At 46.7% G+C, this 55,540-nt stretch carries 55 protein-coding genes (1 of these 55 running past the window's edge); 26 read left to right on the top strand and 29 right to left on the bottom strand.

What is annotated here, in order from left to right; genetic code table 11:
- The first annotated feature begins 94 nt into the window (after window positions 1-94).
- The 4 genes from J0L70_RS16900 (at window position 95) to J0L70_RS16885 (ending at window position 5,071) form a co-directional block, all read left to right on the top strand.
- Window positions 95-829 (top strand): HlyD family secretion protein, encoded by a 735-nt coding sequence (locus J0L70_RS16900; RefSeq protein ID WP_287455327.1) that lies wholly within the window; start codon window positions 95-97, stop codon window positions 827-829.
- Window positions 830-833: 4 nt separating this feature from the next.
- Window positions 834-2,765 carry an ATP-binding cassette domain-containing protein gene (locus tag J0L70_RS16895; protein WP_287455326.1) on the top strand — a complete coding sequence of 644 codons (1,932 nt, stop codon included), beginning with the start codon at window positions 834-836 and terminating at the stop codon, window positions 2,763-2,765.
- Entirely contained in the window at window positions 2,762-3,868 is a 1,107-nt protein-coding gene (locus J0L70_RS16890; RefSeq protein WP_287455325.1) for an ABC transporter permease, read from the top strand. The genes J0L70_RS16895 and J0L70_RS16890 overlap by 4 nt, the downstream gene beginning before the upstream one ends.
- 81 nt (window positions 3,869-3,949) lie before the next feature.
- The gene (locus J0L70_RS16885) at window positions 3,950-5,071 is read left to right on the top strand and encodes an ABC transporter permease (RefSeq protein ID WP_190651934.1); all 1,122 of its coding nucleotides are present in this window, start codon (window positions 3,950-3,952) and stop codon (window positions 5,069-5,071) included.
- Here J0L70_RS16885 and J0L70_RS16880 read toward each other — a convergent pair.
- The 3 genes from J0L70_RS16880 to J0L70_RS16870 form a co-directional block, all read right to left on the bottom strand.
- On the bottom strand, window positions 5,068-6,075 hold the full coding sequence (locus J0L70_RS16880; RefSeq protein ID WP_287455324.1) for a tRNA-dihydrouridine synthase family protein: 1,008 nt from the start codon (window positions 6,073-6,075) through the stop codon (window positions 5,068-5,070). The genes J0L70_RS16885 and J0L70_RS16880 overlap by 4 nt on opposite strands.
- A 75-nt stretch (window positions 6,076-6,150) precedes the next feature.
- Entirely contained in the window at window positions 6,151-6,771 is a 621-nt protein-coding gene (locus J0L70_RS16875; protein WP_287455328.1) for an HAD-IB family phosphatase, read from the bottom strand.
- Window positions 6,772-6,789: 18 nt separating this feature from the next.
- Window positions 6,790-7,674, bottom strand: a complete 885-nt coding sequence (locus J0L70_RS16870) for a tetratricopeptide repeat protein (protein ID WP_287455323.1) — start codon at window positions 7,672-7,674, stop codon at window positions 6,790-6,792.
- 298 nt (window positions 7,675-7,972) lie between these two features.
- Between J0L70_RS16870 and J0L70_RS16865 the strand changes: the two genes are divergently transcribed.
- The gene (locus J0L70_RS16865) at window positions 7,973-8,725 is read left to right on the top strand and encodes a phycobilisome rod-core linker polypeptide (protein WP_017288649.1); all 753 of its coding nucleotides are present in this window, start codon (window positions 7,973-7,975) and stop codon (window positions 8,723-8,725) included.
- Between the two features lie 108 nt (window positions 8,726-8,833).
- On the opposite strand, the gene J0L70_RS16860 is transcribed toward J0L70_RS16865, so the two are convergent.
- The 3 genes from J0L70_RS16860 to J0L70_RS16850 all read right to left on the bottom strand — a co-directional run bounded on the left by J0L70_RS16860 (window position 8,834) and on the right by J0L70_RS16850 (window position 10,495).
- On the bottom strand, window positions 8,834-9,253 hold the full coding sequence (locus J0L70_RS16860; protein WP_017288650.1) for a helix-turn-helix domain-containing protein: 420 nt from the start codon (window positions 9,251-9,253) through the stop codon (window positions 8,834-8,836).
- 81 nt (window positions 9,254-9,334) lie between these two features.
- Entirely contained in the window at window positions 9,335-9,904 is a 570-nt protein-coding gene (locus tag J0L70_RS16855) for a hypothetical protein (protein WP_017288651.1), read from the bottom strand.
- Window positions 9,905-9,907: 3 nt separating this feature from the next.
- Window positions 9,908-10,495, bottom strand: coding sequence for a phycobiliprotein lyase (locus J0L70_RS16850; protein ID WP_017288652.1), 588 nt, complete (start codon window positions 10,493-10,495; stop codon window positions 9,908-9,910).
- Between the two features lie 521 nt (window positions 10,496-11,016).
- Between J0L70_RS16850 and J0L70_RS16845 the strand changes: the two genes are divergently transcribed.
- The 6 genes from J0L70_RS16845 to cpcD all read left to right on the top strand — a co-directional run bounded on the left by J0L70_RS16845 (window position 11,017) and on the right by cpcD (window position 15,772).
- Window positions 11,017-11,475 (top strand): response regulator, encoded by a 459-nt coding sequence (locus J0L70_RS16845; protein ID WP_017288653.1) that lies wholly within the window; start codon window positions 11,017-11,019, stop codon window positions 11,473-11,475.
- Complete coding sequence (locus tag J0L70_RS16840; RefSeq protein WP_287455322.1) at window positions 11,472-12,974, top strand: response regulator; 1,503 nt, start codon at window positions 11,472-11,474, stop codon at window positions 12,972-12,974. The genes J0L70_RS16845 and J0L70_RS16840 overlap by 4 nt, the downstream gene beginning before the upstream one ends.
- 431 nt (window positions 12,975-13,405) lie before the next feature.
- On the top strand, window positions 13,406-13,924 hold the full coding sequence (gene cpcB / locus J0L70_RS16835; protein WP_017288655.1) for a C-phycocyanin subunit beta: 519 nt from the start codon (window positions 13,406-13,408) through the stop codon (window positions 13,922-13,924).
- 79 nt (window positions 13,925-14,003) lie between these two features.
- Window positions 14,004-14,492, top strand: coding sequence for a C-phycocyanin subunit alpha (gene cpcA, locus J0L70_RS16830; protein WP_017288656.1), 489 nt, complete (start codon window positions 14,004-14,006; stop codon window positions 14,490-14,492).
- Window positions 14,493-14,625: 133 nt separating this feature from the next.
- The gene (locus tag J0L70_RS16825) at window positions 14,626-15,495 is read left to right on the top strand and encodes a phycobilisome linker polypeptide (RefSeq protein WP_017288657.1); all 870 of its coding nucleotides are present in this window, start codon (window positions 14,626-14,628) and stop codon (window positions 15,493-15,495) included.
- Between the two features lie 19 nt (window positions 15,496-15,514).
- Complete coding sequence (gene cpcD / locus J0L70_RS16820) at window positions 15,515-15,772, top strand: rod-capping linker protein CpcD (RefSeq protein WP_017288658.1); 258 nt, start codon at window positions 15,515-15,517, stop codon at window positions 15,770-15,772.
- A gap of 141 nt (window positions 15,773-15,913) precedes the next feature.
- On the opposite strand, the gene cpcF is transcribed toward cpcD, so the two are convergent.
- The 5 genes from cpcF to J0L70_RS16795 all read right to left on the bottom strand — a co-directional run bounded on the left by cpcF (window position 15,914) and on the right by J0L70_RS16795 (window position 19,435).
- Window positions 15,914-16,729 (bottom strand): C-phycocyanin alpha-cysteine-84 phycocyanobilin lyase subunit CpcF, encoded by an 816-nt coding sequence (gene cpcF, locus J0L70_RS16815; RefSeq protein WP_287455321.1) that lies wholly within the window; start codon window positions 16,727-16,729, stop codon window positions 15,914-15,916.
- Between the two features lie 45 nt (window positions 16,730-16,774).
- Entirely contained in the window at window positions 16,775-17,611 is an 837-nt protein-coding gene (gene cpcE / locus J0L70_RS16810; protein ID WP_287455320.1) for a C-phycocyanin alpha-cysteine-84 phycocyanobilin lyase subunit CpcE, read from the bottom strand.
- Window positions 17,612-17,727: 116 nt separating this feature from the next.
- Entirely contained in the window at window positions 17,728-18,216 is a 489-nt protein-coding gene (cpcA, locus tag J0L70_RS16805; RefSeq protein ID WP_017288661.1) for a C-phycocyanin subunit alpha, read from the bottom strand.
- 85 nt (window positions 18,217-18,301) lie between these two features.
- Window positions 18,302-18,820, bottom strand: a complete 519-nt coding sequence (cpcB, locus tag J0L70_RS16800) for a C-phycocyanin subunit beta (protein WP_190651941.1) — start codon at window positions 18,818-18,820, stop codon at window positions 18,302-18,304.
- A gap of 408 nt (window positions 18,821-19,228) precedes the next feature.
- Window positions 19,229-19,435: a hypothetical protein gene (locus J0L70_RS16795; protein WP_026148694.1), complete on the bottom strand. Its 207-nt coding sequence runs from the start codon at window positions 19,433-19,435 to the stop codon at window positions 19,229-19,231.
- Between the two features lie 317 nt (window positions 19,436-19,752).
- Here J0L70_RS16795 and J0L70_RS16790 point away from each other — a divergent pair, with 317 nt between their 5' ends.
- Window positions 19,753-20,112: a hypothetical protein gene (locus tag J0L70_RS16790; protein ID WP_017288664.1), complete on the top strand. Its 360-nt coding sequence runs from the start codon at window positions 19,753-19,755 to the stop codon at window positions 20,110-20,112.
- Between the two features lie 52 nt (window positions 20,113-20,164).
- Here J0L70_RS16790 and J0L70_RS16785 read toward each other — a convergent pair whose 3' ends face one another.
- The 9 genes from J0L70_RS16785 to J0L70_RS16745 all read right to left on the bottom strand — a co-directional run bounded on the left by J0L70_RS16785 (window position 20,165) and on the right by J0L70_RS16745 (window position 24,693).
- Window positions 20,165-20,536, bottom strand: coding sequence for a phage holin family protein (locus tag J0L70_RS16785; RefSeq protein ID WP_017288665.1), 372 nt, complete (start codon window positions 20,534-20,536; stop codon window positions 20,165-20,167).
- Between the two features lie 45 nt (window positions 20,537-20,581).
- Complete coding sequence (locus J0L70_RS16780) at window positions 20,582-20,767, bottom strand: YqaE/Pmp3 family membrane protein (RefSeq protein WP_017288666.1); 186 nt, start codon at window positions 20,765-20,767, stop codon at window positions 20,582-20,584.
- A gap of 99 nt (window positions 20,768-20,866) precedes the next feature.
- Window positions 20,867-21,412 carry a hypothetical protein gene (locus tag J0L70_RS16775; protein ID WP_190651942.1) on the bottom strand — a complete coding sequence of 182 codons (546 nt, stop codon included), beginning with the start codon at window positions 21,410-21,412 and terminating at the stop codon, window positions 20,867-20,869.
- A gap of 39 nt (window positions 21,413-21,451) precedes the next feature.
- Window positions 21,452-21,718 carry a YkvA family protein gene (locus tag J0L70_RS16770; protein ID WP_017288668.1) on the bottom strand — a complete coding sequence of 89 codons (267 nt, stop codon included), beginning with the start codon at window positions 21,716-21,718 and terminating at the stop codon, window positions 21,452-21,454.
- Between the two features lie 190 nt (window positions 21,719-21,908).
- Window positions 21,909-22,406: a hypothetical protein gene (locus J0L70_RS16765; RefSeq protein ID WP_287455319.1), complete on the bottom strand. Its 498-nt coding sequence runs from the start codon at window positions 22,404-22,406 to the stop codon at window positions 21,909-21,911.
- Window positions 22,407-22,513: 107 nt separating this feature from the next.
- Window positions 22,514-22,999: a hypothetical protein gene (locus tag J0L70_RS16760; RefSeq protein ID WP_017288670.1), complete on the bottom strand. Its 486-nt coding sequence runs from the start codon at window positions 22,997-22,999 to the stop codon at window positions 22,514-22,516.
- A 103-nt stretch (window positions 23,000-23,102) separates the two neighbouring features.
- Window positions 23,103-23,528, bottom strand: coding sequence for a hypothetical protein (locus tag J0L70_RS16755; protein WP_287455318.1), 426 nt, complete (start codon window positions 23,526-23,528; stop codon window positions 23,103-23,105).
- A gap of 99 nt (window positions 23,529-23,627) precedes the next feature.
- On the bottom strand, window positions 23,628-24,128 hold the full coding sequence (locus J0L70_RS16750) for a hypothetical protein (protein WP_287455317.1): 501 nt from the start codon (window positions 24,126-24,128) through the stop codon (window positions 23,628-23,630).
- 88 nt (window positions 24,129-24,216) lie between these two features.
- Complete coding sequence (locus J0L70_RS16745; RefSeq protein WP_017288673.1) at window positions 24,217-24,693, bottom strand: hypothetical protein; 477 nt, start codon at window positions 24,691-24,693, stop codon at window positions 24,217-24,219.
- A 480-nt stretch (window positions 24,694-25,173) separates the two neighbouring features.
- Between J0L70_RS16745 and J0L70_RS16740 the strand changes: the two genes are divergently transcribed.
- A complete protein-coding gene (locus J0L70_RS16740) occupies window positions 25,174-26,418 on the top strand; it encodes a serine/threonine-protein kinase (protein ID WP_017288674.1) in 1,245 nt (414 codons plus the stop codon).
- Window positions 26,419-26,486: 68 nt separating this feature from the next.
- A complete protein-coding gene (locus J0L70_RS16735; RefSeq protein WP_268243117.1) occupies window positions 26,487-27,020 on the top strand; it encodes a hypothetical protein in 534 nt (177 codons plus the stop codon).
- Between the two features lie 437 nt (window positions 27,021-27,457).
- Here the strand turns inward: J0L70_RS16735 and J0L70_RS16730 are convergent, their stop codons facing one another.
- Window positions 27,458-27,700, bottom strand: coding sequence for a hypothetical protein (locus J0L70_RS16730; RefSeq protein ID WP_017288677.1), 243 nt, complete (start codon window positions 27,698-27,700; stop codon window positions 27,458-27,460).
- A gap of 477 nt (window positions 27,701-28,177) precedes the next feature.
- Between J0L70_RS16730 and pyrC the strand changes: the two genes are divergently transcribed.
- On the top strand, window positions 28,178-29,206 hold the full coding sequence (gene pyrC / locus J0L70_RS16725; protein WP_017288678.1) for a dihydroorotase: 1,029 nt from the start codon (window positions 28,178-28,180) through the stop codon (window positions 29,204-29,206).
- Window positions 29,207-29,375: 169 nt separating this feature from the next.
- Here the strand turns inward: pyrC and J0L70_RS16720 are convergent, their stop codons facing one another.
- The 3 genes from J0L70_RS16720 to J0L70_RS16710 all read right to left on the bottom strand — a co-directional run bounded on the left by J0L70_RS16720 (window position 29,376) and on the right by J0L70_RS16710 (window position 31,941).
- A complete protein-coding gene (locus J0L70_RS16720) occupies window positions 29,376-29,891 on the bottom strand; it encodes a hypothetical protein (protein ID WP_287455316.1) in 516 nt (171 codons plus the stop codon).
- Between the two features lie 420 nt (window positions 29,892-30,311).
- Window positions 30,312-30,926, bottom strand: a complete 615-nt coding sequence (locus tag J0L70_RS16715) for a class I SAM-dependent methyltransferase (RefSeq protein ID WP_287455315.1) — start codon at window positions 30,924-30,926, stop codon at window positions 30,312-30,314.
- A gap of 262 nt (window positions 30,927-31,188) precedes the next feature.
- Window positions 31,189-31,941 (bottom strand): hypothetical protein, encoded by a 753-nt coding sequence (locus J0L70_RS16710; protein ID WP_287455314.1) that lies wholly within the window; start codon window positions 31,939-31,941, stop codon window positions 31,189-31,191.
- Between the two features lie 850 nt (window positions 31,942-32,791).
- On the opposite strand from J0L70_RS16710, the gene sat reads away from it, so the two are divergent.
- A complete protein-coding gene (gene sat / locus J0L70_RS16705; protein ID WP_287455313.1) occupies window positions 32,792-33,955 on the top strand; it encodes a sulfate adenylyltransferase in 1,164 nt (387 codons plus the stop codon).
- 103 nt (window positions 33,956-34,058) lie between these two features.
- On the opposite strand, the gene J0L70_RS16700 is transcribed toward sat, so the two are convergent.
- On the bottom strand, window positions 34,059-35,711 hold the full coding sequence (locus tag J0L70_RS16700) for a GMC oxidoreductase (RefSeq protein ID WP_268242363.1): 1,653 nt from the start codon (window positions 35,709-35,711) through the stop codon (window positions 34,059-34,061).
- Window positions 35,712-36,291: 580 nt separating this feature from the next.
- On the opposite strand from J0L70_RS16700, the gene J0L70_RS16695 reads away from it, so the two are divergent.
- Window positions 36,292-37,581 carry an O-antigen ligase family protein gene (locus tag J0L70_RS16695; protein WP_287455312.1) on the top strand — a complete coding sequence of 430 codons (1,290 nt, stop codon included), beginning with the start codon at window positions 36,292-36,294 and terminating at the stop codon, window positions 37,579-37,581.
- Window positions 37,582-37,704: 123 nt separating this feature from the next.
- Here the strand turns inward: J0L70_RS16695 and J0L70_RS16690 are convergent, their stop codons facing one another.
- On the bottom strand, window positions 37,705-38,712 hold the full coding sequence (locus J0L70_RS16690; RefSeq protein WP_287455311.1) for a glycosyltransferase: 1,008 nt from the start codon (window positions 38,710-38,712) through the stop codon (window positions 37,705-37,707).
- Between the two features lie 441 nt (window positions 38,713-39,153).
- On the opposite strand from J0L70_RS16690, the gene J0L70_RS16685 reads away from it, so the two are divergent.
- From J0L70_RS16685 to J0L70_RS16645, 9 genes are all read left to right on the top strand, one after another.
- A complete protein-coding gene (locus tag J0L70_RS16685) occupies window positions 39,154-40,428 on the top strand; it encodes a glycosyltransferase family 4 protein (RefSeq protein ID WP_287455310.1) in 1,275 nt (424 codons plus the stop codon).
- Between the two features lie 60 nt (window positions 40,429-40,488).
- Window positions 40,489-41,097, top strand: coding sequence for a serine O-acetyltransferase (locus J0L70_RS16680; protein WP_017288687.1), 609 nt, complete (start codon window positions 40,489-40,491; stop codon window positions 41,095-41,097).
- A 1,515-nt stretch (window positions 41,098-42,612) separates the two neighbouring features.
- On the top strand, window positions 42,613-43,506 hold the full coding sequence (locus J0L70_RS16675) for a WecB/TagA/CpsF family glycosyltransferase (RefSeq protein WP_488656570.1): 894 nt from the start codon (window positions 42,613-42,615) through the stop codon (window positions 43,504-43,506).
- 323 nt (window positions 43,507-43,829) lie between these two features.
- Window positions 43,830-46,034: a GumC family protein gene (locus J0L70_RS16670; RefSeq protein WP_017288690.1), complete on the top strand. Its 2,205-nt coding sequence runs from the start codon at window positions 43,830-43,832 to the stop codon at window positions 46,032-46,034.
- An 80-nt stretch (window positions 46,035-46,114) separates the two neighbouring features.
- Window positions 46,115-47,308 (top strand): glycosyltransferase family 2 protein, encoded by a 1,194-nt coding sequence (locus J0L70_RS16665; protein ID WP_287455309.1) that lies wholly within the window; start codon window positions 46,115-46,117, stop codon window positions 47,306-47,308.
- Between the two features lie 99 nt (window positions 47,309-47,407).
- Window positions 47,408-49,027 carry an alpha/beta hydrolase gene (locus J0L70_RS16660; RefSeq protein ID WP_026148699.1) on the top strand — a complete coding sequence of 540 codons (1,620 nt, stop codon included), beginning with the start codon at window positions 47,408-47,410 and terminating at the stop codon, window positions 49,025-49,027.
- A gap of 139 nt (window positions 49,028-49,166) precedes the next feature.
- On the top strand, window positions 49,167-49,781 hold the full coding sequence (locus J0L70_RS16655; RefSeq protein ID WP_190651956.1) for a DedA family protein: 615 nt from the start codon (window positions 49,167-49,169) through the stop codon (window positions 49,779-49,781).
- Between the two features lie 418 nt (window positions 49,782-50,199).
- Window positions 50,200-51,924, top strand: a complete 1,725-nt coding sequence (locus J0L70_RS16650; RefSeq protein WP_026148700.1) for an ABC transporter ATP-binding protein — start codon at window positions 50,200-50,202, stop codon at window positions 51,922-51,924.
- A gap of 161 nt (window positions 51,925-52,085) precedes the next feature.
- A complete protein-coding gene (locus tag J0L70_RS16645) occupies window positions 52,086-52,571 on the top strand; it encodes a WbuC family cupin fold metalloprotein (RefSeq protein WP_268242358.1) in 486 nt (161 codons plus the stop codon).
- A 160-nt stretch (window positions 52,572-52,731) separates the two neighbouring features.
- Here J0L70_RS16645 and dut read toward each other — a convergent pair whose 3' ends face one another.
- The 3 genes from dut to J0L70_RS16630 all read right to left on the bottom strand — a co-directional run.
- Window positions 52,732-53,169 carry a dUTP diphosphatase gene (dut, locus tag J0L70_RS16640; protein ID WP_287455308.1) on the bottom strand — a complete coding sequence of 146 codons (438 nt, stop codon included), beginning with the start codon at window positions 53,167-53,169 and terminating at the stop codon, window positions 52,732-52,734.
- A gap of 11 nt (window positions 53,170-53,180) precedes the next feature.
- Complete coding sequence (gene hflX, locus J0L70_RS16635; RefSeq protein WP_017288697.1) at window positions 53,181-54,899, bottom strand: GTPase HflX; 1,719 nt, start codon at window positions 54,897-54,899, stop codon at window positions 53,181-53,183.
- A gap of 123 nt (window positions 54,900-55,022) precedes the next feature.
- Window positions 55,023-55,540, bottom strand: partial view of a S8 family serine peptidase gene (locus J0L70_RS16630; protein ID WP_287455307.1) — the 3' end only. Its footprint extends 1,309 nt past the window's final position; the window shows 518 of its 1,827 coding nt (coding positions 1,310-1,827); its start codon lies beyond the right edge, outside the window; the stop codon is at window positions 55,023-55,025.

Below are 55,540 nucleotides of genomic sequence, written 5' to 3'. Positions count from 1 at the left end.
TCGAGGACGACTTTGGCTTTGAATTGCGGGCTGTATTTCTTGGCTTGATTTGACATGCACTTGATCCTACTCCTTAAACGGTTTCTTGTCGCTCTTGGAGTGGTCTAGTTTTTGGGGGGCATTTCAGTTAGTGACTCAAGGCGCTGTGAATCGGCAGCAGTTTGATCAAGCTCAAATGAATTTTGAGACGGCTCAGGCAGGCGTAGAAACGGCGATCGCCACTTTACAAGCGCGAGAAGAAGCGGTGAATGCAGCGCGAGATCAGTTGAATGCGGCGCAGGGTGGATTAACCCAGACTGAAACGACCGAATTGAATCCGGAGATTCGCGGGGCACAACTGGCTGGATTACAACAGCAACGACAGCAAGCTCAAGCAAAACTCGCTGCCGCACAGGCAAAAGTGAAAAATGCGTTAGCCAATCAGCAACAGATTCAGAAACGCTTAGATTCTTTCGTTGTGAAAAGTCCGATTCGTGGTGTGGTTACGGCTCGACCTGTTGAACCTGGAGCAGTGGTGGCAACGGGCAAGACATTGTTAACGGTGGTTGATTTGAACACAGTTTACTTACGAGGATATATCCCTGGAAGTAGTATTGGCAAAATTCGTGTAGGTCAGCGCGCTCAAGTATTTTTAGATTCTGCTCCGAAAGAGCCGCTCAGTGCGAGAGTCGCTGCGATCGATCCAAAAGCTTCGTTTACGCCAGAAAATATCTACTTTCGCGACGATCGAGTTAAACAAGTTTTTGGAGTCAAAATTGCGATCGACGATCCAGCCGGATTTGCCAAGCCTGGAATGCCTGCGGACGGAGAAATTTTACTCAAGGAGTAGAGCTATGACTGCGATCGTATCTGCTCCTCTTTCTCAGCGCGTTGCTGATCCGATTGTTCAAGTGCAGCACTTGCAGAAACAATATGGTCGCGTGACGGCAGTTCGCGGGATTGATTTTAGTGTTGCTTCAGGTGAACTGTTTGGCTTGATTGGTCCGGATGGAGCCGGGAAAACGACGACCTTTCACATCCTAGGAGGGGTGATGGAAGCAACTGGTGGCAATGTTCAAGTTTTGGGACGATTGCCGAGAGATGCGCGATTGCAGATCGGCTATCTCACTCAGCAGTTTTCGTTGTACTTGGATCTCAGCATTGATGAAAATCTGCGCTACATGGCTGGCTTGCGAGAAGTTCCAGATCATCTTTTTCAACAGCGGCGAGAGAAGTATCTGCGATTGATGAGCTTAGATCAATTTAGCGATCGCTTAGCTGGACAACTCTCAGGCGGAATGAAGCAAAAACTCGCACTCTGTTCTGCTTTAATTTCTCAGCCTCAAGTGCTTTTGCTCGATGAACCGACAACGGGTGTCGATCCCGTATCGCGTCGTGAATTCTGGGATGTGCTTGCGACTTTAGCAGCCGAGGGAGTGACAATCATCGTCGCAACGCCTTATTTAGATGAAGCAGAACGCTGCAATCGAGTCGCATTGATGTATGACGGAATGATTCAGCACATTGGCACTCCGGCTGAATTGAGACAAAGTTTAGGCTTGCATCGACTGGAAGTTCATACCCCGCAGCTTGCAGTCGCCGAACAGATGTTGAGCGATCATCGCGAGATTGCAGATGTGCAAACTTTTGGCGATCGCTTAGATGTGTTAGTCGTCGATGAAAAAGTGGGAGAGCAAGCCATTCGAGAGCAATTTCGCGATCGACAGCTAGAACTCTCCTCACTCCAGATTACAGAACCCACGTTAGAAAATGTTTTCGTCACTCAACTGCGGCAGCAAGGTTTAGCTCCGAAGATTTTAGAATTTCCGCGTGCTCGATCGGGTCGGAAATCTCCAGAAGAGATTGCAATCTATGCGCATAATCTCAATCGAGTCTTCGGCACATTCCAAGCAGTTAGGAATGCGAATATTGAAGTTCGCTACGGTGAGATTTTCGGATTACTTGGTGCGAATGGAGCTGGAAAAACCACCACGATCAAAATGCTGTGTGGATTGCTGCCGTCTAGCTCAGGTGAGATTGCCCTTGGCGGAGAACGGGGAAATCTTCGCAGTCGCGATTTGAGAAAGCGAATTGGCTATATGAGCCAGAAATTTACGCTATATGATGATTTGTCGATTGTTCAAAATCTAGAGTTTTACAGTGGTGTGTATGGCGTGCCGCGTCAACACAGACGCGAGAAGATCGACTGGGTACTTGCAACCTGCGGACTCGAAGGACAGGAAGATATGGTCACGGGACAATTGCCGGGGGGATGGAAGCAACGGGTTGCTTTTGGCGCATCTGTGATGCATGAGCCTGATATTTTATTCTTGGATGAGCCGACATCTGGTGTTGATCCGCTCGCAAGACGGCAATTCTGGCGATTGATCAATGATTTTGCCCGAAATGGTGCTGCGATCTTGGTTACTACTCACTATCTGGAAGAAGCAGAACAATGCAATCGAATGAGCTTTATGGTGGCAGGCGAAACGGTACTAGAAGGCTCACCGAGTCAGATTAAAGCAGCGCAACCTGGACAACTGATCGAAGTCGTTGTTCCTCACGCTCAAATTGCTTCCAACTTACTCAAGCAACAGATGGAAAGTTGGCGTGTTTCAATTTTTGCCGATCGCTTACATGTGGTGATTGATCATCCCGAAGAGATTGAAGAACTGCGATCGCGGCTCATCGCTGCAAATTTATCTCCTATTTCCCTACTTCCCATTCCCTACTCCCTCGAAGATGCCTTTATCGGGGTTGTCCAGCGCGCTCAGGCAAAGCTATGAAACGTATTCTCACTCAAGCTCAGAAAGAACTGGCTCAATTTAGACGCGATCGCTTAACTCTAGCACTGGCGTTTATTTTGCCATTGATGACCTTATTCATTTTTGGATTTGCAATTCGATTGGAGGCAAAGAATATTGCGTTGATTGTGCAGGACTTCGATCGCACTCATCTCAGTCAAACTTATACAGAAAGGCTGTATGTGACGAATCAATTTGTTCCGGTGCAATGGAGCGGGCTTGATCCATTACGAGATGGCATCGAACGCGGGATTGCTCAAGCTGCTGTGATCATTCCGCCTAAGTTTAGTGCAGATGTGGAAGCAGGTCGATCAACAAATGTGCAAGTGCTGATTGATGGAACTGATGTGAACAATGCGCGGGTGATCAAGAATAGTCTTCAAGCCTTCACAAATGCGTTTATTCAGGATGAAGGTTTACTACGATCGTCTCCTAAATTAGTCGCAAAAATTCGATTGTGGTTTAATCCTGGGCGGCAAGAATCTCTGTATATTGTTCCTGGAGTGTTTGGGGTGATTTTGGCAGTTTATCCGAGTTTACTTGCAGCGCTAGCAATGGCGAGAGAGAAAGAGCAAGGGACGATTCTACAAACTTACGCCTCTAATATTAGTGCGGCTGAATTACTTTTAGGAAAATGTTTGGCTTATTTTCTAATTGCGATCGGACAAGCGATCGTGGTGATAGGAATTGGAGCAGCGATTTGGCAGTTGAGGTTTGTCGGCGATCCGACTCCGTTTCTGATTGGAGGAGCATTGTTTCTGCTAGCAAGTGTGATGTTTGGATTGTTAATTGGAGTGAGAACTGGAAATCGATCGGTTGCTGTGCAAGCGGTCGCAACGGCTGGATTTTTACTTGCGCTGTTGTTATCCGGCTTTATCTATCCACTCAGCAACATTCCATTTCCGTTATCGCTAGTTTCGAGTGTCGTTCCAGCGCGATATTTTATTGAACTATCGCGAGATGCGTTTGTTCGAGGAGCAGGATGGCCGGGAGTTTGGACGGCTCCGCTGTGTTTAGCCGCGATTGCGTTTGTATTGTTCAATATCGCTCGTCGAATCCTAGGTCGAATGCAGCTACCCGGATAGCTTGCAGTTGAAGAACAAAAGAGTAGATTTCCCCCACTCCCTACTCCCCACTCCCACTCCGATTTAATTAGAGATCAACCCATGCCCATCCTTCGTCACTTCCTAGCCAGCCGATTTTTTGTTTTGGCACTTAAGGAGATTCGGCAAATTCTCCGCAACAAACAATTGATCTTTCTGCTCGTTTTTCCGCCAACAGTCCAGCTTTTGATTTTCGGATTTGCTCTGAGTCCGAATGTGCAGCATCTGAAGCTTGGAGTGGTGGACTATGCGAACACGACGCTGAGCCGGGAATTGACGGCAACAATGACAGTCAATCGGGTCTTTGACGTTAAATCGAGTCCGATCGATGAGCGCACATTAGGTCAGCAAGTTCAAAAAGGCGAGATTACAGCGGGATTAGTCATTCCAAGCGATTTTAATCGATCGCTCAAAGGCGATCGACCTGCGGAAGTGCAAGTTCTCATTGATGCAGTAGATGCGAATACAGCAGGGATTGCTAGTGGCTATGCGTCTCAGATTATTCGACAATTTGGGCGGCAATTTTCTCCTGATACGGTTCCTCCAATTCAAACCGAAGCTGCAATCCTCTACAATCCGGGATTAGTTTCAAGCTGGTTTATCGTTCCAGGTGTGATTGGGCTGGTGCTTAATCTGGGTAGCTCTTTAGTCTCAACATCAGCGGTCGTGCGAGAGAAAGATACGGGGACTTTAGAGCAGCTACTTATGACTCCTGCGGCAGATTGGGAGATTATCTTAGCGAAAGTTGTACCCTTGTTCTTTTTACTATTAGGTGAAGTGATGTTGGCACTTTCGGTAGCTTACTTTATCTTTCATGTACCGTTTCGCGGGAATTTGTTGTTGTTTCTATTTTTTTCTGGGCTGTATGCTTGTGTTGGAATTGGAATAGGCTTTTTACTAGCAACGATTTCGCGATCGCAGCAGCAAGCAATTTTGACTTCGTTTTTTATCAATCTTCCGTTGATTCAGCTTTCAGGAGCGATCGCGCCTGTAGAAAGTATGCCGAAGTTTTTTCAAATCCTGTCGCTTGCGAATCCACTGCGACATTACATTAAAATCGCGCGAGGCGTTTTACTAAAAGGCAATGGATTAGATGTGCTGTATCCAGAGGCGATCGTGCTGTTTGTATTTGCGATCGCGTTTCTGTTGATTAGTACAAATCGATTTCGCAGTCAGTTGAATTAGACTCCTGCATAAGGCGTTAATGCGAAAGTTTTCGTCTGATCGGTTAGTAAAACGCGATCGCATAAATGAAACAATTCCGTCTCAGTTTGAGTCTGGCGCATCGACTTCAAAAAATTCCCTTCAGCATCAATACTCAGCGCCACATAGTTCAAAAACATCTTGAGATAGCCAAGTCTTGCACGCTCTGGAACATTCGCTGCTGTTGGAGTTTTCCATAATCGATCGATATACTGACGCACTTCAGCTAAAGGGACAGGAGTAATCTTCTCACCTTGTAATCCTTGTCGAATTTGCTCAAAAATCCAAGGATTTCCAATCGCCCAACGCCCAACCATTACGCCTGCTGCACCTGTTTTAGCAAGAACGTCGATCGCCGATTTCGCCGAATGGACATTGCCATTTGCTAGCACAGGACAATTCACCCATCGAACCGCTTCAGCAATCAAATCGTATTTCACAGTCCCGTGATACATATCTTTAACAGTTCGACCATGCAAGCTGAGTAGATCAACGTTGTGGCGATTGATCAAGTCTAAAATTTTGTAGAAATTATCTGTATTGTCAAACCCGACGCGCATCTTGACGGTAAACGGTCGATCGGTCACGGTTTGTCGGAGTGCGCCTAAAATTTGATCGACTTTTTCAGGTTCTCGCAGCAATCCGCCACCCACATTCTTTTTGTAGATTCTGGGTGCTGGACAGCCCATATTCAAATCGATTCCAGCACACTCATAGCGGCAAAGATCTCTTGCAGTTCTGACGAGATCTGGAATGCTTTCCCCAATCATCTGCGCAAAAACTGGGCGACCTGTATCATTCTCAGTAATCGCTTCGAGAATGGTGCGATCGAGTCTCGATGTATCATTCACCCGAAAATACTCAGTGAAGAAATAATCCGGGCTACCGTACTGAGCGATAACTTTCATAAACCAGAGATTCGTCACATCCTGCATCGGTGCAAGAGCAGTGAGCGGTAAATCTGGATGCGACGATTGAGGGAGCATAGAGAAAAGCGCGATCGCTCGGATTGAACTCGCTCACTCTATCAAAAAACAGGGTTCAATAAGGGAATGGGTTGCCTATTTTAGATAGCTTTTAAGCTGAGTGCGCACCTCAAAGAAATCTTCCCAAGCTAGATAAGGCTTTTTCTGCTCTTCTAAATACTGAGTCAGCGGTGGACGTGCAAACACGAGAGAAGCTGCCATTGCGAGATTCCAATCTGTCACCGAATCTCCGATCGCAATTGTCTCATCTGCTCCATAGGTCGCCATAATCTCAGCTTTGGCAACAATTTCAGTGCCACTCTCATAGGGCGAATTCAAACGTAAGCAAGCATCTGTCGTATCAATATCCATCGCATGAATTGCCACAATGCGATCGAGAAACGGTTCGAGTACAGCTTCCACCATGCCTCGAAATCCACCCGAAATCACAATAAATGGGATCGACTCTTGCTCTAGAAAATTTAGTAACTCAACAAACCCAGGTCGAATCGCTTTTGGGCGCGTGAACTCAATAATATCCGAGTAACTCGAAGAAGGAATCGCTTCCACCATTTGCCGCACACCCTGACGAAGCGTGACTCGCTTTGAGTAGATTTCAGGCAGCACTTGAGCCGCAGCTTCAGGTGCAAATCGCTTTAACATTGCCACAAATGTTTCTTCGACTGTAATCGTGCCATCGAAATCACAAAAAACCATTCGCTTCACAGACAACCCTCAACCCATCGCAGTTTGCCTTGTCAATTGTAACTGCTGAATGAGAGCGACAGTTTGCTGATAGGCGATCGTATGTCCGTGTTGCTCAAACAGAGAAGCTGCATTCTTCAAGTCTGAAAGTGCGCTTGCTGCTCGACCCTTCTGAGCGTGAGCAATTCCTCGCTCTAAATATGCGCTTGCATGATCCGGTTGAAGTGCGATCGCAGTTGTAAAATCGGCGATCGCCGCTACAAAATTCCCTTGCCAGCGATACAGACAGCCTCGATTGTAGTAAGCTCGCTCATCCTGTGTGTTCAAATCAATCGCTTGACTAAAATCTGAGATTGCCTTTGGCATCTGCTGCAATGCAAAATAAGCTAAACCGCGATCGGTATAAATCTCAGCGATCGTGGATTGATCTTCTGGCTGTTGAGCGAGTGCTCGATCGTAATCAATTAAAGCCTGCCAGTACTGTTGCATTGCGACTTTTGCCAATCCGCGATTAAAGTAAGCGCGAACATCAGCATGAGTGCGTAACAGAGTACTATTATCCGCGATCGCAGCTTGATAATTGCCCATGCGATAGTAAGCCAGTCCACGATTGAGCAGAACTTCGGATTGATTAGGCTGCTGATTCAACGAAGCTGTACAATCCGCGATCGCCTCTGAATAATGGGCTAATTCAAGCTGAGCAAGACAGCGATTCGCATATGCTAACGATTGATTTTGATCAGCATCAATAGCAATGCTAAAGGCACGGACTGCATCTTCAAACTGCCCAGTCTGTAATGCTTCAACGCCTTGATGAAACGAGATCGAGCAAGATAACGCAGGTTGGGGCGTTATCAGCCATATCAAAAATGCCATCAAACCAGCGAACACTTGCAGATAATTCGGTCGGCTCATCAGGCTAGCTCCAGTGACGCGATCGCTTTCATTGTGAAAAGGCTTTTTGATCCCGTCAAACGACACTCCGTAGAATATAAAGTTAGTTAAACAAGAATTGATATCTGTTGAGTAAAATGATCAACTGTGTCGCAAATCTCTCAAATTCAGCCGCGATCGTGTCTAAAATTGCGTTACACCAACTCTGATTAAGATATGTAAACGTTATCAGACTAAATCGAATAATGGCTCGCCTTCACCCTTATGATTATGAATAACTCACGTAAGAATTCGTAAGAATTAAGGGAGATTATTAGGCGTGGCAATTCCTCTTTTAGAATATTCCCCGATTTCACAAAACCAACGGGTCGCTGGATATGAAGTGGGAAGTGATGAGCAGCCCCGGATTTACTCCACTGAAAACTTGCTGTCCCCATCCGATATGGACACGCTGATTGAAGTGGCATATCGTCAAATCTTTTTCCATGCGTTTGCAGCAGACAGAGAGCGTTTCTTAGAATCGCAACTTCGCAGTGGACAAATCACCGTGCGCGACTTCATTCGCGGACTCGTACTTTCTGATACCTACAAGCGTAGCTTCTACGATCTCAACAGCAACTATCGCTTTGTGGAACAGACCGTTCAACGGGTGCTAGGACGTGATGTCTATGGCGAACGTGAAAAAATCTCATGGTCGATCGTGGTTGCAACCCGAGGAATTGTTGGGTTTATCGATGATCTGCTCAACAGTGCAGAGTATCTAGAAGCGTTCGGATACGACACGGTTCCCTACCAACGCCGTCGCATCTTGCCGAGCCAAACTGCTGGAGAACTTCCGTTCAACATCAAATCACCCCGCTACGATGATTACTATCGTGGCAAGCTTGGCTTCCCGCAAATCATGTGGCAGTCTACGGTTCGCAGTTTTGTGCCTCAAGACAAGCAAGCCAAAGCAGGCAGCCCAGCAGCGTTCTTGGATATGGCACGCAGTATCAGCCCAAGAGTTAATCCGCCGCAACTGATCTCTGCACTCAACATTGATATTGAGAAGTCAGTTCCTTATCGTCGATAAGTGCTGAAAGTTTGATCGATCAGTTCCGAATTAAGTCGATCGTTGAAAACCTGAAAGTAAGAGATTTTAGATTCTCTTGCCTTCAGGTTTTTCTATTGGCAAAAACGCTCAAGCTCGATCGGCGTTCTCTTCTAAAAAGCCTAGCTCTAGTAACGCTTTTCGGATTTTCGCTTTAGAGGGCAACACCTTTGGTGCAGTCAACTCTAGTTCACGAGCCGTGTCAAATAGCTCCCGAATTAAGCGATCGAGCGAATCTTCCTCAGCCGTTTCGGGAAGCTGTTCGATTCGCCCTTCGTAAGCCAACGTGTAAAGCTCTAAATGGTTCTTGCCAATCACTCTTGCAAGCTTTCTCAACGTTTCAGGGGTCGGACAAGTCCCTTTAAAGCAAGCACCCCTCAAACGAGGTTGAGGCACACCAGATAGCTCTGCCAAGCGATTCATACTGATTTGATTTTCTTCCAGATATCGGAGAATAAACTGCCCCAACGGAGAGCAATCTTCAGCTTTAATCTGCAACCGGGCTGGCATGACTCAAGATTCAGAAAGAGTAAGTATCTCCAGAATAATTGGCAAGGTGCAGCTTAAACAGAGATGATCAAAATTGTCATATCACCACTCCTGCCCTTCGCCTCTCCAAAACGCTAAGGGGTCTGGGATTAAAGGACAAGGCGGATAAAATCGCAAACAGTCTTCCTGCCCAGGCTGCACGATCGGTGGTGTAATCTCCAACCCTAGACAAAGATGCGTCAGCGATCGCGCAAATTGCAAATGATGACCCGGTGAGCCTGCATGAGCATGAGCATATTCGTGCAGAACCAGGAGCAACCAATCTTCCGGCAAGACTCGCCCCACATCGACCAAAATCGTGATTGGCTCAGTTTCAAGATTACAAATGGCATCGATGCCAAACGATCGAGCAAACGGTGCTGCAAAAATTTGGAGATTCGGCTGCTCCCACGTATGAAAGCAGTTGTGGCAGTCTTGCAGAATTTGATGGAGTCGTTGATTGACCGCATCAATTTTCCGCCCGATCCAAGTACAGATCACTTCACGATTCTTGGAATCATGAATCAGATCGATCATCTCTGGATCAGGCGCGAGACTGCGAATTCCGTAGAGGTAATCGAGTCCGCGCGCAAAAGCGTCTGCACTGGTTGTAACAATCAAACGATCGCTCACCCTCTACCAACCAAAATAAGAGAAATACTTTGTAGATTCAGCCGCAGGAGCCTCAGCATCTGATGTTTCAGCGATTCGAGTCTCTGTACAAAATGTCGCGGTGCTAAATCCACCAAACCGCTTAACGGTGCTGGTTCGCATACGCAGGTCAGGATTTGCAAACCAGAACCGTTCGGTCGAACTCATCGTTTCATATTCAGTCGTTAGCACTAAGCCATCTTCGTCGTCGATATGGTATTGTCCGGCGACCGGAACGATTTCGGCATAGCCGCGTTCGCGCAACAGCGTACCTCGTCGAGGCGTTTCTGCATCCGGAATTAATGCAAAGACGGTCGAACCTTGGTGATTTTCATCATCTTTATCCCAAGCCATCGAACCGTGCCATGCCACATACGCGCCGCCGATCGCTAAACTCGGATCGACCTCATGTAACTGGCAAATCTCAATCACTTTCGGATGGTCAGCCGCGAGTGCCTCAACTTCAATCTGAGACTCGCCCGGTTCAGCGCGTTTAAATGCGAGGTGATGGGTGGTGCGCTGCGATCGCCAACGCCCTGTACTTTGCTGAAAAAACTCCATCGCATCCTTCATCTCAATCTCGCTCCCTATAAATTCAACTCAAACGACCCTTGAAAAGCTGGTTGATTAAGCGTTGTGAACTAACTTTCTCATCGTATCGCAGTTCTGATAGATTCGTAGCCTGCTGAAACCGCATGTTCGTCAAGCAACCGCAACCTCCCAAAGCATAACTTTATTCAACTCAACAAAGGCTAGACATTTTTTAATATTAAGGATTATTACTTTGTTTCTCATTCTTGAGACAGCAGCTCCCTTGATCTCTTATCGTCATGAGAAGCTGGTTCACGAATTCACCATTTTTATATAGATTATTCAGTTTTAATTTAAGGAGCACAAAATGTCTAGTTCTTTGACATTCACCTTTTAAGCCTGGGGCTGTAATTAGAAAATTTCAGCGATTCGAGTGACTCAGCATTCTTTCTGAATCCGTGCCAGCAGATGCTGGAGATGATCAATAAAAATACGGAGCAATTAGTGTGATGGGTCAATCATGTTTTGGAGTTGCAACACCTTAGGGCAGAGGTAAGGTCACGATGGAAAAGCAATCCTGTAATCCCGCAGACTTGATGGACCAAGCAACCGAAACAAGGCAGCCGAATGCCTGCGGGCATGAAACTCGCCCCAGAACGATTTTGATCATTGACGACGAAGAAGCAATCCAGATGGTGATTCGCTTTGGGCTGCAGATGACTGCCAGTTGGACGGTTTTAACAGCAGACTCTGGTTTAACCGGGGTTCAAATTGCTCAAGCCGAACAACCAGACGCAATTTTGCTCGATTATATGATGCCAAAGATGGATGGTATGGCAACCTTAAAAGCGCTTCAATCCTGTTCCGAAACAAATCGAATTCCTGTGATCTTTTTAACGGCAAAAGTGCAGTCTTTAGAAGAGCAACTTCAGACTTTAGGAATTAGCGGAGTCATTACCAAACCGTTTAACGCTCTGGATTTGTCCAAACAGATCGCCAAGATTTTGGAGTGGATTGAATGAAAATATTACTGGTTGAAGATGATGAGGCATTGTCTGCGATCTTAGTTCAGAACTTAGCTGCACATCATTATGTGGTGGATGCGGTTCATGATGGAGAATCAGGCTGGACGTATGCCTCGACGTTTGACTACGATTTGATCATTCTGGACTTGATGTTGCCAAAGTTAGACGGCATTTGTCTGTGTCAACGATTACGATCGGAAAACGACACTACTCCGATTTTGTTGCTTACTTCTGAAAGTGCGAGTACTGCTAAGGTCAGTGCTTTAGACGCAGGTGCAGATGATTATGTTGTTAAGCCTGTTGACACTCAAGAACTTGTTGCCCGCATTCGTGCTTTACTTCGCCGGAGTAGCAATTGCCCTTTGCCTATCATGACTTGGGGGGCGTTGTTTCTCAATCCGAGTACGTGTGAAGTCACCTATGACGGGTTACCACTGACGTTAACAACTAAAGAATATGAGCTACTAGAACTGCTCTTACGCACCAGTCCAAATTTATTAAGCGTAGAAGAAATTCTGGATCGTTTATGGTCTTCTGATGATTTTCCTTCAGAGGCAACGGTGCGATCGCACATTCGACGATTGCGTCAGAAATTAGTCGAAATTGGCGCACCTCAAAATTTCATCACAACGGTACATGGACGCGGTTACTATCTCGGTACGCTTCAATCTGAGCCAAGACCTGCGCCGACTCCCGAACAAGACAAGCAGCCCAATTATTTAGAATTTTTGAACCATCTTTGGAGTAAAACTCAGCCAAAAGCACTTGAGCAATTAGAAGTGATCAATCAAGCGATCGCGGCACTACAGGCGGGAACATGCAGCCAGGAATTACAAGCTGAGGCGCGCCAAATTGCTCATAAGCATGTGGGCACGCTCGGAACATTTGGACTGAATCAAGCGATGGAGCTTGCTCGCTTACTTGAACAAGAATTTTCCAGCCAGACGATGCTGTCATCGCAGCAGGCAGAACGACTTGAGCCATTGTCGATCGCGCTTCAGCAAACTGTGCAACTGACGGCAAAAATTCAATCGGTTCCAGGAACACCAAGCCAGCCGAATTCTACGATCGTCTCGATTCCACTTCAAATAGAACCGACCCCTAGGGCAAATCCTCGCGTCATGATCGTGGATGATGACCATGCTTTTCTGCGGATGCTGCCGACATTACTCCAGCCCTGGCACTTCAACATTACAACACTGGGAGAGCCGCAGCAGTTTTGGGCGGTTCTAGAAGCCGTTCAGCCTGATGCGCTGGTGTTAGACATCCATATGCCAGAAATCAATGGATTACAACTCTGCCAGGCACTTCGGCAGCAGCCGGCTTGGCGACGGCTGCCGATTTTAGTCTTGAGTTCTGTGACTGACCTGAGTACTCAGAATCTCGCGTTTACTCTGGGAATTGATGATTATCTCTGTAAGCCGATCGTTGCGATCGATCTCGCTAATCGAATTTTGAATCGCCTTCAGCGCGTTCAAGCTTGGAGTCAAAGCTAAAGAGAACTGACCCAAAATTCTGCTCAAAAATAAGAACGCGATCGCGAAAGATTGCGACAAGCTGCAATGCTTAAATTAAATGTTAAGAACAGTATCTAAATGTAAACGGAATGCAAGGTTTCAGAAATCTTGTAAAAGCCTCAAACTTCTTGTCTAGTAAGGGTTTGAGGCTTTCGTATTATTTCTTAACTTCTTCTTTGAGCCTGATCCTAGGATTTGCACAAAATCTGCACAATTAAGTTGCTTTAATCATAACTATCGGAGAGCCGCTGAGCAGTTGACCTGGTTTCAATCGTTCAGTTCGCTCAAGTTCAACTCAACGAACTTGAGATTAGGTGCGGAATAAGCAGCTTTATATAGCTACTCATTTCCACCAAAGTTAAGGCTTAAAACTCCTTAGTAAACTTATCTCATTAACAGGAGATGTTTGAATGCTAGACGCTTTTACCAAAGTGGTTGCTCAGGCAGATACTCGTGGCGACTACATCAGCGATAGTCAAATCGATGCTTTGAAAGCAATGGTTGCAGACGGCTCGAAGCGGATGGACGTAGTTAACCGCATCACCGGAAACGCTTCCGCTATCGTTGCTAACGCAGCACGGGCATTGTTCGCAGAACAGCCTGCATTGATCGCTCCTGGTGGAAACGCATACACCAACCGTCGCATGGCAGCTTGCTTGCGCGACATGGAAATCATCTTGCGTTATGTTACCTACTCTATCTTCACAGGTGACTCCAGCGTTCTCGATGATCGTTGCCTCAACGGACTTCGCGAAACCTACCTCGCATTAGGCGTTCCTGGTAGCTCTGTCGCTGCTGGCGTTGGCAAAATGAAAGAAGCTGCAATTGCAATCGCAAACGATCCCAACGGTGTAACCCGTGGTGACTGTAGCTCCTTGATGGCGGAAGTGGGCGGCTACTTCGACAAAGCAGCAGCAGCAGTTGGTTAGTCTCTAAGACCAACCCGCATCCAAACGATTGAATCAATTTGAACATTCTTTGTACACCATCTTGAGAGGTTGATTAGGTATGAAAACGCCTTTAACAGAAGCGGTCGCAACCGCAGATTCGCAAGGTCGCTTCCTCAGCTCGACCGAAATGCAAGTTGCATTTGGACGCTTCCGTCAGGCTGCTGCTAGCTTAGATGCTGCAAAAGGCTTGAGTTCCAAAGCATCCAGCTTGGCTGATGGTGCAGCTAACGCTGTTTACCAAAAGTTCCCCTACACAACTCAAATGCAAGGGAACAACTTTGCTTCTACCCCTGCTGGTAAAGCAAAATGCGTTCGTGACATCGGCTACTACATCCGCATGATCACGTACTGCTTGGTTGCAGGCAGCACCGGACCGATGGATGACTATCTGATCGGTGGATTGGCTGAAATCAACCGCACCTTTGATCTGTCTCCGAGCTGGTATGTAGAAGCTCTGAAGCACATCAAAGCCAACCATGGTTTGAGCGGCGACGCTGCTGTCGAAGCAAACTCCTACATTGACTATGCAATCAATGCCCTAAGCTAGGGAATTTTGAATGCCCAGAGCGACTATTTCCTGCGGGATGCCCGATACGACGCATCTACAGGAGGTTGGAGGTCTGGGCATCTTGCTGTCAATTTCACCCCGTTGAATTGAAACAATTAGAGGAGAAAATCCTGTGGCGATTACAACTGCTGCTTCCCGTTTGGGAACTGATGCATTTAGCGAAGCCCGCCCGCTTGAACTACGATCGAATTGGACTCCAGAGGATGCCAAGATCGTAATTCAGGCGGTTTACCGTCATGTATTGGGCAACGATCACTTGATGGCATCAGAGCGATTGCTGGGTCTAGAGTCGTTGCTGAGCAATGGCAAGATCACCGTGCGCGAATTCGTCCGCGCAGTCGCAAAATCTGAACTCTACAAGACGAAGTTTTTATATCCTAATTTTCATACTCGTGTGATCGAGCTGAACTTCAAGCATCTCTTGGGTCGTGCGCCCTACGATGAAGCAGAAGTGATTGAGCATTTGGATCGCTATCAGACGCAGGGATATGAGGCGGATATTGATTCTTATATCGATTCTGCTGAGTATGATGCAAATTTTGGGGACAATATTGTTCCTTACTACCGCGGTTTTTCAACCCAAGTTAGTCAAAAGACCGTTGGATTTACTCGCATGTTCCGGCTGTATCGCGGCTATGCAAGTAGCGATCGTTCTCAATTAGAGGGCGCAAGTTCTCGCTTGGCATCGGAACTGGCTCGAAACAGTGCTTCTGCTGTCATTGGAACTTCTGGCGGTTCGAGCGGGTTTGCTTATCGTCCTTCTTTGCAAGGCGTAACTCCAACTCGGACATTTGGACGGTCTTCCACTGGATCTTCGGATCGGCTCTACCGGATTGAGGTGGCTGGCATTTCGTTGCCTCGCTATCCTTGGGTACGTCGCAGCAATAAAGCGATCGTAGTTCCTTACGAGCAGTTGTCTAGCACGCTTCAGCAAATCAATAAGCTGGGCGGTAAAGTAGCTAGCGTAACTTTGGCGCAATAGATAAAAGGAGCGTGTCATTATGTTGGTTGGATCAAATCGGTCTGCAACAGCAGATAATCGTGTTTTCCTTTACGAAGTCGAAGGTCTACGTCAAAACGATCAGACGGAGAACAACAGCTATCCGGTTCGGAATAGCAGCACGGTGACCTATGCTGTGCCTTATCGTCAGATGAATGCTCAGATGCAAAAGATTACCCGCATGGGTGGAAGAATTGTGAACATTCGTCCGGCTGGACAAGCAGCACCTGCACCTGCTTCTGAAGAGCACGGCGAATAATCTTTTCACAGTTCTATTAATTAAGTGGGAGATCTAAAACGATGAGTTTGGATGCTCCCTCTTTTTTGTGAGGTTGCTAGTCGTTGCATTCATTTTGCGGAGTGGGGAGAACCCAAACTCAGATTGCTCCCTATCTCCTCATCAGAGATTCTCATCATTTTGAGAAAGTGATAAAGCAAGTCCACGGTAGCGGCGAGGATCACCTTCGGCGAGGACAAGCCGTTCTTGCCCTTTGCGATCGTACAATTTATCTAAAATCATTTGCCAATCGGATGCAGATAGCGGAGAGGGTTGCTCCTCGACTTTAGGAGCGGGGACTGCGTTTTGCACTTGCTGTTGTGCCCAACATGCACGAGCACGAACGGCATCACTCTCATCTTGCTCTGCAATTTGTTCAAACTGAGCGAGAATCTGCGATCGCCATTCGGGATAGGTTTGTGAGATTGCTTGCGCTAAAGCTTGTAAGCCCACGATCGCTGAATAGCGCACCACCCATTCTTCGTCCTGGCGTGCGACAAAGATCAATGCTTCTAGGGCCTCTTCTTGAGCAATCTCTAACAAATTTTCTGGGAACCAATGCCACTTCATGGTTCCGAGTCCTTTGGCTGCGGCTCGCCGCACGCTGAGCGAAAAATCAGCAGTTGCGACGCCTAACAATGTCACTAATCCTCTTGGATCACCAATGCCTGCCAGTGCCCGAATCGCCCAAGCTCGTGCTGTATAGTTATGTCCATCGAGTTGTTCGAGCAGGGGTGCAACCGCAGGTTCTCCTAACTCAATTAATCCTTCCACGGCTGCAACGGCTGCCCCTGGATTGTTATAGCTCAGCGAGGCGACCAACGTTGGAATCGCACCTTCTAACTTTGCGTCGGCAAGATTTTGAACAGCCTTGAGCAAAGCATAAGCAGAATCTGCGGCATCGACCGCCTGAATCAACGATGAAAGAGAGTCAGACATGAGGAGAAGAATTTAAGTGCTAAGTGTATTGTCGCTCGATCGCGTCTAAAGGAGTTCATCCATCAAGTGCATCACTTGAATTGCGCCCTCAGATAAGTTGGGGAGCGGACTTTCGACTAATTGCGTTTCGAGTAATCCCTTTAAAGAAATTAATTTCAGACTATTTTCTGCTAGGGTTTCAGAAATCGGTTTTGCTGCAGCTAAATATCCGATCGCGCCTAAATCTGCTAAGACAGTGCGCCGAAGTTGTAAATCTTGGCTCGATAGTGCTTGCACTAAGCGATCGCCATATTCAGCCGCAATTTCAGGCTTCGGGCTGAGCTGATACATCGCTCTTAATGCAGCAAATTGAGTTCGAGGGACAAAATGGTTTAGAAATGGCTGAATGTGAGGAATCGCTTCAGTCGCGCCTAACGTTCCCAACGCTTCTAAAATGGCATCAAAAGGTTGTTCTAGCTGAGGAGGTTCAGGTGCAGGCAACGTGCCAGGCACTTGATTATTCAGCAATTCGATCAGCCGAGGCACACAGGCTGAATCTTGTAACATCTCTAAAGACTGGGCTGCGGCTTCACGCACATAGAAATCCGAACATTCCAGTGCATGAATTAAGGCCGGAACTGCACGTCGATCGCCTAGTTTCCCTAAAGCTCTGGCTGCATTGCGGCGCAGCGGATATCCTCCCGCATCGGTGCGATCGTCTTCATCATCTAACGCCGCGATCAAAATCTCGATCGCTTGAGGAGCATTGACGCGAAATCGTCCTAACCACCAAGCAGCATAAACACGCAATCCCAAATCCTCACCTTGAAGATTAACGATCGCTTGTTCTACCGTCAAACTCTCACCTTGAAGACCCGCTTGCAGCTCTGCTTCATTTGCCATAACAGTTTCTTTAAAAGTGATTCACCACTCTTATCTTAAATAAGAAACTGCCCGGAAAAGAGCACAATCACGAATTCGCGATCGCGCGCTCTTCCGGGCAGGAGTCAACCTAAACTTTAGCTCAAAGCATTGATTGCGTAATCGAGGTAGGAATTTGCTTCAACAGCAGCATCGCCACTCAAGCCATGATTTGCTTTGATATATTTCAGCGCTTCTACATACCAACTCGGAGCCAAGTCGAACGTCCGGTTGATTTCAGCCAATCCGCTGATCAAATAGTCATCCATCGGGCCAGTTCCACCGACGACTAGGCAGTAGGTAACCATGCGCAGATAGTAACCAATATCACGCACGCACTTGTCTTTGCCGGTTTGCGTCGAAGCATAGTTCGGGCCAGACATGGTCGTGGTGTAGGGAAACTTTTGGTACACTGCATTTGCAGCACCACTTGCCAAGCTATTTGCATTCGCAGTTAATGCTTTTGCTGCTTCTAAACCTGCTGATGCTTGGCGGAAACGTCCGAATGCAACCTGCATTTCGGTTGAACTGAGGAAACGTCCTTGAGAATCAGCAGTTGAAACTGCTTCGGTTAAAGGGGTCTTCATGATCGGAACTCTCCAATAAATTCTGGTCGGGTCTGTTGGAACGGCATGGATCGATGTAGAGTTCTCGACCCATGCAGATGAGAAATTAAGCAACAGATGCTGCTGCTTTATCGAAGTAGCCACCGATTTCCGACATTAAGCTAGAGCAATCGCCAAGCGTGATCCCATTGGTATCACCCACGATCGACAAAGCTGCGTCTTTCATTTTGCTAACGCCTGCTGCAACTGATGCACCTGGGGTGCCCAATGCCAAGTAGGTTTCTCTCAAACCATTCAAGCAACGATCTTCTAAAACACTTGCATCGCCTGTGAAGATCGCATAGGTGACGTAGCGCAAAATGATTTCCATGTCGCGCAAGCACGCTGCCATACGGCGGTTGGTGTATGCGTTTCCACCAGGAGCAATCAATTGAGGCTGCTCAGCAAACAATGCACGAGCTGCATCTGCAACAATTTTCGACGAGTTGCTGGTAATCCGGTTAACAGCATCCATGCGCTTGTTGCCATCTGCAACCATAGCGATCAAGGCATCGATTTGGTTTGCGCTCAGGTATTCGCCGCGTGTATCAGCTTGTGCAACTACTTTTGCAAATGCGTCCAACATAATCTTTCTCTCTTAATAGCGTCTAGCGTGTAGGTTCAAAAAGAATTCGACCAAAGAATGCTTCCTTTAGTCCAGTTGAGAATCTGTGGGTTGAATTTTCCCGTCGCGATGCTGCGAGAGTCGTTCATTTCCTGCGATCGCTGATTGACGGTTCACTGCAAGATGACGAACCAATCGGCATCTCCAGGCAGTAGTCTGTCTTTCAGCTTGCTTGTTTATACTATGTCGTTCAATCCCGATTTGTTACAAAGTATTTTTACAAATCGTTACAATCCAAATGATGTCTAGAACTTCTGAATAGCGTGCCTGCTCAAGTTTTGCGGCGGATTGGGCTACTACACGCTTAATTTCTTTTCTCAAAAATGAGAAGGCGATCGTAGGAAGGTACGATCGCCGTTCGCGACAGATTTAAGCAACGGTCGCTGTCCAGTCTTTTTTGCGTAGGGCAATGAAGGTTGCGAGTCCTTTAGAAAATCCTAGCGGGTCAGGAAGAAAATACTGGGGAAACTCTTCGTAATGTCGCCAAGGTTCTGCGTCGGTGTGTCGTAAATGTAAAACGCGATTGTTTCCTTCTAGTTTCCAAAGCATTTGCCCGCCCATAGGTATTTCACTCATACGGAAGTCCTCGTTCGTTAAATCATCAGCAAATGGCTGATGCTCTACATTGTGCCAGCCTAAATCATTAAGTTCTGTCAACTTAACGACATTGAGGCTAGACATTTATACCGAATTACGATACAGCAGGACTTTACTATACACCTCTATCTTTTGCACAAGATTTGCACAAAGATTTATGAACCTTAAGACTCAGAACTGCGGGCTTATAAGAGAATTCGATCATAAGAAATCGTATAAATAAAACGTTCAGCCTTTGCGGACGGAGTTTGAATAAAAAGGCATCGCCTCCTGACCTTTGAATAGCGCTATTCGCAATGAAAACGCACTCTTCGCCTGATCTCTATCGAAGTTCTGCTGAGGATGAGAAGCTTTCTCCCTCTCTCGCGCAAAAGAAAATGCAAGCTTGGATTCGCAGTCGTCATTTGATTTGTGCGGGTCATTTCTTTGTGTTTGAATCGGTTGATCTCAGCGCGATCGAGCGCTTTTCTGAGTGTGTGGCGGCGCTAGGAGGTTCGGTGATTTCTATTGATCCGGCGGATAAGCTTTGGATGGGGGAGCATCGGCAGGTTGTGCTGTATCAAGCGAAAGCGAGTTTGCATACGCCTTGTCATTCTTTGAAGCAGTATTGGCTGAAGTATGGGGGAGTGCGTTCTCGGTTTGATTCGACAAATTAAAAGAGAGATCGCATACTTGATGCGATCTCTCTTTTATTAGCTTAGAAGCAGATTATTGGTTCGCAGGCAAAGAACCAATCCCTTTTTCTGCAAAGTACTTGTTCAAGAAAGTTGTTGCAAAAGACAGAACAACGGGTCCCAAAATGAAAGCTAGAAATCCGTGAACTGCGAACCCAGGCACAAAGACTGAAGCGAGCCAGAAGCAGAGTCCATTGACAACGAGCGAGAACAATCCGAGGGTTAGAAAGGTGATCGGCAGAGAGAGCACAGAAAGTACAGGCTTCACGAAACCGTTGACTAATCCAACAGAAACTGCGGCAACTAAAGCAGCAGGGAAAGTTGCGATCGTCACACCCGGAATCACAAGGTCAACAACCAAAAGACCGAGTGCCGTGGTCAGCGTGGTGAGCAAAAAGCTAAGCATATTTGTTTCTCCTTCATTTGAGAGTGTAGAAAGTGTAGGTGGAAGCTAGATCGTGGACTGTTTGATCTTTTCGTCATGCTTCGAGATTGCCCAGAGTGCATGAATGATGCCAGGCACCCAACCAAGCAACGTCAGCCCAATACTCACGATGAGCGTGAAGCTAAAGCCATAGGTCATGAAAACAGCCACAGGAGGCAGAAGAATTGCTAGAAGTAACCGAACGAGTTGCATAAAATTAACCTCAATGGAGTGAATTTTGGACGTTGGAGCGGTGATGAAGCGGTGCTCGTAGAGGTTGAGCTGTAAAAGCTTGGCGCACCTCTGAAAGTTCTAGGATTTAGAGATTACGGTATTCAGGTATTCTTTGACTTGCTGCCGAATTTGCTGCTCTTTTCGGGCAACAAATGCACCCTGGTTCGCAATCTTGAGTTCGATCTCTGCTTGCTTTTGCTGCACTGGATCTATCCCACTTGCTTCTGCATTCGCCTTCGTTTTGTCGTACCAAAGTTGGAACAATCCGATGCGTTGCTTCACCGTTTCATACCGATTTCCATATTGAGTTACCAACTTTGCATCTAGGTTAACAAGCTGACTTCTCAATTGATTCACAAGCCGTTTCCCCAACCCTTTGAAAATGGTTGAAAAGGAAGGTGCTTCAGAACTTTCAGGCGTTTCTGCATCATTCAATGTTTGAGCAACTGTTGAAATGCTTTGATTGGCAGTCGCACGAATTTCACCCATACCTTCTTTCAGTTCTGTCATCGATTGGGTCGCGGCAGTCTGAATGATTTCGCGAATTCGAGATGTTCGGTTTCCGCCTTCTGTTTTGATGGCTTGAAGATCCGTCTTAAGGCGATCTTTAAGAGAGTCAGACATAGTTAACCTTCCGCATGAAGTGATAGAGTGGCGATCGACTTAAGTGGTTACGACTGAATCAGCCTTGTTCGCTTTGGTTTTACGATTCTTCAGTTGTTCACCTAGAATCTGAGTAACCTCGGCTGCGAGTACAGTAATCACAACACCATCATCAATCCAACCTAGAACTGGAACAACATCAGTTGCGAAATCAAGTGGACTAATCAAATAGAGCAAACTACCTGCAACCACAATCCAACGATATTTAGAATTCCGCAGAAGGGCGCGATACCAGTTGTAGAGGGGCTGAACTAGGAACTTCTTCATGATGGCGCTCTTTCAATCGACAACATCATCTTCGCAAACCTAGAAGCGACTGTCGGGTGTGGAAAACCCCTGGTTTTGGTGTAGTTCTACGACCTCGCAACCCTGGGGAGCGATCAGGTGATGCAATCCTGATGAATGGGCAGTTGCTAGGGTCATTTTTAGTGACGATCGCTGCGGATAAATGTCCAAATTAAGGTGTTTTTTGCAGTTTCTGCAAGCGCAGGTTTGCTTCTTCAATCTGTTTCTGAAGCAGGGTTAAATTTGATTCCATGTTCTTCTTCTGAACTTCTAACACTTCCGTCTCTTTGCGGAGTCGTGCCATTCGGGCTTGATGATCTGCGCTTCGTCCTGGTTGATAAATCAAGCCTAAATAAACGGTGACATTTGAGGCATCTAATGTGTTGACACCGACTGACAAGTTCATCCCAAAATCATTCTCCGTATTGACATAGGCATTCGGGAGGTTTTGTAGCGGGTAGATATTGGGAACGCGAATATTAGTGGTGTTGACGCTGTTGATGGGAACTTGTGGATTGTTTTGCAACACTTGGTTGAAGTTCGAGTTTGCTCCAACGGTGCTGTTTTGGTTACTTGTGGCAGTTTGAGCAAGACAGACCGGACTGTGAATGAATTGGACAGTGGCGATTCCAGACGCAATAGAAACAAAAGTTGTTAGAAGTCGTTTCATCGTGATTAGAAAAGTTTTATTTCTATTTTTAAGATCAAGAAATGAGAAATTCGTCAAAAATCAACGATCGTTTAACGATTGAGTCTACCGATCGTTGATTTTTGTATCTAACGGACGCTGACAATCAAACTGTGATTAAACGTGCCTGTGCCACTTGCTTGCTGTGAAACTTGAGTTCCTGCCCCTGAAAATTCAATGCGTAGCGCTCCACGCGCGGGCTGATATTTGCCGGAAATGTCGATCGTCTTGGTTCCGCGGGAGAGATAAGGAGCCAGATTAACAACAGTTCGCGAGCCTTTCAGCGATTGAATCACTTTGTCTCCAATTTTGATTTGTCCACCGAGTTGTCCTTTTGCGATCGACACAGTTAACCAACACGGTTGCTTGAGAGCCGTTGACCTGAGTGTGACCGAAGTTCGCTGCCGATTGCTTTGCAAGGAAGAATTCAAAAGGGTTGTTTGCCCATTAGACTGAATCACCATACTGTTATTGCGGATTTGAAGCGAAGTTTGAGCAAAACTGCTCTGGCAAGCCAACAGCGAGAACACACAGAACGTTCCAAAGCTCGATCTGAGTAATAATTGCGAATTCATAAAGAGTCCTCCAAAGTACAATCACCGTCACAGAAATTCAGGAGATCGGATGGAGTCGCTCCTGAATTGTGGGGCATATTTTTAGGCAAGGCATGAGTCGCACTTAACCCATGTTTGTTTGTGGAATTCCACTAAAGCGATGCATAAAGGTCGGATCGAGCGCAGGACTATAAACATCAACTTGAGTATTGACTGGAATCTGAATCGTCGGACCTCCAATGCCTGGAACATTTGGAACTCCCTGCATTCCATCTGTAATTGTCGATTGACTATTGCGAATTTGCGTAGCGGTACCCGGTGTGACTGCTGTTTGAGAATTGGTCGTGACTGCTGCACCACCAACACATCCACCATTTGCAGTCATGCCCACATTATTTTGCTGAGTGGAAGGGGTTGGCGATCCATGAATAGCTAACTGATTCGAGACATCAAGCATGACGCATTGAGCAGAAGCAGACGACGTAAATGCAGGTGCGAAAGGCAAGAAAGCTGCTGTAGAGAGAAGACCAATTGATAGTGACTTAAGCATGAGTGTGACTCCAGAATTGGGAGAGAGGAAATGAACCTGCCGATTTTTTGCATCAGGAATCGGCAAACCTGGGTGAATCTTGAGCGGTAAATCTTGAGCTTAGTGCTGACCTACAACGGCGGTAGCTGCATTGCCTTGAGCACTGGTATTGCCATAGCCATACTGACCTGCATTTTGCACATTGCCTTGATAGACCATTGCACCATTGATGTTGCTGGGGGCAGGATAGTAAGGATAGTAGGGAGCACTGCCTTGGAAGACGTTAGCAGTCGAAGAGTTGCCTTGAATCGAAGTGTTGCCATGACCAATTTGAGTGGCATTTTGATCATTCGATTGAATCACGCTTGCGCCATTGATTCCAGCAGTTGGGCAGGGTGCAGCAAAGCACTGAATTCCGTAGTAAGGCGAACCATTTTGAGTGACAACTCCAGTTTGGACGTTTCCTTGAACAGATACATTACCGCTACCGACTTGAGTGGTGCTCTGATCCGAAGTTTGAACGACCGAAGCTGCATTTTGGGCGAAAGCGGGAGCCGTTGCGAAGCCACAAACAGAAGTTAACAATGCGATCGCGCCAAGTTTGATTGATTTAACAGACATGATGAGTTTTTCCTTTTGTTGAATAGAGTGTGAAGTGAGTCTGCCGATTTTTAGCGAGTGGGGAATCGGCGAAACCCGGTTGTGAAATTTAGTGTTGGGTTACGGTTGCATCCGTTGCACTGCCTTGAACAGAGCTGTTGAATCCACCGAATTGAAATGCACCTTGTTGGCTGCCTTGAACGACATTTGCACCATTTACACCCGGAGTCGGATAGCCGGGGAACCAAGGAGAAGTCGGTGTTCCTTGCGTTACCGTTGCGCTGGTTGCGTTGCCTTGAATGTTGGTGTTGCCGTAGCCAATTTGACCTGCTTGTTGAGAGTTGCCTTGAATCACGTTTGCGCCGTTGATGCTGGCGCCGTAAGGATACACGGGTGAACTCAATTGAGTCACATCAGCCGTTTGTAAGTTGCCTTGCACCGAAACGTTTCCGACTCCAGCTTGTTCTGTTCCTTGGCTGGATTGTTGAACGACCGAAGCTGCGTTTTGAGCGAAAGCAGGAGCGGTCATCAATACAGCAGACATTAAACCGAAGAAGGAAGTTTTGATTGCTTTTGCAGTAGTCATTGTTCGTTGTCCCTTGTTGAATAAAGTGTGTGTTTGAGTTGAATCTGAGAGATTTGTTTTAGCGGTTCACTCTTTTCTACGACTCGTTTTTCGATTTATGCAGCTCTGAATCTTTTGGTCTATTTTTTGTGACACATTCAGTGTTGTTCTGCGTTGTCGAATCTATTGTTGAACTTGTTGGTTCGAGTGAGTCAGAGTTGAGTGATTTGCTTCGTTTCCTCTCACACTCTGCACTACGACCTGTTCCAATGGCTTATGCAGACTGACTCGAAAATTTCTTGAATTAAAAGCCTTGAAACTATTGCTATATCTGAATCACACAATTTCAGGAAAAAGTTTTACGCTTGCTTTCAATAAGGTGAACTGCATAAAAACTGTTCGTCATTCGCATGAAACAGAAGAAGCCAGTCAATCATCTCAACTGGACTTCTCAATTTATCCAGTCGTTGGATTACAAGATTATCCACACAGGAGGTTTTTATGGTTGAGCATCAAGCAGGAGATGCCTTTGTCAGAATTGTCTACGCCAAAGTGCAGTCCAACGGCAGAACTGAGATGGTTCCACTCAAACTCTATGTCGATGGCTCACTCGAACACATTACCGGATCGCTGTTTGCCTCTTCTGAATCAGAAGTCTCTGCTCAATCTTTACTCAGCAATCGCTATCAGATTCAGCGAGTCCTCGGTCAGGGAGGCTTCGGTAGAACTTATCTCGCTGTCGATCGACATCGGTTTAATGAGCTTTGCGTCGTCAAAGAGTTTCATCCGCACAGTACAGAAGAATATGAGCTTGAAAAATCTCGTGATCTATTTGAGCGAGAAGCTAAAATTTTGCATGACATTGATCATCCTCAGATTCCAAAGTTTCTGGCTTGTTTTGAAGAAATGGATCGTCTGTTTCTGGTGCAAGAGTATGTGAAAGGACGCACCTATTCTGCATTGCTGCGAGAACGGCAGGGAGAAGGATTTGCTGAAGGAGAAGTTCTGCACTGGCTGAAAGATTTACTGCCAGTGCTAGCTTATATTCACGATCGTAATATCATTCACCGTGATATTTCGCCGGACAATATCATGCTGCATCAAGATCTCAATGTTCCGATGCTGATTGATTTCGGGGTCGGAAAATGGACGATCGAGCAGCTTTCTAATGAAGTTCCTGCTTATTCGAGAAAGCATTCGATCGTTGGAAAAGTAGGGTATGCACCTCATGAGCAGCTTTGGATGGGGCAGTGTTTTCCTAGTAGCGATTTATATGCTTTGGCAGTAACCGCGATCGTACTTTTAACCGGAAAAGAACCAAAGAATTTAGTCGATTCTCGGACACTTTCCTGGCAGTGGCAAAAGCATGTGCAAGTCAGCGATCGCTTTGCCAAAGTGCTTAATACTATGCTGAATGACAAGCCGAGTGAACGGTATGCTTCCGCTCAAGATGTGTTAGCAGCATTAGAGAACTCAGATACTACCTTAGTGAGCCAGGTTCCTGTGGTTACAGTGGTGAGTCAATCCGCGATCGCACCACAGCAGGCAACAATTAGTGCGGTATTGATTGATCAATGCGAGCGAGAGTTAGTCAATTACATCGGGCCAGTTGCTCGATTTTTAGTTCAAGAAGTTCTCAGTGGTGTCACTTCGTCAGAGGGATTGCTCACAGCATTGGCCGCTAAAATTCCGAATGCTCAACATGCGATCGAATTTCAACGTAAGTTATCTCGAATCGTTGCATAAGCTCGTTTTTCAAGTCGTAGTGATTCATAGAAGTAACAGATTTATCATTTTGTAAAAGAGGTCAACTCATGTCTAAGCCCCTTCATGCTTTCGTTCAAGTAAGTGGAATGCTAGCGATTTTACTCAGTGCAACTTATAGTAGTCCGTCAAAAGCTTCTGCCCAGTCTCTTCTCCCGGATATTAGCCTGATCGAAGGCGGACAAGTTTGTCTAGCACTGTGTACTTCAACACCGACTCAAGGTGCTCCGAATCAAGGGTTAGGTGCATTACCTGCTCAATTGATGCAGCTTCCCGGTCAAGTCCTTCAACTTCCAGGTCAAATTCTATCTTCTCAAAGCTCTCAAGTGATGCGCTCTAATCTTCCAATACTGCCACCTGGAGGTGCGCCGATGATACCACCGGGAGCACCACAAGGATTGCCGCCCGGAGCACCACCTCAAGGACTCCCACTTGGAGCACCTCAAGGACTCCCACCTGGAGCACTGCCGCCTGGAGCACCGCCTCAAGGATTAGTATCACAAGCTCCACAGTCTCAACGCACTAGTTTTCTGAAGAAGATTGCACCTGTGTTGCCAGTGGTGATTCAGCAGTTGGCGAAGTAATCTAAATTCACAGCAGAGAAGTAGATGGGCAGAATTAAACATCAGTTTGGCGAGTTCTCTCGCTTCGCTGCTGGCTCGCCCTGGAATGGAATTCCGGGGCGAGTTGAACGAAGACCTGTCATGGGATTTGTCAAGTAGCTGTAAGACATCATTTGCCTGCATTTCTAGCAACCATTCATTGAAATGTGATCGCTCAACTCGCTCCCCAATTTCCCGACGAATCCGGTAAATTGCCACTAAGTTATCGAGGTTGAAATCACGATTCAGGCGATCGTATACTTCCAGCGCAACAGGCTTAAAGTCCTCATAAGATGTGATCGCGCTTTTCTTCCCGTTAACATTTATCACACTGGCTGCACAATTTATCCGAATCCATTTAAACAAAGCATTTGCTGTCTTCGCCCCAATACTGGCATCAAATTCAAACGACTCTGCTCTTAGACCCTCTCTAAGAGTTGTTGCCCTTTCGGATTGAGTTGAACCATTTTGTTTTTTAACGCGATCGCGCCATTTTTATCTAATGTCGAAAAAATTGGCTGGTAATCTGCGGCTTTTTCACCTTTGCGCTGCAACCGCCTCGTTAAATCACTCTTCTTGATTTCGGTCTCAATACTGCTCATCTCCCACAATGTCAGCAAAAGGCGAGTTTTTGCCTGGGATTCAGTTCCTCGTAACGTCATCAACTCTCTCCTGGGAGCTAAGTTTGTTTACGTACACGTCGTCCACTCAGTATTTACTCAAGAAACATCGGTTTCTCCCAAAATACCTGGACATAAAAAACGATTAACGTAAAGAATTAAACAGCATACTTAGGTTTTATAAAAAACACTCAAAGGGGTGAAAAACACTTGTATTGCAAACAATTGAGCAACCTGCTAAGTATGCGAAAGAAGTCCGTCTACTACCATACAAGCTACAAACGCTGAGTGTCGATGGTGATCAGACGAAATTCGAGCGCAATCGGTAAAGTTCTGATGAAGAATGCGTAAGATCGATACATTGTTCGATAATGTATCCGAAATATTACTGAAGCATTTAATCTCGATTCTTCTACATCAAATAAAGTCTCGTCTGGTCAAACACAAGAAATCATCTTCTTTTCCCTGTGCCGATTAGCGTATGTCTTTCTGAGGCACTCACAGTCTTATAATTGAGAAATGCAAAAGCTCACGATTACCCGACCTGACGACTGGCATCTCCATCTACGCGACGGCGCGGCATTGAAAGCAGTTCTGCCGCATACGGTGCGTCAGTTTGCCCGCGCGATCGTCATGCCAAATTTGAAGCCTCCAGTTCGCTCGGTCGCTGATGCCGCAGCCTATCGCGATCGCATTCTTGCAGCCGTTCCAGAGGGGCAACAGTTCGAGCCACTGATGACGCTCTACCTCACTGACAATACCAGCCCCGAAGAAATTATCGCGGCAAAAGCCTCTCAGTTTGTCAAAGCAGTCAAGTACTATCCAGCCGGAGCAACGACCAATTCAGACCTTGGGGTAACGGATATTCGCAAGTGCGATCGCGTTTTTGAAGCGATGCAGCAGGTCGATCTGCCTTTACTGTTGCATGGAGAAGTGACTGATCACACGGTTGATATGTTTGATCGCGAGAAGGTGTTTATCGATCGACATTTAATCCCGCTCAAGCAACAATTTCCCAAGCTGCGCGTCGTTCTTGAACACATTACGACCTCAGATGCAGTGCAGTATGTTCTATCGGCAAGCAACATTGCTGCAACTATCACGCCACAGCATTTGTTGTTTAATCGCAATAGCCTATTTCAAGGTGGGATTCGCCCCCATTTTTATTGCCTGCCCATTTTGAAACGAGAGGAACATCGATCGGCACTTTTGCAAGCAGCAACCTCTGGTAATCCTAAATTCTTTCTAGGCACCGATAGCGCTCCTCATCCTCGCAATAGCAAAGAAAGTTCCTGTGGCTGTGCGGGTTGCTATTCGGCTCTGCACGCGATGGAGTTGTATGCAGAAGCATTTGAGAGCGTTGATGCGCTGGATAAACTTGAAGCTTTCGCCAGCTTCTATGGAGCAGATTTTTATCAACTTCCACGCAATACCGAACATATTATTTTGACCAAAACGACTTGGCGTGTTCCCGATGAAGTTCCATTTCCGGAATCTGAGCTTGTGCCTTTATGGGCAGGTCAAGAAATGACTTGGCAAATGGCGTGATCCTAGTACAAGAGCCGTGGATTGATGTCAGCGATCGTATGTTATCGATATGCTGTTCCTTGATCATTGAAAGCTAGAAATTCTTACGCTCCTTCGAGTGCTTCGAGATACAGAAACCTTACAAGGCTTTACCCGTTAAAATGCTTTTTCCAGCAATGTGTAGGGGCTGTTAACCACGCATCACCTGAATAGACATTAGGATGCCAAACCATAGACCTATACATGCGCCAAGTGCTCCCCCATAGAAGAGGGCATTCATACCTGGAGAAAAAATGAGTCCATCCCAATCTCTGTCTATGTAGGCTGAAATCGGTATTGCGATGACTAATGCAAGAACCCAACAAACAATGGGGCTCAACAATTGTGTAGTAATAATGGAAACTCTTTTCCTTAAAGGAATCAGTTGACCTTCTCTTATTCTCAGCCGAATCAAAAGAAAAATGATTGAGAGATTGATTAGCGCTCCGATTGACAATAAAGCAATAGTACCACCTAGACTATTTAATCCTGGAAACCATTGCAACAAAAGCAACAGAACTGCTCCTGGCAAAGTTATGCCAAGTAAGAACGAACTCAGGAAAAACAAGCCAGCCTGTTGAAATAAAAGCATGACGACAATCGTCAGCACTACCAAGCTAACATAGGTGCAGAGTATGGTTGCTGTTATCTTCTGAAGTCTATGCATAGTCGGTTCAATGTCTTGGAGATGAGTGTACTCTAAATCTGATAGCAGAGTCTAGACTGTATGATCGATAACCTAGAGTAGTGGAGCGAGCATCTCAGTGATTTGGTGAAGTAGCACTTTTAGTAACGAAACCCACATTATTCAGGTTTGGAGTGCCGTATGAAAGTCAAACTTAGAGAGATCTTATTTGCTTCTCCAACGTCTTCTAACTCTCGATTTGTTTTACTCAGCTCTTTACGATCTAAAGAAGAACCGTTTTAGGGAAGGCTAACAGTTCGCCTCATACCAACTTGATTCGGCATCACCCACTGTTAGCAGCAGTTCCTTGAGCAAGGGGAAAATAGCAGTTTGACTGCTTAGCCCGGAATAAAAGACTTAAAATACATTCCCAGCAAGGGTTTCAACTGAGGCGATCGCGATTTAGCTCAAAGTCGATCCAGTCTTTTGAGCAATGATATAAACATGATTCTCAGGATATTGATCGTATTCAAGGTGAAGACAAGTACACTGACGCTCAGCCAGAATCTTGAGGAAAGCATTTACGCCCAGCGTGCTGTATTCAAAGTTCTGACCTTGAAACGTTCCAGAAACTTCACTTTGTCTATATCCGCCTCCACAGGTGAACATCAGCACGCCATCCGGTTCAAGAGCATCACATAACTTTTGTGTAACAGGTTTCTGCATCTCTAATGGCAGATGAAATGTGCTATCCCAAGCAACAATCAAGCTGTAGAGTTTGGGCGGATTCCAACAGCAGATGTCTGCTCGATAGAAGGTGATGTCTGGATGCAGTTGTTTAGCTAAATCAATCATTTCCTCAGAGATATCAAGTCCTTCTACCTGAAATCTATGTTCCTTTAGGACTTGGATAAAACGCCCGCTGCTGCCACATCCTATATCGATCGCCAATTGTTTGTTAGAAATAAATCTGATAGCCCGCTCCAACTGTGCAATCCCATAAGACGAGCTTTGATGCTGAATCTGCCACCAAGAGGCAATGCGATCGTATCGAGTGGCGGTATCCTCTGGATGCATGTTGATTCTCAACTAACGACTCTCTAAATTCTATTGCTCACACTTCAAACTAAGCCTAGTTGTAACTAACAATTCCAGCAGGCTAATTACATAGTTCAGTCGCGCCAATAAAGTCTAGCCGGAATGACAGGATGTGTAAGTATCAGCTGCAACGAACGATTAGGCTGAGGCGCGAAGTAGAGAGCGGTAAGAACACGCTACCCTCCCAGTGATTATTGATGCTAACAAGGTAGTCTTGCATTTAACTGCTTGCGTTCGTGACTCAGGTTGTACTCTTGCATTTTTCCTCAATCGCCAAAACAATTTTCTCCACTTCATCGGCCATTGCAGAAAGGGTTTCGGGAGCTGGGCACCCTTCAAGCGTCTCAACACCACTCAAGGCTATATAGAAGCTTAGTTCCATATCAAATTCAATATGCGTATCATGCCCGATAATGGCGACTACTAGCTCACTCTTCTCTGTGTTCCAGCTTGGCGGGAAAGTCATCTCTTTTATGAGGCCAGGGCAACGCATGTGCTTTATATGGGCTTGGCCTATAGTCATGCCAATTGGAGTAAGCAGCCTATGCGTGGTTCCATTGCGTAGCTCGCTCAGACCCCACAAAAGTTCATGCCCTCCTTTATACGGGCGATAGCTCTTGCAAAGATCAGCGATGTCAGGCGGGATATCCTTTCCTCGCTTTATTACACCGTCTAGGTCTTTCTCCGATTTTGCAATCGGAAAGTACACGCTGCGGCTTTCGACTCCCTTCGCTGCAACTGTGGCATAGACAGCTTGATCTAGTGCTGCTCGAAGCGCTTCTGCTGCACTAACTGCCTCGTCAATTAGCTCGTCATGAATGGGCTGCAAGACCTTGATCTTATGAACCTGATATGCGCCCGTTTCATCAGGCTCAGTGACTCTACCGAAAGGCGCTTGATCGAAGTATGCTTGGATATGCTGAATTAACTCGGCAATGTTCTTTCTTGCCCTCGCAATCCTACGCTTTGGACTATTGAAAAGGGCATTACTCATTAAGGGCTCCTCCTTAGTTGAAAGCCTAACTATTTATTTAAACTGAATCTTTCTGCCTAATTCTCCAAGCTTGGACATTAGACGGAAAGCCATCGGCATAACACCCTCTAGAGCGATTTAGGCTGCTCAAAGTCAGCATAACATCCCAAATTAGAGAATTGGATCGACTGTCCCTGCCTAACTCCGGCTTTTGGAACATTAAATCAACTGATATTCCGCATAATATCCCTCGACAGCATAGTTTAGACGGAAAATTTAAGTATTTCCTCTTCAAGAAAGCTAGTTCTCGTCTGCCTACGATCCCAGTTCACCCAGTTAGATCGAACGGTAATAGTTTTGCTGTGTAGTGGCGAGAGAACTGTCAACGAAGCAAGGAGACTCTATTTGCTGCTCTAACAAAACTGTTAGCTATTGATAAAGATCTCAGTTTGACTTTAAACTCCAGCGTGGAACGGCTATAGGCTTGATGTAAAACTTACTAAGACAGATAATGCGACGTTCTATTAAATCAGCAGAAAACGTTCACAGTAATTGTTACTTAGCAAATACTTACCGCAAAAGAGATTCTACTTGAGCTTAAAATTAAGCTTCAGGCACGCTATGCATATGAGCGCCTTGTCACTTGAATAGATAGCTTGAATACCGTGCCCTTGTCGATCGAAAAAGTCAGCCAACTGAATTGGTTTCGATGAGATCAAAATCTTCTTTCGCAGAATGAAAAGCTGACTAGATTGCAGTTCAATTTTTCTGAACAGCGATATTACAAAATCGGCACACATCCTGCTAACTTTAATAAAGACCACTTTTCCGATGTGAAAAGCGGAAATTTAAACCCTTTAATTTCCATACCATGAGTCACCCTGACGGCATCGCACCGCACGGCGGAGAATTAATTAACCGCATTGTTACTGGCGCTCAGCGCGAAGAATTCCTCTCAAAAGCTGAATTCCTGCCTCGTGTTCAATTAGACGAACGAGCAGTCTCTGATCTACAACTGATCGCGATCGGTGGATTTAGCCCTTTGACCGGATTTATGGGCAAAGCTGATTACGATCGTGTGGTCGAAGAAATGCACCTTGCCAATGGGTTACCCTGGGCGATTCCGGTCACACTCTCGGTGACTGAAGAAGTTGCTGCACCGCTACAAGAAGGCAGCTTAGTCCGTTTAGATGACTCGGCTGGACGATATATCGGCGTATTACAGTTGAGCGAGAAATACACATACGACAAAGCGCGCGAAGCCGTAAAGGTTTACCGCACCGATGAAGAAAAGCATCCTGGAGTTGCGGTTGTTTACGCTCAGGGCAATGTCAATTTGGCAGGCGAGGTTTGGTTATTAGAGCGTGATCCGCACCCGTTATTTCCGTCCTATCAGATTGATCCAGCCGTGTCACGGGCTGCATTCCGAGAAAAAGGATGGAAAACAGTAGTTGGATTCCAAACTCGCAATCCAATTCACCGAGCGCATGAATACATCATCAAGTGCGCCTTGGAAACAGTAGATGGATTGTTCTTGCATCCATTGGTCGGTGCAACGAAAGAAGATGACATCTCTGCAGACATTCGGATGCGCTGCTACGAAATCATGTTGGAGCATTACTTCCCCAACGATCGAGTCATTCTCGCCATCAATCCCGCAGCCATGCGCTATGCCGGACCTCGCGAAGCCATTTTTCACGCGCTCGTTCGGAAAAACTATGGCTGTACCCATTTCATTGTGGGACGAGATCATGCAGGGGTCGGCGACTACTACGGCACATACGACGCACAATATATCTTTGATGAATTCGAGCCAGGTACATTAGGCATTCAGCCTCTGAAATTTGAACATGCGTTTTACTGCACTCGGACACAAGGGATGGCGACGACCAAGACCAGCCCGAGTTTGCCAGAAGAACGCATTCACTTGTCAGGGACGAAAGTGAGAGAAATGCTGCGTCGGGGTGAGTTGCCACCGCCTGAATTCTCACGTCCTGAAGTTGCAGCAGAATTAGCGAAGGCGATGAAGGTTTAATTACATATTCATCATTAAAAAAGAGACGTTGCGATCGCAACGTCTCTTTTTTTAGCAAGACATTCTGCCTCGGGTAGAAGCAGAATTTGCGAATGATTGCGTTCTACACTACGCTCTGTTCTAGCTTGATCGCTCTCTGTGCTCTTGGTAAGTAGTTAAACTTCAACCAATCGGCTAACCGCAGCGACATACCAACAATCATCAGCGTCGGATTCGCATAGCCCGCCGTTGGGAAAACAGAGCTACCTGCAATGAACAGTCCTTCTACGCCATGAACTTGGCAATTAGAATCGACCACGCCTTGAGTGGGATCATCTGACATGCGCGTTGTGCCCGTCGGATGAGCGCGATCGCTAAAGTTCGACTCCCATCCTTCTTTTTGATCCAACCAAGCCGATAGCGTTGGCTTTGGTAGACCTAAGCGATCGAATTCATCACAAATTAAATGCGCTAAGCGTCGAACCGATTGCCGTTCTTGTTCGCTAATTTTCCAGTTCAGTTTGGAAATCGGCATGCCTAAGCGATCGACTTTATCCGATAACATCACGCGGCTATCGGGATCAGGACGCTGCTCAACATGACAGAACAATTCCACTTTTTCTGCCTTGTTAATCGTAGGGCGATGCTTCATGTAGCGGCGATACAACCCATGTCCAATCTCAGGGGAACGAGTCAGGACGTTCAAAGCCGTTTGGTAAGACTTGAGCGAAATTTTCCCTTCTTTCAAGCGGGTCTTCAAGTCTTTTAACGTGTTCCAAGCATCATCTTCAGAAGTCACTGTTTCGAGATAGGCTGCACAGTTGAGTAACTGCTCTTTCTCTTGTAATTTGTGGCTTAAGGCAATGCCATGCAGATACACATGCCGTCCTTTCGCATCATCTAGCCAGTAATGCCCAAAGCGATTGCGCACCTCCTGTGCCGAGTCTGGGTCAAAACTGCCCAACACACAGCCTGGATGATCCATTAAGAAGCGCCCAACGAGATCGTTTTGATTACCAACGCCATGCGGCACAATCCGATTCGATGCCAACATGAGCCGGGCATTTTCGACTCCACCACAGGCAAGCACGATCGCTCGAGCTTTCACGCAGGCTTTTTTCCCTTCTAGTGTCGAAACTTCAACCGATTCCAGTTTCGTTCCAGCTTGATTCGTATTGAGATGCGTGACATTCGCGTGCAGAATCAACTGGATATTAGGCGCGCCCTCCGGCATAAAGTCTTGTCCAAATCGCATTGGTTCATGGCGGTTTGTCACATGTTTGCTAAACTGCCAGAACACAGGCTGCACCTTTGATGTATTCAGCGAAGCAGGGCGATTGACTCTAAATCTTTCCCAAAGCCGCTCATCATAACAGTGAGGACCAATCCCCAGATTCTCGCCGCCTCGGACTAAATAAGGATCGAGGCTACGACGAGAGATTGACCAACCTGAGTAAGGAACCCACGATCGTTCCTTAAAATCTAATTCATCAAACGGTGCCACCCGACCTGTCCAAATATGAGACGATCCGCCCAAAATTCGAGAGCGGATTACATCTTGATTGAGTTGGCGCGGCGCACCAATATTTTCAATTTCATACAGCGCTTGCGTTTCAGGTTCTTCTGACTTGCCCCCGCTTTCTAAAATCACAACTTTAACATTCGTTCCTACAAACTCTTTCGCGATTGAGAGTCCTGCTGGACCACTTCCCACAATACATAGATCAGTTTCGATAACCAGATTATCTTTCAAAGCTCTGAGGTCACTGACGTTCACACTAACTACTCCGTTGCCAAATCGAATCCTTTCAATCACACTCACTCCGATAGAGCAAAGCTTTCTTCACAACGATGTTGCGAAAATTACTTCAATGCACCTAAAGATAAAGTGAGTAGCACTATTCATTCCGTATAGAAAAGACGAAGATGAACATCTCGGGAAATGCCCATCAATCCGACTGTTCCTTTTTGTTCTTTAAAGCACAAGTTTGCTCTCAAGATCGGCGCGGAAGAACACGTAGAATATACGCTAGGGGACAAGTTGATTCTGTAAACTCCGATCAACTTTGCAGAAAATCTATGTAAAAACCCGGGATCATTAGGTTTGCATCAAAGAATGTTTAATTTGTGTAAAGTTAGCTTGTGCTGATCATTGAAATTACTACTGTGAAAGGTTTTTATCAGATTTTTCGGTGATCAAACTCCGGAGTTTTACGGTTGTTGAATTCCTCATAATTGGTAAGGCAGTGTCAAGATTCTCCGGATTTCGGGTGTCGAATGTGATTTTGAGGAGCAAGACCCTTTAAACTCATTGCAGGTCTCGATCGAGATATTGCATTCAATCCATAGACTGAGACGTGAAAAAGCTGCTTCTGTTTGCTGAAACCTGTTTCGTCATCTTCGGCTTAACCTTCTTTACAGGCGGTCTTGCCTTGGGAGGCAGTGAGGATGGAACCACATCTGGTCCTGTTCCAGTGATTGTGATGACCGCCATACGGTACTTCATCTGGTTAGTGAGTACCTTACTAGTGATGCTCAATGCCAAGCGCGCCATCATCACAGTGAAGCGAGATTGGATATTGTGGCTCTTTATCGGACTCGTTCTTTTTTCTTTTGCCTGGTCAGACTTTCCCCAATGGACGCTCCTCGCCAATCGAGAAGTGCTCCAAATGACTACCTTTGGGCTGTACATCGCTACTCGGTTTTCACTGACTCAGCAGGTGAAACTTTACGCGATGACATTTGCGATCGGGGGACTAGCAAGTGCTGCGCTTGCCTTGGGCGTACCCTCGATTGGAAAACATCTTGTCGATCACCCTGGGGCGTGGAAAGGGATTTACGACTACAAAAACACCTTTGGCAGCATGATGGTGATCGCAATGGTGTCGTTCTTTGCGCTGCCGATTGAACATCCGCGCGATCGCTGGCTCAAATGGATTGGGATTGCTGGAGCAACTGCACTGATTCTGCTCTCGACCTCCAGAACGGCTTTGCTTTTGGGTGTCGCGATGTTAGCCATGATGACATTTTATCGAAACTTCCGATGGCAAGGGAGAAAATCGATCGTGCTTGGAAGTTTGGGAGTTTTAGTCTTAGGTTCGACTGTGGTTGGAGTCTTATCGAATTGGACTGAGTTGCTTAAAGCATTTGGAAGAGATCCAACGTTGACGGGACGAACCTACATTTGGTCAGTTGCGCTTGATCGCTTGTGGGATCGCCCTTGGTTCGGCTTTGGTCGCAGTGCGTTCTGGTCGCCTGAAAGCCCGTATCCAAAGGCGATTGGTTATTATCTGTCCCAGAGCTTTAATGCACCTCACGCTCACAATGGGTTTATTGAAGTCGCTCTAGATGTTGGTTTGGTTGGATTAGCGCTGTTTTTAATCTGCTATGTGATTGGGTTTGTGATGGCTCTAATGAAAGCGTATGGGTCTAAGCATCCAGAGCATCTTTGGGCGTTGGGCTTTTTGACCTTTCTAGCGCTAAATAATGTCACCGAGAGCTACATGTTGCGGTTGGCAAATATCTACTGGGTTTTGTTTGTTGCTACCATTCTGACGGTGAAGCAGAAAGTGCCAGCGTTTGAGGATGAACGTGAACGAGTTCCAGAAGTTTCACAGTTGCGACAGTTCTCTGAGTCTCAAACTTGAGAACGGATCGCCTCTCTTGCAACAGCGCGGCTCCATTCATGAATGGAGCCGCGCTGTTTTGATCTAACGTTCAATTCGATGACTTTAGTCTGTTCCAAAGCGCGATCGCAGTTCAGACTTTGCTTAAATCGCAGGCTCTTTATACTCGATTAACTTAGCTTGTTGACCACGTAGCTTAGTTGACCAATAGTTAAACTGTCCAATCGATTCAGGAAATTTTCCTAACACACAAAATCCTGCATACGATCGCGCATCAGATGCCGAATCTCCCCGACTCAGACGATAGCGATAGATTTTCCAGCACAGCAACGGATAGCCCAAAAAGGCGAGCAAGCTTAGCCCTGACGTAAAATACGCTAGCCCGATTGCAACTAGCGGCAGTCCCATGACCCAGCCCCAGTGCTTGCGATTTTCGCGCACCATATACCGTTCAGGTGGCGACCCATGTAAATCTGTCCACGCTGCCATTGCCCAACCGCCACGAACTGAACGCTTCCACCACTGCCGAAATTCCAGCATAGCGGCATCATGTCGCGTCATTTCGGCATCGATTCGCTGAATCTTCCAGCCCAATTTCCGCAAGCGCACACACATCTCAGGCTCTTCACCTGCGATCAGGGTTTCGTTATATCCGCCCACGGCTTGGATCGCTTCGACCCGTATCAAAGCATCGCCTCCACAGGCTTCTGCTTCTCCCACAGGCGTATTCCACTCCATGTCAGCTAAACGGTTATAGACAGATCGCTCTGGAAATCGCTCTCGCCGTCGTCCACACACGATCGCGAATGTTGCGTCACTCGCGAATGCCGCGATCGCAGTCTCGATCCATCCTTCAACGAGTTCGCAATCGCCATCAATGAATTGCACATATTTGAGATCTGGAACCTGGGCGACCAGATGCCGGAATCCAGCATTGCGCCCCCGCGCCATCGTAAACGGAATCGATAAATCCAAATTGACAACCTGAACTCCAAGCGACTCCGCAAATGCAACGCTGCCATCGGTTGATCCTGAATCCACATAGACGATCAATGTTCCGGTTGGCATTTGGGCGACCAAGGATTTCAGACATCGCACCAGTCGATCTCCTTCATTTCTGCCGATCGCGACTACCCCAATTTTTTCCAACATGATCTTAAGTCGCTCAACTTTGTCCAAGTTAATGATTACAAGCCCTGCACAGTCACGAGTAACAATCTATAACTTTTAGGATTTGATAGATTGCTGCTCTATCTATAAATCGCCCCATCCATCAATCGTTGCGGTATGTAATTAGGATGACAGTAAATTAACTTCAAAAAAATTATATTTGTATTTACAGTAATCGTGATTAGAACCTTTTAACCATGAACAGATGAATCAATCTTATCGGTAGACCTAGATCACATTCGCAGCGTTTCAGTGCTATTCCATGGCGTGGTTCAATATTTTCATCGCTCCTTCACAATTCCATGACTTCCAGCAAAGAATGAAAAAGAGTAAGCTCAAAGAATTGTGAAAATATGCTCCGTTCTTATACTGAGACTAATTTCCTATCCGTAAGTTGCACTCTGAAGTCTTATGAAAAATGATATGACTAAAATTGCATATCTGGTGAATCAGTATCCGAAAGTCAGTCACAGTTTCATTCGGCGTGAGATTCACGGAGTCGAAGCTAGCGGTATTTCGGTCGGTCGGTATGCCATCCGCTCCTGTCATGCAGAACTCGTAGATGACGAAGATCAAAAAGAACTGGCGCTCACCCGCACAGTTTTAGAGAGCGGTGGATTTACATTATTGAAGAGTCTGGCAGCCGCAATCGTCACTCGTCCTCATCAAGTTCTCCAGGCACTTAAGCTCGCTGTAAAATTTGGGCGACGCTCCGATCGCGGAGTCTTACGCCATTTGATTTATTTGGCTGAAGCTTGTGTTCTAAACGACTGGTTTCAAGCAGACGGTATTCAGCATATCCATGCCCATTTCGGCACGAATTCAACGACCGTTGCGATGCTGTGCACTGCCCTAGGTGGTCCAACCTACAGCTTCACAATCCACGGACCTGAAGAATTCGACATGATTCAGTCTTTATCGATCGTCGAAAAGGTTCAGCGTTCCTCTTTCGTCGCAACGGTGAGTTCATTTAGCAGAAGCCAGCTTTATCGCTGGTGCGATCAATCGCAATGGGACAAGATTCAAGTTGTGCATTGTGGAGTCGATCGGTCTTTCTTCACAGACGCCACTCCTATTCCTTCAGAACCCAGAATCGTCTGTGTCGGACGACTCTGTGAAGCGAAAGGGCAACTGCTTTTAGTTGAAGCGATTAAGCCGATCGTGGCTGCAGGCATTGCAATTAAGCTAGTGCTTGTAGGAGATGGTCCCTTACGTCCTCAAATTGAAGCTTTGATCGCTGAAGGAAACCTTCAAGATCACGTCGAAATTACAGGCTGGGCAAGTGGCGAAACAGTGCGCGAACACATTCTCGCTTCGCGTGCTTTAGTTCTTCCGAGTTTTGCAGAAGGGCTACCTGTTGCCTTAATGGAAGCACTCGCCTTACACAGACCTGTGATTAGTACCTATATCGCAGGCATTCCTGAATTGGTCATCCCGAATGATTGCGGTTGGCTAGTTCCTGCAGGCTCTATCGCAGAACTCACCACTGCAATTAAAACTGCGATCGAACTTCCTGCCGAAGTCCTAGCTCAAATGGGGCAAACTGGAGCAGCACGAGTGCTGGAGCAGCACGATGTGGCGATCGAGGCGCAGAAGCTTGCCAATCTCTTTAAAGATATGACTGCAAAGCCTGCTGTAGAAAGGGGTTTGACTGAAACCCGTGATCTGATTGTTCCACTTGTGCAATCTTCTCAATAGTTTCCTCTCGATCGTTTCTTCTCAATGACTCACCCTACCCGTAGACAAGAGCCCCAATCCATGAGCAATGCACCCGACTCCCTAACCTTGTGGCAACAGATTGTCGAAGACTGGAATGCCCATGGGCGTGACTGGACAAAACCCGGATTTCGAGCCGTTGCCGTTTACCGCTTCGGGGTTTGGAGAATGCAAATTCAGCCTCTTGCCTTGCGTGCTCCGCTGAGTGTGCTCTACCGTATGCTCTTTCGCAAAGTTCGCAACCATTACGGCATTGAGTTACCTTACAGTGCCAAGCTAGGGCGAAGAGTGGTGATCGAGCATCAAAGTGCGATCGTCATTCATGGAAATTGTGAAATTGGAGATGACTGCATTATTCGCCAAGGCTGTACCTTAGGCAATCGTTATCTGGATCGCGCCTACGAAGCCCCGAAGCTGGGAAATCGGGTAAATGTCGGAGCAGGGGCGAAGATTTTAGGAAAGGTTGTGATTGGAGATGATGCTTGTATTGGAGCCAATGCAGTAGTTCTCAAAGATATTGGAGCTGGAGAAACTGCCATTGGGATTCCTGCCAAAATCCTTAAGCCAAAAGCTGTTCCCGTAGGGACATCTGATGATGTGTTGAACCTAGAAGCAGCAATGGCTGCTCCTGCTGCTCCCATTACTAAATAGCCCTACATAAGCATATTAATATATAGCAATATAACCCCCTAACAGGTGATTCAGCCGCGCCTATTAGGGGGCTTTGTTTTGCGAAGCGATCGCGTCTTCTCTCTGAAGTCATATAGTCTGCTGGTTCTTATCGATCTCGGTCAGATCTACAAATTTCCACGGGAAGTAGCAACGTCTAAGTAGCCCATCATACTGCCAAGCCTAGAATTCACTACTGCAACCTGAACTGTTGAAAGGAAGCTCGATCGTGTGATTCTAGATCGAACACTCCCCAAGCGATTCAGCCGAAAAAGCATTGCTATGGCTCCATACTCTCGTTGAAAAAACTCTGCCTATATCCAAGGAGGTAGAAAGTTCTCAATCGAATTGAGTCGCTCATGTAGTTGGGTATGCCAGACCATAGCCTAGAGTGCGGCAAGCCTTCGTAAAGCATCAATGAAGAAAATCTGGACTTTTAGAGCGAAAAAGATATTGTTCAGTGCATTCACGTAATCTACAATAGAGCGCTCGTAAAATGGTTCAAATGCCCAGTTCTGACATTGATAAAATTAGCCCTAAAGCATGGCTAAATTATCATAATGCACCAATTCTACTTGCAAGATATTCTGGTATTGCAAGCTAGACTATTCCTTGAGAATAAATGATACATTCCTAAAAAATAGCGTTGATAAGATTCAGGTTTTATTTAAGCTGAAAATTGACGATCTTAGATATATTTCAATATAATTCTGTTTGTTTTATAACAGCGCAACTTGCGCCCACGCTGAAAGACTTCTAGTTTAGAACAACGTAAATCCATTCTTTTGTAAATTGGTAACGCCCTAAAAAACCTAGTCTCAAATCATTAGAACGATAAAATAGTTCATGTAGTGATGGCGTAAATGCATATCATCTTCGTTGGACTAGAAGTCTATATACGTCTAAATTAGTAAATCAGGTGTTTAGAATCTAAGTCTTGTGATATTTCAAAAGCAGGCCTGTTAATAAATAGACAGATAGTTTCATGGATTTATGTCAGATTTTATCCAGTAATATGATGAGAAATTATCAAAATCTCTATTGGTGAGATCGCTAAATCTTGAGCCTATTTTGTATCAAATTCATAGAAAAATTCTGCTAATGAATTTGTTGTTAATCGTTCAATTGATTGAAGTATGTTGCTCCAAATTAGAAGATAGCTTCTCTCTAAACCGCTTAGCTCAATACGATCAGGCGCAGCAAAACTTTTAGAGCGCTTCGTGTGTTGTCTTTGTGTAACAGATGATTAACAACTTCACAGATTCATTAGAAACATGTTCCGTAGTTCCACGGTTCCCTAACCGAATAATCCCTTAATAGTCGCGTGAAGATTCAGTAAAGCGAGTAGACGCACCTTCAGAAAGCCACTTAGATTACATACAGAGCCGCCTCGGAGTTCGATAGGGCAACTGCTCAAAATAACTTCTGAATCAGCTGGGCTTCTTGTGTGTTGTTTTTTCAACTTGATACGGGTGCAAATCAGCAGATCACCGAAATATGTCTCCCAACTGGGACAGATATTTCGGTGCACAGGCTCTAGCTCTCCATTGGGCAAGCCGTAGTAGAGATCTTTCGGGCAAAGTAATGAGACAGGTTCACCTTCTTAACATTGGAATCCACAACCTCACGATGATTGAGCTACTCGAAAAGCTGCGGCTTGGCGGGACAGTCTTTACACCCAATGTGGATCATCTCATGAAGTTACAGCATGACTATGAATTCTACCGTGCCTATCAAGGGGCGGATTTCAAAGTCTGTGATAGTCGTGTGTTAGTATATGCCTCCTATTTTTTAGGAACCCCGGTGCAAGAAAAAATCTCTGGCTCTGATCTGTTTCCAGCTTTCTACACGTACTATCAAAACGACCCCAGCGTCAAAATTTTCCTTCTTGGGGCTGCTCCTGGCATTGCAGAGGTTGCCCGAACTCGAATTAACGACAAGGTTGGTCGCAACATGGTTGTTGCGGCTCATTCTCCTTCTTTCGGTTTCGAGCGAAACGAAGCAGAGTGCCAAGCCATCATTGACCTGATCAATCGTTCTGGCGCAACCGTGTTAGCGATCGGGGTTGGCGCACCGAAACAGGAACTCTGGCTCACAAACTATAAAGATCAGCTTCCGAATGTCAAAACCTTTCTCGCGATTGGGGCGACGATCGATTTTGAAGCTGGCACAATCCAGCGTTCTCCTCGCTGGATGAGTGATGTAGGACTGGAATGGTTGTTCCGGATTCTGTGTGAACCGAAGCGACTTTGGAAACGGTATCTCGTTCACGACCTGCCGTTCTTCTGGCTGATTCTTCAGCAGCGCTTTCGCAATTATCAAAACCCCTGGGCATCCGAACCGACCACTGCATCGCATAAAAAATCACGATCATTAATGAAAACAATCTAGGGAGACTACGGATGCATTTCAGCATATTTTCTATATCAAATCCTTAATCTCACCTTTTTGAAGGCTAAGTTATGGCATAGTTATGGGAGAAAGGCTGACAAGGTGATCCGAACGCGATACCATCTAGCGAAACTGTACTTAAAAAGCTGCGCTCAAAGTCGTATCGGTTGACTGAACTCAAAGCCGAATATTTTCAGGCTTGCATCTCAACCGAATCCTGTTTGCTTCTCAAATCATTCTCAGCGCCATCAGTTTTCGGCTTCCTATGTTCCCCAGGTTATGAGTCCCTCATTCCTCAATTCCCCTTTATGACAAGCATGAAAATGGAGACCAAGCAATATTCTGAAGACTTCGATCTTCAAAACTATTGGCTTATCCTGAAACGCCGTTGGTTAACTGCTGCTACTGTTCTTGCAGCAACCGTTGGGCTGGTTGGGCTAGCTACTTCGATGCAACGTCCTAGCTTTGAAGCAAACGGGCGACTCTTAGTTCAGTCAAACCGCACGACCTCTTTAACCGGAGTCGGTGAAAAAGTCGGGACACTGGAATCGCTCAAGCGCGAGGGTAACCCGCTTGACACGCAAGCGGTTGTCGTTACGTCGTATCCGATCTTGCAGCGTGTGATCGATACTCTGCAGTTGAAAAACTCCAAGGGTCGTCCGATGGATCCCGAGGAACTCAGCAAGCAGCTCAAGGTTGAGGCAGTGCCAACAACGGACATTCTCAACTTGAAGTACAGCGATAATGACGCAGAGATGGCAGCAAACGTGGTCAACCAGATCATGAAGGCTTACATCGACAATAATCTGAAGACGAACCAAGAAGAAGCAAATAAAGCAGGTCGCTTTATTGAAAGCCAACTGCCGCGAGCGGAAGCAGAGTTGCAAAAAGCCTCTGAAGAGTTACGCCTATTTAGAACTCAAAATCAGATTGTAGATTTAGAACGCGAATCCGCTGCAAATATTAATTCGCTCTCGCTCCTACAAGATCAGCTAAACCAAGCGCGATCGCAGTTAGCAGATGTCGCCCGTCAAGAGCAAGTCGTGCGCGATCAGTTAGGGTTAGAGACAGGGCAAGCAATCGATCTCGCTTCACTCAGCCAGTCGCCTGGAGTTCAAGAAGCCTTGAGCCAATTGCAACAAGTCCAAACTCGTTTGGTCACTGAGCAAGCTCGCTTCAAGAGCACCACTCCGCAAATTCAGACCTTGCAGCAACAAGAGCAAGACTTGAATGCACTACTGCAATCTCGGGTGAGCGAAGCAGTCGGAGCAAGTGTGCAAGTTGCTCCTGGTGCGCTACAAGTCGGCGATATCAAGCGGAAATTAGCAGAGAGCCTAGCCACTCTGCAGTCGCAAAAATTAGGGTTAGAGGGCCGTGTAGGAACGCTTGCTGGATTGCAGTCAAGCTTCCGCAGTCGCATGGCAGCAACCCCAACATTAGTGAAACAGCAAAGCGAATTAGAGCGTAAGCAAGACTTAGCACAGAAGGCTTATGAGAATCTCACAAGCCGCTTGCAAGAAATTCAAGTTGCAAGAAATCAGCAAGTTGGCAACGCCCGTGTGCTACAAAACGCGCTTGTTCCGACACAGCCAACCGGACGGATGCGGTTGATTCTCTTAGCCGCAGGCACAATGATCGGCTTGCTCTTGGGAGTTGCGGCAGCATTCTTTAGAGACATGATGGACAAGTCGCTGAAGACGGTCAAAGAAGCCGAAGCGCAATACGGCTACACAATGTTGGGGTTAGTTCCGAAGTTTGAAACCAGTGATACGCCAACGATCGTTTCGCCGAGTGCCGATGACATTTCGCCACGGGTGATTGCAATGACTTCACCGCGATCGATGATTCATGAAGCTTATCAGATGCTGCAAGCCAATCTGAAGTTTATGAGTCTCGACAAGAAAGTGAAGACGATCGTAATCAGCAGTGCGGTACCCCGTGAAGGTAAGTCTGAAGTAGCAGCCAACTTAGCCGCTACGATGGCACAGTCGGGTCGCAAAGTCTTGCTCGTCGATGCCGATATGCGAAATCCCTCGCAGCATCACTTGTGGGGCATTGTCAACTCGGTTGGGTTGAGTAACGTGGTTGTCGATCAGAGCGAACTGCGCCAAGCAGTCAAGCCGATTACGAACAATCTTTCGATTCTGACTGCGGGTGTCATGCCACCGAATCCCCTGGCAATTTTGGATTCTGAAGCAATGACGACCTTGTTAGAAACGATTGCTAAGGATTATGATTACGTCCTGTTTGATACGCCACCCCTAGCGGGAACTGCAGATGCGGCTGTCCTAGGCAAAATGGCGGATGGCGTCTTGATCACAGTTCGTCCGGGCGTAGCTGATGCTGGCAGCATCTCTGCTGCTAAATCTTTACTCGATCGCTCTGAGCCAAATATTCTAGGCCTGGTTGCGAATGGAGTCAACGTGCGTTATGAGCCGGACAGCTACTTCTACTACACCAGCCCGCGTGAGCAGGTTTCGGAACGGGGAGAAGGTGCTCGTTCAGTCCGTTCGTTACTGACAAAATAGTCTCAGATTCTCTGTAGATGTGAAAGGGTTGCGGCAAATCATCTGACCGTAACCACACCGATCTTCTTGATTTTGTATTTATGCTGAGTGCCTGTTTTTTGGGAGTTGCAGCTCTTTTCTTGGGGCTGAGCTGCTGGACATTGTTAGAAACTCTGGCTGCTGTGTTCGCACGGCGAATCGAGCCAGCTTATCCGTCGTCTTCATCTGCGCGGGTGGCGATCTTAGTCCCTGCTCACAACGAAGAAATTGAAATTGCAGAGACGCTGCAAACCTTAACAGCACAAAAGCGACCTCAAGATCAGCTGATTGTTATTGCAGATAACTGCACGGATCGAACTGCCGAACTTGCTCGATCGATGGGTGTGACTGTACTAGAGCGCCATGACACACTCCGGCGTGGCAAAGGATATGCTTTGGACTATGGCACAACGCATCTAGCTGCAGATCCACCTGATGTCGTGATCGTAGTGGATGCAGACTGTCAGGTGCAGCCAGGCGCGATCGAACAATTAGTCGATACAGTGATGGCAACGGGCAGACCGGTTCAGGCGACCTATTTACTCCAGAAACCGCCTCAAGCGACGGCTAAACACTCTGTTGCCGCATTTGCTTTCACGCTCAAAAATCTGGTGCGACCGCTCGGATTAACTCATCTTGGGCTGCCGTGTTTATTAACGGGGACAGGGATGGCGTTTCCTTGGGCAGCGATTCAAGCCGTGAGTTTAGCGAGCGGTCATATCGTTGAAGATATGAAGGTCAGTGTGGATTTAACGATCGCTGGATTTGCCCCCCTTTATTGTCCAGAGGCACGAGTAACGGGGGTGCTGCCGCAGAATAGCCGTGCGGGTGAAAGTCAACGCACCCGATGGGAGCATGGACATTTGCAAGCGATCACCACCTTTGTTCCAGTCTTAATCAAGAGTGCAATTCAGCGAAGAAATTTGGATGCGCTAGGAGTTGCTCTAGAGCTGAGTGTCCCGCCCTTATCGCTGTATGTCATGAGCTGGTTGGCAATCAGTGCCATTACGCTGTTTTGGGGTTGGATCAGTGGGCATTGGTTCCCTGGAATGATTGCGATCGCGGCTGGAGCTTGTCTTGCAGGGACAGTTTTTGGAGCTTGGGCAAAGTTTGGGCGCGACGATTTATCGCTGCGCGACCTGATCACAGTTCCAATGTACATATTGTGGAAGATTCCGGTGTATCTGAAGTTTTTAGTGCGTCCGCAGAAAACTTGGGTGCGCACAGAGCGGGATGTGCGCTCGGCTTCAGAGTAGTGACTCGTGAAGCGTAAATAATTAGGAACTTTGGCAGAGGATTTAAGTCGGGGTTAAAGTCGAACATAGCGCACACAAGCTGGTATAGGAAGTCTTACCGTGAAGCGATTCGTCTCCCTGAAAACACTCGGTCATAGTTTTATGTGGGGTGCAGCCCTAGCCCTGTCAGCTGTTGCTCCTAGTTTCGCTGCTGAACGTTTAAATTTGCGATTTGGACCGTTTGAGCAATCAATTGAGGTTGCGGATTTAGAACAGTTTGCTCAAAGTGGAAAAGTCTCTACATCGCTTCAGCTTTATACTGCAATTCTGACTCCTGAATTTCGCAAAGCTTTAACGAGTCGATTAGAGCTTGATCCCAACTTGGGCACGCGGATTGTTGAAGACTTGTTAAAGTCTCCATCGGGGCAGCAGGTTTTAAATTCGATCCGACAAGCTGCTCCAGAATTAAGTTTAGAAACGCTGCAAGCGGGGTTTTGGTTAGCAGCTCGGCAGGCAAATCAACTCGATGCAATTGGGGTGATCAAAGCGATTCCACAAGATACGGTGACGATCGATGTCACCCAAGCGCTGGGCATCGCGTCTCAGTTGAATTTTTCCTACTGGAAAACTCAAGGGATTCAATCGCTATTAACGAATAGTTTGCCAGCGGGCAATCCAGGATTTCGCGCTGAACTTGATCCATCCGCGCCTGGAAATCAGCCGGTTCGAGAACAGTTTTTTTCATTCTTCGATGATCAACGGAATCGCCAATTGCCTGTGGATTTGTATTGGAGTTCGACCAACCCTCAAGCGCCTTTGATTGTGATTGCGCCAGGGTTTGAGGCAAATCGGAAGTTTTTAACATATCTGGCTCGACATTTGGCATCGCATGGATTTACAGTCGCCGCGATCGAGCATCCGTTTGTCACGCGTGGTGGAGCACTGCCCGCTTTGAATCCTGATCGCTTAGTGCCTGGAACTGAGTTTATTGATCGCCCCAAAGACGTGAGTTTTCTGCTCGATCGCTTTGCGGAATTGAATCAACAACCGGGCGAACTACAAGGGAAACTCAATACTCAAAAAGTTTCAATGATTGGGCATTCGTTGGGGGGGTATGAAGCGTTGGCGCTGGCTGGGGCTGAGTTGCGGATTGATGAATTACGCGATTTCTGTCGAGAAAGTGGTCTATTAGAGCGGGTTCCAGCGGATTGGCTGCAATGTGCAGCGGCTGAACTTCCCCAAAACCGAATCAGTGTTCGAGATCCAAGAATTGTGCAAGCGATCGCGCTCAACCCGGCGATCGGGCAAATTTTTGGTAAGGAAGGTCTAAAATCTGTAGCTACGCCAACGATGATCTTGACCAGTACCGATGATCGGTTAGCTCCAGCATTTACGCAGCAGCTTCAACCCTTTTTGCAATTACCGACTCCGAAGTATTTATTAACGGCGATTGGGACAACCCATCTCAGTGTGAGCGATCCCGGCAATTTCAGTGGAGCCGTGGCGCAAGGAACGTTAGTCAAAGAGCGCAGGGGCAAGGAAGTTGAACCATTGCGGCGATTGTTGCAAGGGGTCACTTTGGCATTTGTGCAACAAGCGACTCCTGCTGCCAAAACCTATCAGCCGTTCTTAACCCCGGATTATGCGCGATCTCTATCGAAGCCAGAGTTACCCATGCGGTTGAATACTGAACTGCCTGAAAATATTACGCGTTGGCTGAGTTTAGCGTCGGTTTTTTGAATTTAAAGGACTGGAGAAGTTCTATCTAACCTGTGCGGATTGGCTCGAACTTGTTCGTAAAAGTTTCATAAAAGTTCATATCATGAACCTGTGCGATCGTCCGCGCACGGAAACCTACGAGACAGAGGAGTCACCTTAAATGAGTTCAGCTTTAGCTGTATGGATTACCAGTACAATGCAGTCGCTGGGATACATCGGAATCGGATTTCTCATGTTCATGGAAAATCTATTCCCGCCGATTCCGTCCGAGCTGATCATGCCGCTAGCTGGATTCACTGTCTCGAAAGGAGATATGAACTTTCAGTATGCCGTGCTGGCTGGTGTGGTGGGGACAATCTTAGGAACGCTGCTCTGGTACTATGGTGGACTTTTGATCGGCGAGAAGCGAATTCGAGAACTGGCAGATCGCTATGGCAAATGGATCGGCGTAACCGGTCAAGACATTGATAAAGTCAATCGTTGGTTTTATAAACATGGAACCAAAGCCGTTTTATTTGGGCGACTCGTTCCCGGCATTCGCACGTTGATCTCGCTCCCTGCGGGGTTAAGTGGAATGCGACTCATGCCGTTTTTGGTGTATTCCACGATCGGGACAACGATTTGGACTGCCGCTTTAACGTATGTTGGGTATGTTTTGGGCGACCAGTATGAATTGGTGGATGAATATCTTGCGCCTGTTTCTAAGATTGTTCTCGGCATTTTAGTCATCGCCTTTGTGGTTTGGTTAATTCGACATCGAAAGGCTTCCCAATAAGGCATGGGTATCTCTAGAATTGTGCCGCAATTTTGAGATGAGACGGGGAACAGATTCAGGCGTAAACTCTTCCAGAAATAAGGCTCCTAGCTTTTGAGCAGATTGTCTCAGCACAACCGTTTAGATCACAAGCCCAGGCATCAAGCGATCGTGCCAACGCGATTTCGACTTATTGTGCGAACCTTGACTTCAATCGTTGCGAGGATAGGAGCAATGCGCGATTGTCCCTTTATTTCGTTTAATCTGATAAGGGGATTGGACATTTAGACGGACGGTGATAGAATACTCGCTCGGAAAAGTCACTCCGGATGTAGATCAATCGCTGGTGCCGATCCTTCTAATTATTAATCGTTATGATTGCAAGTTCACTTTTGCTCTCTCACATTCACATCTACCAGGAACACAAGTCAAATCGATCTTGAAAAAACGTTCTAACTACTGGCAACTTCTCGCTTATCTTCGCCCCCAATGGCGCACGATCGTTTATGCCTTGATGTGTGCGGTCATTTTTGCTGTGACTTGGCCCGCCATGGCATTTTTGTCAGAAAAAATGTCTCGGTTTATCAGCGAGGGGCGAATTGCTGCAATTGCGGAAACCGCTGGCTATGTGATTTTGATTTGGGGAAGCCAAAAACTTGCACAATACGGTCAAGAAACGCTGATTGCCAAAGCTTCGTTGAGTATTGCGATGGAGTTGAGAAATCGCACGTTTTCTCATATTCAACGCTTGAGTCTCGCTTATTTTGAAACGGTGCAGACTGGAGATCTGACCTATCGATTGACAGAAGATGTCGATCGCATTGGTGAGGTAATTCAGAAGCTCTTTAGCCAGTTTGTGCCGAATGCGATGAAGCTCGTTGTGACGCTGATTACGATGCTGTATTTCAATTGGCAGTTGACGCTTTCAACGCTGATCGTGGCTCCGTTGCTGGCTGGATTAACGGCTTGGTTTGGCGAGAAGATGCGGAAGTTGTCGTATCGGAGCCAGAGCCGGATTTCAGACTTGTCGGCGTTGCTGACAGAGATGTTAAGTGGCGTGAGATTAGTGCGCGCCTTTGCAGCGGAGGATTATGCGATCGAACAATTCCGCCGAGGTTCAGAACGCAATCGTCAAGCCAGATACGCGACAGAACGTTTGAGAGCGATTCAATACCCAGTTCAAGGATTCTTAGATGCACTGGGTATTCTCGCGCTCTTGTTAGTGGGCAGTTGGCAAATCTCTCAAGGAAACTTGACGGGCAGTGAATTCATTGCGTTCGTGGTCGCGGTCGCGATGTTGTTTGAGCCGATTAGCACAGTGACATTGAACTACAACGAGTTTAAGCAGGGAGAGGCTTCGGTCGATCGTGTGTTTGAACTGTTGCAGATTAACCCGTCGATCGTGGAACAACCCGATGCCAAAGTTCTGCCTTCTGTGACCGGGAGAATTGAATTTGAGAATGTCTCTTTTGCCTATCGTCCGGATCGTCCTGTTCTGCAAGATTTGAGTCTGCGAGTCTATCCGGGCGAAATGGTGGCTTTAGTGGGGGCATCGGGTGCGGGTAAAACGACGCTCGTGAATTTAATTCCACGATTTTATGATCCTCAAGCAGGAGAAATCTGGATTGATGGTACGAACATTCGCGATGTCTCGCTGAAAAGTTTGCGGCATCAAATCGGGATTGTGCCGCAGGAAACGATTTTGTTTACGGGAACGATCGCGCAAAATATCGCCTTTGGACAACTCGATTTTGATATGAATGCAGTTCGAGAAGCTGCCAAGATTGCCAATGCTCATCAGTTTATTAGTCAATTCCCCGATGGCTATGAAACTTGGGTCGGTGAGCGAGGAGTAAATTTATCGGGAGGACAGCGGCAGCGGTTAGCGATCGCGCGGGCGGTGCTGCTCAATCCTCGGATCTTGATTCTCGACGAAGCAACTTCAGCGTTGGATTCAGAATCCGAAGCTTTGGTTCAAGAAGCTTTAGAACGCATTATGCAAGGTCGAACTGTGTTTATCATCGCGCATCGTTTAGCGACGGTGAGACGCGTCGATCGCATTCTGGTCATGGAGAAAGGACGAGTTGTAGAGTCTGGAACTCATACAGAATTGCTCGCAGAAGGCGGACGATATGCACGATTCTATGCACAGCAGTTTAGCTAAGCTTCACGTTTACCATCTGTGGAGCAACGATCGGGTGTCATTTTGATTGTTCTATAGCAATCCGGTTTGAGGTGTAGAGGCTAAGAAGAGTAGGGAGTAGGGAGCTAATCCAGAGAACTACTCCCCAACTGATTTGGAATTGCGATTTATAGGTTTCGATCATGACCCTACCCATTAAATGCCTGACTCAACCCTTGATGGATGCGATCGCTGAACAAGCCCGCACGAGTCCTCGCCATCGCAAGAACTACAATTTTCATGAGCATAGCGACATTGTTCAACGCTTTCTCAATGTTTTGCAGCCTGGAACTTATGTTCGCCCACACCGCCATGTTCGCCCAGAAGGTAAGAGTGGCTTTGAATTCTTTCTAGTGTTGCAAGGCGCGATCGGTATTCTGATTTTAGATGAATCCGGAGAAGTCATTCATACCGAGAAAATTAGCGCAACTGGAACGACTAGAGGAGTAGAACTTGGAGAAGGCATGTTTCACACTTTGATCGCGCTTGAGCCAGATACCGTCATGTTTGAGTTAAAAGAAGGACCTTACATGCCGATCGAAGATAAGGATTTTCTGCAAACTTTTCCTTTAGAAAATACAGCCGAAGCTCAACAGTGGATTCAAACTTGGATGCAACATTTTCAGTAGTACTGTGCAGGTGCATCTACCAATCATCGATCGCAGAACAAGATTCAATCTACTTGAGCACTATACTCAAGCACAATCGAGACGCACTTTTCGGGATGCAGTCCCATTCATGCCAACCTGCTTTTACAGGCAACCGCTTCTGAGTCAAAGTGCAATCTACTTACATTCCGGTCGAACCAAATCCACCTGCTCCGCGAACAGTGTCGGATAAGAGATCGACTTCTTCAAGCTCTGCGCGAATCACAGGCACAATGACCATTTGGGCAATTTTCATATGCTTCAGCACCTTGAAAGATTCTTGCCCATGATTGATCAAAATCACTCCAATTTCACCTCGATAGCCTGCATCAACTGTGCCTGGAGTATTGAGAACTGTAATCGAATGCTTCAGTGCTAACCCACTTCTCGGACGAATTTGGGCTTCGGTTCCGAGCGGTAGCTCGATCGCGATTCCTGTTCCAATCAGCGCTGTCTTTCCAGGGGGAATGTCTTGTTCTGCGAGCGCAAACAGATCCAAACCTGAATCATCTTCATGTTCGTATCGGGGTAGCTTAGCAGAGTCTACTAGCTTGACAAGTTTTACTTTTACGCTTTGCATACCTTACAACATTAGCTTGACATCGCATATCGAACCAACTGACATAATCGCTGTCTGAGTGTTTCCAGCCCTAGTCGCTCATGGGCTGAGATAAATGCGGCTTGAGGAAACTCTTCGCGCGCGATCGCTAATTGTTCTGCATCGACTTGATCGATTTTATTAAACGCTAAGAGTGCAGGCCCCGGTGTAATAGGCATCTCACCCAGAATGTGCATCACCGATCGAATCTGACTTTGCCAAGCCGGATGCGATAGATCCACCACATGCAGCAAAGCATCCGCCTCTGTCACTTCTTCTAATGTGGCACGAAACGCATCCATCAAAGAAGGTGGCAATTCATGAATAAATCCAACGGTATCCGTTAACAACAGTTGCGTTGCTTCATGTGTTTCCGAATCGGTGAAATTTAATCGTCGAGTTGTTGGATCGAGTGTTGCAAAAAGCTGATCAGCTGTATAGACTTCAGCATTCGTTAAAGCATTGAGCAATGTCGATTTTCCTGCATTGGTATAGCCGACCACTGCGATCGAGGGAATTTCTTCGTGCTGTCGACGCTGTCTCAAGCGCGCTCGATGCGCTTGAAGCTGATTCACCTCTTGCTGAAGTCGCGAAATTCGCCGCTGAATTGCGCGGCGTTCGGTTTCTAGCTTCGTTTCTCCAGGTCCTCTTGTACCGATCCCGCCTCCTAATCGAGACATCGCTTGTCCGCGTCCTGACAATCGCGGCAGCATATATTCAAGCTGAGCCAGTTCCACTTGAAGTTTTCCGGCTCCAGACTGTGCTCGTTGCGCGAAAATATCCAAGATGACTTCGGTACGATCGACAATTCGGATGCCAATCTGCATCTCTAAATTACGAACCTGAGCCGGGGAAAGATCACGATCGAACACAATCAAACTTGCCCCGACCGTTTGCGCTGCCAAAGTAATTTCTTGGACTTTTCCTTCTCCGACTACGGTTTGAGGATGCGGACGCGGGCGTTTCTGCTTCACCGTTTGCAGGACTTCGCCGCCTGCGGTTTCGACCAGTCTTGCCAGTTCCTCTAACTCGGTCTGAAACCGTTGCGCTGACTTATTATCCGTTTGTAATCCGACAATTAAGACCTGATCATGATCGCGATCGACTTGCTGAGCAATATACTCACGGCGAAATTCTTCTTCTAGCCCTTCAACCAACGCCAGAAAATCTTGCTCTGAAACCACGTCTAACCCTAGCGGCGGCGAGACTGTCCAACTCACCTCTGGATGCGGCACTAAATGCGCTAAGTAAGCCGCCTTCACATATCCGGTTGCACCACCACCTCGCCGCTCAAATCCGCCTCCCGTCAGCGTTAATGCTACATAGGTATCTAGTCGTTGCAATGCCATCACCGTCAGCATTGCGTCTCCCGGTGGATCTGACTTGAGTTGAGTCGCAATACAACGAATGCCACAGAGTCGCTCTGCACCATAACGCGGCAGTTCCAGCATTGGAATCTGAGTTTGGCGTAAAGTTCCAACCCCAACCCGAATCACTTGACCGCGACGATTCACATACGTACAAACGGGCTGATTGATTTCAGAACTAATGGCTGCGATCCGTTGAGCAAACTCGGCTGTAGTGATGCGATCGCCCGGTAAGCGCTGATGATACAGCCGTTGAAGCTGCTTGAGTTGACTGCTCTTTAGACCTTGGAGGTTTCCGTAGACGGTTTCGATAACTAAACTTTGCCAAACGCGACTTGATCTCATTCTAGATCGCAGAAGACAGTTGCAAGTTACAGTTTGTGAAATCGCAGACAAATTCTCGCTGCCCTAAACCGCCTGCGTCAACCTCGATCGCTTGAGTCAATCAATTTGACATCCATCTTACTTTTACCCGATCGCATTTCCTGATTCCATCAAAATCTGACGCACCTGATCATGCGTTAAAGTTGGGTTTGCGCTTAACATCAATGCAACTACACCCGACACATAAGGTGCTGCCAGAGATGTGCCCCACCAGCCCGATTGATAGCTATTTCCTGGCACTGTTGTTTCAATGTCTTGTCCAGGTGCAAGCACATAATTCATCTTTGGATTCGACCCCGATCGATTTGAAAAGGCAGTGAGTTGTCGATCTCGATTCACAGCTCCCACAGCAATCCCAAACTGTGTTGCATAGCTCGCTGGATTGCTCGGTTGAGAGGCTCCTTCATTTAATGCCGCAGTCACAGTTATCACATTGCGGCTAGCAGCATAGGCAATTGCCTCTCTGAGTTCTGCGGAATCTGTCCACCACAGCGACATATTAATCACACGTGCCCCATTATCCACGGCATAGCGAATCGCTCTTGCTAAGTTCCCATTCCAGTTATCTTGAGCGTTCGTCACCCGCAGTGGCATTAACTTAG

It is taken from the genome of Leptolyngbya sp. UWPOB_LEPTO1 (assembly GCF_017302695.1).
Taxonomy (GTDB): Bacteria; Cyanobacteriota; Cyanobacteriia; order Leptolyngbyales; family Leptolyngbyaceae; genus Leptolyngbya; species Leptolyngbya boryana.
This window is presented reverse-complemented; position numbering and strand designations above follow the sequence as displayed.

What these genes read in the sequence shown, in the direction of transcription:
- J0L70_RS16890 (WP_287455325.1), top strand. Translation starts at nt 2,762, where the DNA reads ATGAAACGTATTCTCACTCAAGCTCAGAAAGAACTGGCTCAATTTAGA.
- J0L70_RS16690 (WP_287455311.1), bottom strand. Translation starts at nt 38,712, where the DNA reads ATGTTGGAAAAAATTGGGGTAGTCGCGATCGGCAGAAATGAAGGAGAT.
- J0L70_RS16840 (WP_287455322.1), top strand. Translation starts at nt 11,472, where the DNA reads ATGAAAATATTACTGGTTGAAGATGATGAGGCATTGTCTGCGATCTTA.
- J0L70_RS16720 (WP_287455316.1), bottom strand. Translation starts at nt 29,891, where the DNA reads ATGCATAGACTTCAGAAGATAACAGCAACCATACTCTGCACCTATGTT.
- J0L70_RS16710 (WP_287455314.1), bottom strand. Translation starts at nt 31,941, where the DNA reads ATGAGTAATGCCCTTTTCAATAGTCCAAAGCGTAGGATTGCGAGGGCA.
- hflX (WP_017288697.1), bottom strand. Translation starts at nt 54,899, where the DNA reads ATGAGATCAAGTCGCGTTTGGCAAAGTTTAGTTATCGAAACCGTCTAC.
- cpcD (WP_017288658.1), top strand. Translation starts at nt 15,515, where the DNA reads ATGTTGGTTGGATCAAATCGGTCTGCAACAGCAGATAATCGTGTTTTC.
- J0L70_RS16795 (WP_026148694.1), bottom strand. Translation starts at nt 19,435, where the DNA reads ATGAGTGAAATACCTATGGGCGGGCAAATGCTTTGGAAACTAGAAGGA.
- J0L70_RS16735 (WP_268243117.1), top strand. Translation starts at nt 26,487, where the DNA reads ATGTCTAAGCCCCTTCATGCTTTCGTTCAAGTAAGTGGAATGCTAGCG.
- J0L70_RS16780 (WP_017288666.1), bottom strand. Translation starts at nt 20,767, where the DNA reads ATGCAACTCGTTCGGTTACTTCTAGCAATTCTTCTGCCTCCTGTGGCT.
- J0L70_RS16895 (WP_287455326.1), top strand. Translation starts at nt 834, where the DNA reads ATGACTGCGATCGTATCTGCTCCTCTTTCTCAGCGCGTTGCTGATCCG.
- J0L70_RS16645 (WP_268242358.1), top strand. Translation starts at nt 52,086, where the DNA reads ATGACCCTACCCATTAAATGCCTGACTCAACCCTTGATGGATGCGATC.
- dut (WP_287455308.1), bottom strand. Translation starts at nt 53,169, where the DNA reads ATGCAAAGCGTAAAAGTAAAACTTGTCAAGCTAGTAGACTCTGCTAAG.
- J0L70_RS16715 (WP_287455315.1), bottom strand. Translation starts at nt 30,926, where the DNA reads ATGCATCCAGAGGATACCGCCACTCGATACGATCGCATTGCCTCTTGG.
- J0L70_RS16845 (WP_017288653.1), top strand. Translation starts at nt 11,017, where the DNA reads ATGGAAAAGCAATCCTGTAATCCCGCAGACTTGATGGACCAAGCAACC.
- J0L70_RS16880 (WP_287455324.1), bottom strand. Translation starts at nt 6,075, where the DNA reads ATGCTCCCTCAATCGTCGCATCCAGATTTACCGCTCACTGCTCTTGCA.
- J0L70_RS16765 (WP_287455319.1), bottom strand. Translation starts at nt 22,406, where the DNA reads ATGAAACGACTTCTAACAACTTTTGTTTCTATTGCGTCTGGAATCGCC.
- J0L70_RS16790 (WP_017288664.1), top strand. Translation starts at nt 19,753, where the DNA reads ATGAAAACGCACTCTTCGCCTGATCTCTATCGAAGTTCTGCTGAGGAT.
- J0L70_RS16760 (WP_017288670.1), bottom strand. Translation starts at nt 22,999, where the DNA reads ATGAATTCGCAATTATTACTCAGATCGAGCTTTGGAACGTTCTGTGTG.
- J0L70_RS16755 (WP_287455318.1), bottom strand. Translation starts at nt 23,528, where the DNA reads ATGCTTAAGTCACTATCAATTGGTCTTCTCTCTACAGCAGCTTTCTTG.
- cpcA (WP_017288661.1), bottom strand. Translation starts at nt 18,216, where the DNA reads ATGAAGACCCCTTTAACCGAAGCAGTTTCAACTGCTGATTCTCAAGGA.
- sat (WP_287455313.1), top strand. Translation starts at nt 32,792, where the DNA reads ATGAGTCACCCTGACGGCATCGCACCGCACGGCGGAGAATTAATTAAC.
- J0L70_RS16875 (WP_287455328.1), bottom strand. Translation starts at nt 6,771, where the DNA reads ATGGTTTTTTGTGATTTCGATGGCACGATTACAGTCGAAGAAACATTT.
- J0L70_RS16675 (WP_488656570.1), top strand. Translation starts at nt 42,613, where the DNA reads ATGTCTCCCAACTGGGACAGATATTTCGGTGCACAGGCTCTAGCTCTC.
- J0L70_RS16655 (WP_190651956.1), top strand. Translation starts at nt 49,167, where the DNA reads ATGAGTTCAGCTTTAGCTGTATGGATTACCAGTACAATGCAGTCGCTG.
- cpcA (WP_017288656.1), top strand. Translation starts at nt 14,004, where the DNA reads ATGAAAACGCCTTTAACAGAAGCGGTCGCAACCGCAGATTCGCAAGGT.
- cpcB (WP_190651941.1), bottom strand. Translation starts at nt 18,820, where the DNA reads ATGTTGGACGCATTTGCAAAAGTAGTTGCACAAGCTGATACACGCGGC.
- J0L70_RS16730 (WP_017288677.1), bottom strand. Translation starts at nt 27,700, where the DNA reads ATGACGTTACGAGGAACTGAATCCCAGGCAAAAACTCGCCTTTTGCTG.
- J0L70_RS16775 (WP_190651942.1), bottom strand. Translation starts at nt 21,412, where the DNA reads ATGTCTGACTCTCTTAAAGATCGCCTTAAGACGGATCTTCAAGCCATC.
- cpcF (WP_287455321.1), bottom strand. Translation starts at nt 16,729, where the DNA reads ATGTCTGACTCTCTTTCATCGTTGATTCAGGCGGTCGATGCCGCAGAT.
- J0L70_RS16665 (WP_287455309.1), top strand. Translation starts at nt 46,115, where the DNA reads ATGCTGAGTGCCTGTTTTTTGGGAGTTGCAGCTCTTTTCTTGGGGCTG.
- J0L70_RS16750 (WP_287455317.1), bottom strand. Translation starts at nt 24,128, where the DNA reads ATGTCTGTTAAATCAATCAAACTTGGCGCGATCGCATTGTTAACTTCT.
- J0L70_RS16770 (WP_017288668.1), bottom strand. Translation starts at nt 21,718, where the DNA reads ATGAAGAAGTTCCTAGTTCAGCCCCTCTACAACTGGTATCGCGCCCTT.
- J0L70_RS16870 (WP_287455323.1), bottom strand. Translation starts at nt 7,674, where the DNA reads ATGAGCCGACCGAATTATCTGCAAGTGTTCGCTGGTTTGATGGCATTT.
- J0L70_RS16850 (WP_017288652.1), bottom strand. Translation starts at nt 10,495, where the DNA reads ATGAAGGATGCGATGGAGTTTTTTCAGCAAAGTACAGGGCGTTGGCGA.
- pyrC (WP_017288678.1), top strand. Translation starts at nt 28,178, where the DNA reads ATGCAAAAGCTCACGATTACCCGACCTGACGACTGGCATCTCCATCTA.
- J0L70_RS16680 (WP_017288687.1), top strand. Translation starts at nt 40,489, where the DNA reads ATGAGCAATGCACCCGACTCCCTAACCTTGTGGCAACAGATTGTCGAA.
- J0L70_RS16670 (WP_017288690.1), top strand. Translation starts at nt 43,830, where the DNA reads ATGGAGACCAAGCAATATTCTGAAGACTTCGATCTTCAAAACTATTGG.
- J0L70_RS16740 (WP_017288674.1), top strand. Translation starts at nt 25,174, where the DNA reads ATGGTTGAGCATCAAGCAGGAGATGCCTTTGTCAGAATTGTCTACGCC.
- J0L70_RS16785 (WP_017288665.1), bottom strand. Translation starts at nt 20,536, where the DNA reads ATGCTTAGCTTTTTGCTCACCACGCTGACCACGGCACTCGGTCTTTTG.
- J0L70_RS16885 (WP_190651934.1), top strand. Translation starts at nt 3,950, where the DNA reads ATGCCCATCCTTCGTCACTTCCTAGCCAGCCGATTTTTTGTTTTGGCA.
- cpcE (WP_287455320.1), bottom strand. Translation starts at nt 17,611, where the DNA reads ATGGCAAATGAAGCAGAGCTGCAAGCGGGTCTTCAAGGTGAGAGTTTG.
- J0L70_RS16745 (WP_017288673.1), bottom strand. Translation starts at nt 24,693, where the DNA reads ATGACTACTGCAAAAGCAATCAAAACTTCCTTCTTCGGTTTAATGTCT.
- J0L70_RS16860 (WP_017288650.1), bottom strand. Translation starts at nt 9,253, where the DNA reads ATGCCAGCCCGGTTGCAGATTAAAGCTGAAGATTGCTCTCCGTTGGGG.
- J0L70_RS16685 (WP_287455310.1), top strand. Translation starts at nt 39,154, where the DNA reads ATGACTAAAATTGCATATCTGGTGAATCAGTATCCGAAAGTCAGTCAC.
- cpcB (WP_017288655.1), top strand. Translation starts at nt 13,406, where the DNA reads ATGCTAGACGCTTTTACCAAAGTGGTTGCTCAGGCAGATACTCGTGGC.